Source organism: Citroniella saccharovorans, assembly GCF_035481615.1.
Taxonomy (GTDB): Bacteria; Bacillota; Clostridia; order Tissierellales; family Peptoniphilaceae; genus Citroniella; species Citroniella saccharovorans.
This window is the reverse complement of the sequence record NZ_JAYKOT010000001.1, coordinates 115,344-173,014: the sequence shown is the minus strand read 5'-3', so window position 1 is coordinate 173,014 and position 57,671 is coordinate 115,344. Positions and strand designations below refer to the sequence as shown.

Below are 57,671 nucleotides of genomic sequence, written 5' to 3'. Positions count from 1 at the left end.
GAGATCAACCAAAGAGACTTTGAATTTCTTTATGAACAAATAGGAAAAAGTCAGATAGAACTTAATCAAACTATAGAAGGAAATAAGATAGATGAAAAAATAATTTCAATAAATCAAATTGAAGATAGAATTTTTGATGTATTAGTTAAGGATAAAGTTTTAGAAAATGAAATTATAAAGGCAAGAGAAAACTTAGGAAATAATACCTTAGCAAGTTTTAACTCTGTATTCCAAAGAGAATATGTAAAAATCATGAGAGAAGTTGCCGATAAACAGGGAAATCTTCCGGATGATATGAAGGCAATAGATAAGGTTAAAGAATTAGCTATTAGAATAGAAAATAGATATAGAGAATATTTAAATAATTCACATGAAAACAATATAGAAGATGATAAGGAGATACTCTCTATAAAAGTGGGAGATATAGTTAGAACAGAGGATAATAAATATTTAAAAATAAAAGATATTTCCAGTGGATATGATAATAACCATAATCAAATAATATATTATTCATATGATGCCTATTTTGATAAGGACTTAAAACTATTCTCACATTCCTTTAAAGAAAGCGATTTAAAAGCTTTAGAAGTATTAAGAAATGAAGTAGAAGAAAAATTAACAAAAGAGATTGTAGAAGATAAAATAGCAGTAAAAGTAGGATTTTATTATGCTTTAGTAGATAAATATAAAACAAAGGATATAGAATTAGAAGAAACAGGAATTAGAGTTTATCCAAGAAAGGAAAACTCACAAGGAAAGATCTATACTTTATATAAAGGGAAATCTTTTGAAGATAGCAAAAAAATAGACAGTTTGTTTGATGAAATTACTGCCAAAATGAAAGAAGCAAATCTTACAAATTTAAATGATGTATTAGAATTGGAAAGGGAAGGTTTATTTGAAATTACTGATGATAAAGTTACAAAATTTGAGGAAGGCTATGATATAGATGTTCAAAGCTTTAATCAGCAATTTCCAGATTATTATAATGATATATATGTTTTTAATAAAAATCTTGAAATCAATGGAGCATATCAAAATTTAGCACATATAAATGAAGAAAATAAAATCACTTTTAATATAAATTTATCGCAAGAAGAAAAATCCAAAATTGAAGAAATAAGAGATAAGAAACAAGTTCTTTCCATGTTAATAGATAAGGATATCAAAGAAAAAAGAGAATACTATTTTGATCCTCAAGATGAAGAATACTTACTACTGTCAAAGAAAATAGAAGATGGATTATTAAAAAAACCAGAAAATATTATAGATGGAAAAGAAGGGTATAAGGTAGAGCTAATCTTAGATGTTAAGGGAAAATCTCTTAAACAAAATTTACGATACAATGGGTATATTTTAAATTCTAATCAAGCTATAAAATATAAAAGTTATAAGGACATATTAAGTAACTTACCTTATTTACTTGATGATAAACATAGAGAAGTGCTTTTAAATGGATATTTAAATCAGCAAATTGAAAATGATAGAACAAGGCAAGAAGAAAATCCATTTAAAGAAGGTATGAATGTTAGATACAAAGGAAAAGAATACACTATAACTGCCATTAACGATACTACAAGTCCTAAAACTATAGAACTAGAAGATAGCACAGGACTAATGAATGGTTTTATTACCGGAAGTGAAATAATTCTTTTTAATGATTACAAAAATCTTGATTTAGAAGTATATAAATCTAGTGAAAAAGAAAAACAATCTATTGATAAAGGGGAACTAGTAGAACAAATCAGCTTTGAAGATATTGACAATAATAACGAAGAAGAAGTTAAAAAAGACAAAAAAGACTGATAGAGAAAATATAGAAGGGGTTTATGAAGTTTCTTTAGAAAACTATAAAATTATTAATGAAGAAGAAAACCTACCACCTTCACAGAGATTAAAAAACAACATTGAAGCTATAAATGTCTTAAAGGCTTTAGAAAAAGAAAATAGAAGTGCAAGAAAAGATGAACAGGAAATTTTGGCAAAATATATTGGCTGGGGAGGACTTTCCGATGTATTTGATGAAGAAAAGGAAGGTCAATGGCTTGATGCAAGAAATTTTTTAAAAGAAAATCTAACTGGGGAAGAATATAATAGGGCAAGAGGATCAACCCTAACAGCTTTTTATACGCCGAAAGTAGTTATAGACGCTATCTATGAAAGTCTTTCTAATCTTGGCTTTGAAAAAGGAAATATATTAGAACCAAGTGCTGGGACAGGGAGATTTATAGGAAATCTACCTGAAGAAATGAAAGAGTCAAACTTTTATGGAGTTGAATTAGATAGCATTAGTGGACAAATTGCCAAAGAACTTTACCCTAATTCCAATATACAAATAAAAGGATTTGAAGAAACCAATATTTCTAATAACCTATTTGATGTAGCCATAGGAAATATTCCTTTTGGAGAATTTAAAGTAGCAGATCGTGAGTATGAAAGAAATAACTTTCTAATTCACGATTATTTTTTTGCTAAAACTTTAGATAAGGTTAGGGATGGAGGCATAATTGCTTTTATAACATCTTCAGGAACAATGGATAAAAAAAGTGAAGATGTTAGAAGATATATATCGGAAAGAGCAGAGTTCTTAGGAGCAATAAGACTACCAAATACTACATTTAAAGGGGTAGCTGGAACAGAAGTAACTTCAGATATAATCTTTTTAAAAAAGAGAGATAGGCTATTAAAGATAGATGAAGACTGGATAAAGCTAGACAAAGATGCAAAAGGACTAATATATAATAAATACTTTGTAGATAATCCTCAGATGGTAATAGGGACTATGGAAGAAATACCGTCAAGATTTGGGACAAGCCTTGTATGTATTGAAAATAAAGATATTTCTTTAGAAGAAGGACTAAAAAAAGCCATTAAAAATATTAAAGGTAGGTATGAAGAAGCTCAAATAAATGATGATTTAGGAGAAGAAACAATACCAGCTGATGATAGTGTTAAAAACTATTCTTTTGCTTTAGTGGATGATGAAATATATTTTAGAGAAAATTCAATTATGCAAAAAATATCCTTAAACGAAAAAGGATAAAGATAAGGTAAAAGAATATTTAAGATTAAATGAAAGTCTAAGGAAAGTTATAACCTATCAAAAAGAAGACTATTCAGATGAAGAGATAAAAAAAGAACAAGAAAATCTAAATAAATTCTACGATGATTTCAATAGCAAACATGGAAGACTAAATTCAAAAACCAATAAAAAGTTATTTAGAGAAGATGCCAATTTTTCTTTAATTTCAACTTTGGAGAAATTAGATAAAGAAGGCAACTTTATAGGAAAATCTGATATCTTTAACAAGAGAACTATAAAAAAAGCTGTAATAATAGATCATACAGATAGGGCAATAGATGCTCTGGTACTCTCTATTAGTCAAAAAGGTAAAATAAATTTTGATTATATGGAAGAATTGACAGGAAAAACAAGAGATAAATTAATAGAAGAATTAAAGGGAGAAATATTTTTAAATTTAGATTCCTTTGAACCTAATGATATAAATCCATTTAAGTCTGCTAAGGTTCTAGGAGATTTTTCAAGACCTTACGTAAGTGCTGATGAATACTTGTCAGGAAATATAAGAGATAAAATTGAAGTTGTAGACTCTTATATTAAAAACATCGAAAAAGAGTTAGGAAAGGAAGAAAATCTAGAGGATAGTAAACTATTAAAAATAGAATTAGAAGAGTTACATTTTCAAAAAGCAAAGCTAGTGGAAGTAATGCCTAAAGCACTAGATGCAAGTGAGATTACAGTTAGAATGGGTGCAACATGGATACCGGAACAAGATTACAAAAAATTTATGTTTGATTTGTTGAAAACACCAGTTTCATCAAGGTGGAATATAGATATTAAGTATTCTGACTTTACAGGAGAATATAGAGTTGAAGGAAAAAGCTCTGATAGGGACAATGACCTTGCTTCTTTTACCTATGGTACAAATAGGGTAAATGCCTACAAATTGATAGAAGATACTTTAAATTTAAGAGATACTAAGGTATTTGACCAAGTAGAAGACAGTGATGGGAAGAAAAAAATCTGTGCTTAATCAAAAAGAAACAATGCTTGCAAGAAGTAAGCAAGAGATGATAAAAGAAGAATTTAAAAGCTGGATATTTGATGATGTGGAAAGAAGAAATAGATTAGTAGAAGATTATAACGAAAGATTCAATTCCATAAGACAAAGGGAATATGATGGATCTAATCTTACTTTTGAAGGAATGAATCCTGAAATAGAATTAAGAGCACATCAAAAAGATGCCATAGCAAGAGGTTTGTTTGGTGGAAATACTTTACTTGCCCATGAAGTAGGAGCAGGAAAAACCTTTGAAATGATAGGTATAGCCATGGAGTCAAAAAGACTTGGAATGAGTAATAAGTCAATGTTTGTTGTTCCTAACCACATCGTAGAGCAATTTGGAAGAGAATTTAATGAACTCTATCCAGGAGCTAATGTATTATGTGCCACAGAAAAAGACTTCACACCAGATAGACGAAAAAGATTTTGTAGTCGTATTGCTACAGGAAGTTTTGATGCTGTTATTATAGGGCACAGTCAATTTGAAAAAATTCCTATATCAAAAGAAAGACAAGAATATGAATTGCAAGGTCAAATTGATGAAATAATTGACTATATAGATGAATATAAAAGAGAAAGGGATCAAAGATTTACTGTAAAGCAATTAGAAAAAACAAAGAAAAAATTAGAGACAAAGTTAGAAAAACTAAATGCTGATTATAAGAAAGATGACGTTGTAACCTTTGAGGAACTGGGAGTAGATAAGTTATTTATAGATGAAGCCCATGCCTACAAAAACCTCTATCTATTTTCTAAAATGAGGAATGTAGCAGGAATTACTTCTACAGATTCACAAAAATCATCAGATATGCTTATGAAATGTCGCTATATGGATGAAATAACTAATAATAAAGGATTAGTATTTGCCACAGGTACACCAGTAAGCAACAGTATGGCTGAACTTTATACCATGCAGAGATATTTACAGTATGATGAATTAAAAAAGATGAAATTGCAACATTTCGATTCTTGGGCGTCTACTTTTGGAGAAACAATAACGGCAATAGAATTAAATCCTGAGGGTAATGGTTATAGGAGTAAAACCAGATTTGCAAAATTTTATAATCTTCCTGAACTTATGAATACTGTAAAAGGATTTATGGATATTAAAACAGCTGATGTTTTAAATCTTCCTACACCAATTGCCCATTATGAAACTATAAAAACAAAGCCTACCGAAGAACAAAAAGAAATTCTTGAAACTTTTTCCGAGAGAGCAGATAAGGTTCGTGATAAGCAGGTAGATTCAAGTGTTGATAATATGCTATTAATAACAAATGATGGGAAGAAGATGGCGTTAGAACAAAGATTAATCAATCCTTTACTTCCTGATGATCCTAATAGTAAGGTAAATACCTGTATAAAAAATGTATTTAGCATTTGGGATAAATATAAAGATAAAAAATCTGCTCAATTAATATTTTGTGATATGTCTACACCAAGTAGTGATTTTAATATCTATGATGATATTAAAACAAAACTTATAGAAATGGGAGTACCTGAAAATGAAATAGAATTTATTCATAAGGCAAAAAACAATATGGAAAAAGACGCTATCTTTGATAAGGTAAGAAAGGGAGAAATAAGAGTCTTACTTGGTTCAACACAGAAAATGGGAGCAGGTACTAATGCCCAAGACAAACTAATTGCAATTCACGATCTTGATATACCATGGAGACCTGCTGATCTTTCTCAAAGAGCAGGCAGGATTGTGAGGCAGGGAAATGAGAATAAGGAAGTCCATATATTTAGATATGTAACAGAAAATACTTTTGATGCCTACCTATTCCAAACCTTAGAGAATAAACAAAAATATATTTCCCAAATTATGACTTCAAAGACTCCTGTAAGAGTTGCAGAAGATGTAGACGAAGCCACATTAAACTATGCCGAAATCAAAGCTCTTGCAACAGGAAATCCATTAATAAAGGAGAAGATGGACCTTGATGTTGAAGTTTCTAAACTTAAAATGCTAGAGTCCAATTTTAAATCAAATCTTTACAAGCTGGAAGATAAAGTAGTTAAATTTTATCCAAAGGAAATAGAAAGATTAAAAGAAAGGATAGAGAACTTAAAGGAAGATATTAAAAATGTTGAGCCTTATAGAGAAGTAGATAAAAATTTAAAAGAAGATAATAAATTTACCTCTCTAATTATTGACGGAAAGAAGTATATAGATAAGAAAATAGCTGGAGAGTTTTTGTTGAACAAAATTAAGGGAGTTAAAATATATAGGGAAATGGATAAAGATGGAGAAAAAATAGGTGAATATAGAAATTTTGATTTATCCATAAAATATGATTCTTTTTTCAATAAATATAACTTTATATTAAAAGGTAAGGGAGAATATAGAGGAGAGTTTGGAACAGATGAAATAGGTAATATAACAAGAATGGATAATGTATTAGATAAATTACCAGAAAGATTAGAAAATACAATTTCAAAACTAAAAGATACAGAAGAGCAATTTCAAACAGCCAAAATTGAAATACAAAAGACATTTCCACAAGCTGAACTTTTAAAGGATAAGACACTAAGACTTGCAGAAGTAAATAATTTACTAGATATGGGAAAAAGTGAAGATATAAGCCAAGATAATCCATTACTAGAAGAAGTAAAGGAAGAATTGATAGACTTCCTTAACAGAGAATATGATGAAGAAAACAGGTTAGAGGACTTTGATACTATATTTCCTGACTTAACAGATATAGGAATAGCTTATACAACTACACCAGATGAAAAACATGAAATACAAGTAAGTTTAGATTTAATAAATTACAAGATGAACACTTATGTAGATAAGAACCTAATTGACAGCTTTCAATACACCTATGATCCCTTAGATGCAAGTGATTTAAAAGAGCTAGTACAGATAAAGACATCTATTGGCTTTTGGAATTTTAGTGAGCTTGTATCAGTAAATGAAGAAAAACTGAGAGAAGTAATGGGACTTGAAATAGATGATGATGGCAACTTCTATGATCCATTATCTAAAGATATGGATTTAGATGGAATAATAGATAGAAATGATGCTGACTTTAGAGATAGTAAAGTGCAGGAAATAGGAGATTTTGAAAGGAAAGAAAAAACATCTATTATGGATAAATTAAAGGAATATAAGGGAAATTTAGTAGTAAATAATAATATAAAAGAAATAAATAATAGTGAACCATGTGGCAGATAAAGCTTTAAATGAGATTATTAGAGGAAAAAGAATATGGAATTTGATAGATATAGCTTTAATGAATTTATTCGAGAAAATTTTTCTTTTGATGGTAATACTCAGAGAATAATCAACAATATAGTTGAATATGGAATTAAAAATTTTGCCGATTCAGAAGATAAATTAGTTGAATTTATTCAGACTACAATTGATGATCCAACAGTTGAAGAAATAAAACAATTTATTATTAGTGATGGAAAGGAAGAAGAAATAAAAGATTTAACAGATAAGAAAGATAAAAATAGAAATGGAGGAATAAAAATGAATATAAAAAAGGGAAATGTAATTGAAACTGAATTTGGAGACACTATGGTATTGGATGTGAAAGATAATCAAGCTACCTTATTTGACGGGAAGCAATTTATTTTAGCCACAGGAGTAGAGTTTAACAAAGAAAGTGGAAAGTATGAATGGGATTCTGTTAGATACGCAAGTGATATAAAAACAATAGCAAATATGGAAAATACAAATTTTGAAAGCATGAAAAATACAATAGATTTTTTAGCAGAATATAATCATAAAGAATTTGTAAAAGGTATTATATCTCTTGAAACAGGAGTAGAAAATGAAAATGTTCTTAATAATGCCTATGATAATTATATGAACGATTCAGTTATGGGGCTTATTGATGAAAAGTTTATTGAATATATAGACGAAGAAGAGTTAAAAGAAAATTTAGAAGTTAATCAAGAACAAGGAGATAAAGAAATGAAAGATATAGATAATAAAGAAAAGGATACATTAAATATAGATGGAAATATAGCAACTGATATAGAAATTAAAGATTTAAAATCAAAAGATGGGAGGGACTTTAAAGTAGCCTCCTTTTCTATTGCTGAAAATGACAAGGAAGGAAATGCAAAATTCATCAGCTGCTACGCCTATAATGACAAAATCAATCAAGTAAAAAATTTGAAAAAAGGAGATTTTGTACACCTATTTGGAAAAGAAAAGAAAAGTATGGGAAAGGATAATAAGGAATACACAAGTCTAAAAGTATACTCTGCAAAGTTATTAAAAGCTAAAGAGCATACTAAAGCAAAAGCATCAACAATAGGGAAATTAAAGGAATTTAAGACTAAAGGGAATATGAAAGTGGATGAAAAGAAGAAAAAGGATAATAGCATAGAAAGGTAAAAGATTATAGGGGGCAGGTTTTAGTCTGCCTCCTGTATTTTTTTATTGGTTGTCTTTAAGGGAAAATGATTGGTCATATTGAAAAATATCATCCACATCCTATCAGGAGGGCTGATACACAAAACTTTTCACACTACCGGAGAACTGATACACCAGATCCTTACTTATATAATTCATTATAAATATACTTATCAGTATTCTTTCTTAATTGAGTCAATTCATTTATCAATATATTCTTATTGGAGTAGTCATCCATAAGAATATCTTTTTTATTTTTGTATTCATCATATAATTTTGACAACTCTTTTATACTTAGATTTTTATATTGACACTTTTCTAAAGCATTTATTGCTTTTTCATATGCGATAATTTGAGGCTTATATTCACTATAAAAATCTTTATCATTTGGATTTTCTTTATAGGTTTTATAGATAACCTTATTTATTTTTATAGTGTTAATGTCTTCAATAGCTGCGTAAATTTCGCTCATAACTTTTTCAACATCTTTAATCTTATTTAGGATTTCTTGCCTATTAACAGCCTCTTCTTGGAGTTTAGTTTCCAAATCCATACTAGATGATAGACCGTATTTTCTAAGCTGATTTAAGGTATTCGCCATAGTATTCATATTATGTTTTCTTGCCCATATTTCATAACCTTTAGAAGATTTAACCTTTTCATTGCTTTCTATGTCTATTATATTATCAAATTTCTTATAAGATTTCTTAGCATAATATACTTCACTATTTTTGTAATTTTCATTTACCTTATTTTCAATTCTTTCTTTTATTTTCTCTTTTGTATAATCTTTTCCAAGAGTAGTTTCCCTCGCACGAATGAATCGCCCTTTTTCTCCTTGTTTTTTATGTCTGAAAGAAAGATATTTTCCAAGTTTAATTTCATAGCCATATTCTTCCATAAGCTTTAAGAAATTCTCATAGCTATTTGCTTTATTAATAGTATGATCAATAGCGATTTGAAGTTTATGTTTCCAGGATTTTCCTTTCTTAAATTCAATATATTCTTTGTAGGATTTACCATTGGTTTTATACTTTTCCTTAAATTTTACATAATCTTCATCTATAACTGATAGCTTATACTTTCTACATAAATTATCACTATAATTTCTAATTTGGTGATAAGTTTTTTTGTTACTTTGATATGCTTTACCAGTCTCAAAAGAAACATTATTAAATAGTATATGGTTGTGAATATGTCCCTTATCTATATGGGTAGTAAGAACATATTCATACTTTCCTTTTAAGATTTTTTTCGCATAGTTCTATTCCTATTTGATGAGCCTCTTCAGCAGTAGTTTCTCCGGGGAAAAAAGATTGAATTAAATGTCTTGCCAAAACTTTTGCTTTAGAATTACATTCTATTTTTGTTTGTTCAAATTCTAAATGAGCAGTTATAGGGTTACAGTTTAGGGAGGAAATTAGAATTTTTCCATCTGTTTTATCACTATTCATAATATAATCAAGTGCTATTTTTAAAGTGGATTTTATAGGATGAATTTTAGTAATTGCCATTATTTTTTCTCAGTATTTATGCTATTAGAATTAGTAAGAGAGTATATTTTTTTACGCATAGAGAAAATATCTTTCGCTTGATTTTCTAATAAGCTTTTTAAATCTTCTACATCATCTTTATATATAATTGATGTAGTATTTATCCTTTTAGCAATTTGATTTATATTATTTGAAGTACGACTTATATTTGTTGACATTTCACGAAAGACATCCATATCTAGTACATAAATATCTTTTTCTAAAATACATTTCATAATAAATTGCCTAAGAGTTTTACACTTAGATGCTTTATATTTTTCATTTAGCAATTCTAACTCCTCGTCAGATAACATTAAATAGATTCCGTTATTTCTAAATCTACTTGTCATAATTTAACCTCCTCGTATATTATAGTTGTAGTAATAAAATACTACATTTTGTTCTCAATCCCTCTTTCTTATGGGATAATAATTGTATATATAGAGCTCGTAGTAAACCTAATTGAAGTTCGTCTACCTAATAAATTTATTAATCGAAATAAAAAAGAAAAACCTGTAAATTCAAGTAGGATAACTTGACTTACAGGTTTAATTTATTCTATATATTTCGTCTGGAAATCTCCTGATTTAATTTTTTATTGCTTATATTTTATCACTTTTTGAGATAATATTCAAGTTTACGTTGGGGCTATTATAAGCGTTTGTTGCTGAATTTAATTATTATAAAATTAGGGGGTTGGGGATATTCCCCAACAAGTAAAATGGAAAAAATAAGCTATATAATCGTAGTATTCTTATTCCATTTTTAGTAAGTGCATATGCACTTACTGTGCTTGCTCATATACTAATAGTATAAGAACAGCTTTAAGCATAGTTCTTAAAAATGAACCTAATCATCTATGATAAAATTATAGATATTAGGGATGAAATGGGATTGTTTTATGTGCTTGGTCTATTAAAATATAAGCGTTAAGCGTTTATTCAGTTTTATTAAATATACCGCATTTATTGGGGTTAATAAACGATATATGGCAAACTTAGGTGAATATTGTAAAATTTACTTTTAAATAGGGATTTTTATCAGTATAATGAGATAGTATAAAGATTGAGGAAGTTATTATTTAAGTTCTTTAATTTCGTATTTACTAAATTTGATTGTAATTATTTTTATTTTGAGGGAGGGGTAATCTATTCTACACAGGGAATTTGCAGAGGAAAATTATTTAGAAGCTATATATATTTTATCTTTGGAAAAAGAGGAAGTAAGAAATATGGATCTTGCTAATTACTTAGAATATAAAAGACCTACTGTTACAAGAATGCTAAAAAAACTTGAAAATAAAGGGCTGATTATTTATGGTGAAGATAAAATAATTCGTTTAACAGAGGAGTCAAAAATATTTTGCGAAAAAATGTATACAAGGCATAAATATTTGATGGATGTATTTATAAGACTTGGAATAGATGCAAAAAATGCTGAAGACGAAGCTTGTCTTATAGAGCATGTTATTTCTGATGAAACTTTTGAAAAATTAAAAAAACATTTCGATTATAATTTATAGTAAATAGCATAGATGACTCGCATAATGAGATGTCTATGCTATTTTTATTTTTAAAATTATATTTTTAAAAACATCTCAAAGCTATTGATAAAAGCTATCAAATGGTATATAATAATTTTGAGTTAGCCAATACTAACAGAAAATAAATAAAAAGGTGAATTTATGTCAAAAAACTTTGAAATACTAAATAAAGGAATTAATGAAAATAATATAATAGCAAATCTTTTTATATTCCCGTTTGCAGGTGGTGGAGTGTCTGCCTTTAGAAAATGGAAAGATGAGTTTGAAGATATAAAATTACTTGTTGCCCAGTATCCAGGAAGAGAATACAGGTTTTCTGAAAAGGCTATAAGTGACATTAACATCTTAGTGGATAATTTATTTGAAGATATGAAAGAAAATTTTGATTTTAGAAAACCTTATTATTTATTTGGACACAGTATGGGAACAAAAATAGTCTATGAACTTGCATTAAGAATTAAAAATTCGGATTACATAAATCCAAGAGGAATAATAATATCAGGAGGACGAGCACCATTATATAAAGAACCTCTTCCAATTTATCATCTTGATGATGACGGATTTATAGAAGGCTTGAGAAGATATGAAGGAACACCAAAAGAAATTTTAGATAATAATGATTTAATTTCTATTTTCTTGCCAACGCTTAGGGCAGATTTTGTAATAGATGAAGACTATCAAGACACAAAATTTGAGAAATTAGAATCACCTTTACTAGGTCTTATGGGAGATAAAGATCAAGAAATGACCCTAGATGAACTTACAAAATGGCAAGATTATACAACAAAAGAATTTACTTATAGATATATAGATGGCAAGCATATGTTTGTCAACACATCTCCTGATAGTGTCATTAAAGAGATAAAAGAGTTTATAAAAGTAAATGAAAACTGAAGAATATGAGATAAGAAAAATTAAAGATTTTCTTACTTTAGAAGATTTAAAAGATAAATTAGCTAGTAATAATTTAATACTAATTAAGGCTTATACAGATAAATTATTAGAAGAAAAATTACTTCCTTACTTAACTAAAGAGGAGATAATAAAATCAAAGGATTATAAATCAGAAATAGCAAAAATTAATTATCTAGTATCAAGGGCAATACTTAATTTAGCCCTAAAAGGTTTACTAGAAAAAGAAATTGATGATTTAACAGTCAAAAGAGATAAAAATAATAAACCCTACGTAGAAAGCACTCTAGGATTAAAGTTTAACATCTCACATACTGAAGGCTTAGTTTTGTTAGCTTTTTTTAAAAGAGAAGTAGGGGTAGATATTGAAAAAATAAATTATAAATTTGAGTTTAAGGATATATTAGAAAACTGTTTTACTAAAGATGAAATCACAAATATAGATAACAATATAATAAGTTTCTATAGATATTGGACTGCAAAAGAAGCCTATCTTAAATGTGATGGGATTGGTCTTATAAGAAATTTGAAAGAAATTGAAATAATTTCTTATGGAAATAAAGTTATAGAAATTAGCGATAATAAAAACAATATAATAAGTAGATTACAGCCATTAAATTATGATGGCAAATATGTCGGAGCAATATGCTTGGAGGAAAAATAATGAACATTGAATTAAAAGAAAAATTAGAAAAAATTTATGATGAACAAGTGTGGCCGCATATAACCTTAGGAGAATTTATTGAAGATTGTGCTAAAAAATATGGGGATAAAATTGCCTTAGTAGATGGAGATGTTGAACTTTCATATCAAGAATTAAATAGAAAAGCTTGCCATTATGCCAACGGTTTATTGAAATCTGGATTTACAAAGGGAGATAAAATTGTTCTTCAACTTCCTAATTGTCATGAATTTGTTATTATCCTTTTTTGCCATGTGTAAGATTGGTGTGATTCCAGTATTATCACTTCCAGCTCATAGAAAAAATGAAATAAAGGGAATATTAGAAAAATCAGGGGCGAAAGCATATATAGCTAAGGATAAATATCTTGGCTTTTCATATGTTGATATGATAAGAGAAGTAAGAGAAGAATTAAATATAGATTTTGAAGTTTATATTCTTGGAGATAATCAAGGATATAAAAATTTTTACGATCTTAACGATAAAGATTATTTATATCAACATATGGATGTTGACTATAAAGAAATAGGATTATTACTTTTATCGGGTGGTACAACTGGGATACCAAAATTGATACCAAGGAGACACTGCGATTATATCTATGTAGCAAAAGAAACGGCAAAGAGATGTAAAATGGATCAAGACAGTATCTATCTAGCTTCTCTTCCTATTGCTCACAACTTTCCTTTATGTTGCCCAGGGATATTAGGGACATTTTTTATAGGAGGCAAAGTTGTTTTATGCCCAGTAACAAGTCCAGATGAAATCTTGCCTTTAATTGAAGAAGAAAAGGTTACTATAACGGGCTTAGTTCCTGCTATGGCAAATATATGTATAGATTTTATAAAGGTAGATGATTATGACATATCATCATTAAAGGTTCTTCAAGTTGGAGGTTCGGTTTTAGAAGAAAAGCTTGCAGAAAAAATAGAAAGAGAATTTGGGTGCAAATTACAACAAATTTTCGGAATAGCTGAAGGTCTGATTATGACAACTTCTTTAGATGATGATAGTAAAACTATATTTACAACTCAAGGTAAACCTATAAGTGAGTTTGATGAATTGTTAATAGTTGATGAAGATGGAGAAGAAGTCAAAGATGAAGATTACGGAGAACTTATAGTTAGAGGCTCTTACACAATTTATGGCTATTATAAGCTCCCAGAAGTAAATAAAAGATGTATAGACAAAGATTTATATTTCAAAACTGGAGATAAGGCAAGGAAACTAAAAGATGGGAATTATCAGGTAGTTGGAAGAATTTCAGAAACAATAAATAGGGCTGGAGAAAAAATTACACCTTCTGAAATTGAAGATATTTTACTATCTAATGAAAATATAGGAGATGTTCAAGTTGTAGGAGTGCCTGATGAACTTTTGGGAGAGAAAATAGGAGTATTCATATTAAAAGATGAGAAGGACGAACTCTCATTAGAAGATATCAGGACATTTCTAGCAAATAAGAATGTAGCGGAATTTAAATTGCCAGATTCTATAAAATATATAGATTCATGGCCGCTAACTGCTTTGGGAAAAATTGATAGAAATAAATTAAAAAGAATAGAGTGAAAGGAGTAGAACATGGAATTTGATGCGAGAAAAGAAATTAAACTAATAATTGAAAAATGGTTAAAAGATACCTTGAAGAAATCAGACATAAAAGAAAATGACAATTTAATAGAAAAAGGCTTAAGTTCCATGCAAGTAATGCAACTTTCAGGAATTCTTAAAAAAGAAGGACTTAGAATATCCTTCGCAAAGCTCATTGAGAAGCCTACACTTAATTCATGGTTTGACCTAGTAGCTAATTCAAAAATTATTAAGAAACATTCAAAAGATAATAAGAAATCAAATGATAGCAAAGATTCATTTGTTCTTACAGATGTTCAATATTCTTATTTTATAGGCAGAAGTGATGATCAGACTCTAGGTGGAGTGGGTTGTCATGCATATATTGAAATAGACGGAGAAGAAATAGATTGTAAAAGATTGAATGATGCATGGAATAAACTTCAATATAGACATCCAATGCTCAGAGCAAGATTCACAGAAGATGGAAAGCAAGAAATCTTGGATAAACCTTTTAGCGAAGAAATTGAAGTTTTTGACTTGTCTAACTTAGATAAAGAAGAAACCAAAATTAGACTAGATGAAATACGAGAAAATTTATCACATAGAAAACTTAGAGTGGAAATGGGAGAAGTCGCAGGATTAAAACTTGCAAACTTGTCACATAATAGAAATAAAATTTTCTTTGATTTAGATTTACTTGTTGCCGATGTCATGAGTATGAGTATTCTTTTAAAAGAATTAGGGGAAATTTATTTAGGAAAAGAATTAGATAATCTGATTAATTATACATTTAAAGACTATATAAACAATCTTGAAGTAGACTCTGAAACTTATAAAAAAGACCAAGAGTTTTGGAAAGAAAAAATAGACTCATTTGAGATAGAAAGACCTAATGTACCATTAAGAAAAGATCCTGAACAAATCAAAGAAACAAGATTTACTAGAAGAAAACGAGTTATTGAAAAAGATAAGTGGAGCAAAATAAAAGAGCTTGCAGCAAGCTATAAATCTACACCATCAATGGTTTTATTAACTGCATATGCTTTAATTCTAGAAAGATGGACTAACCAAGATAAGTTTTTTATAAACTTACCATTATTTAATAGAGATCTTTCAAACGAAAACATGAAAGATATGGTGGCAGACTTTACAAATATCTTATTAGTAGAGCATGAAAGAAAAAATGATACTTCTTTCCTAGAAACTTTGAATAGAATAAGCAAAACATTTATAGACAATGCTAGTCATTCATCTTATAGTGGAGTTCAAGTTCAAAGGGATATATCAAAGTCGCAGGGTTCAAGCCTTAATGTAGCACCTGTAGTTTTTGCGTGCAACATAGACTATCCACTAGAAACTGAAACTTCAAGTAAAGCTTTGGGCAAAATTACATATATGGTATCACAAACTCCAGGAGTATGGTTAGATTTCCAATCTTATATAAAAGATGGAGATTTAGTATTATGCTGGGACAGTGTAGATGAACTTTTCCCTGAAAAAATGTTAGAGGACATGTTAAATTCTTTAGAAAAACAACTTTTAAGACTAACAGAAAAAGAAAATTGGGAAAGCAAATTTGATGTGCTATCAGAAAATCAAAAACTAGCAAGAGAAAAAGAACTTCAATCCATTCTTCCATTAAACTTTCCTGATGAAAGATTATATGATGGATTTATAAAAAATGTAAAAGAAAATCCAGAAAAGATTGCAATTATAGATTCAGAAACTAAAGAAGAAATATCCTATATGGACTTATATGAAAAATCCTTAAATGTAGCAGGATATTTAAAGGAAAATGGAATAAAAAAGGGAGACTATGTAGGCATTACTCTCCCAAGATCAAGCAAGCAAATTTACGCTATATTTGGAATACTTTTTTCTGGAGCGGCATATGTTGCTGTTGGAATAAATCAACCTAGCGAAAGACGAACTAAAATATACGAACAAATTGGTATAAAGTTTGTCATCAGTGAAAATAAAACAATAGAAAATTGCAAACTAGATACGGGAGAAGTTTCTTTAATTGACTTAGACAAAGCTATAGACAATTCCTTAGGTCTTGATAAGCCTATAGAAGTAAGCCCTTTTGACTCAGCCTATATAATAATGACATCAGGTACCACAGGAGTGCCAAAGGGTGTTGAAATCATGCATACAAGTGCCATTAATACTATTAATGATTTAAATGAAAAATATTCTATTAATTCAAATGATACGTTACTTATGGTGTCAGCAATAGACTTTGACTTATCTGTATATGATATTTTTGGAATGCTTGGTGTAGGTGGAACTCTAATAACAACTAATGAAGATAACTATCGTAATCCCGATGAATGGATTAGAATTATTGAAAAATATAAGGTAAGTGTATGGGACTCTGTACCTATACTTTTTGACATGCTTGTAACTATGGCAGAGGGCGAAAAAGAAAAACCTGCCACTTAGAATTGTTATGTTATCGGGAGATTGGATAGCAAAAGACTTACCAGGAAGATTTTATAAGATAAGCGAAAAAGAAAATTCTATAGTTGTTGCTATGGGTGGAGCAACAGAAGCATCTATATGGTCAAATTATTTAAATGTACCAAGGGAAATACCAAAAGACTGGATATCAATTCCATATGGAAGACCACTTAAAAACCAAGTCTATAGAGTATTAGATGAATTAGGTAGAATATGCCCTAATTATGTTAAGGGAGAACTTCTAATTGGTGGAGTTGGCGTTGCTAAATGCTACCATGGAGATGAAGACCTAACTAATAAAAAGTATTTTGAAGAAGATGGGATTAGGTGGTACAGAACTGGAGATAATGGAAGGTTTTGGAATGATGGTACTATTGAATTTCTTGGAAGAAAAGACACTCAAGTAAAAATTAAAGGTCATAGAATTGAACTTGGGGAAATAGAAGATGCTATAAGTAAATTTGATGGTGTTAAAAAAGTAGTAGTTGATTTTATAGAAAAAGCAAATAGCAAAAATCTAGTAGCCTTTGTAAAAATTGACAAGGATTCTGATAACTTTAGTACAAATAGATATTTAGAAAAAATAGACGCTTCTTTTATTGAGGAAGTAGATGAAATCCCTTATGAGGATATAAGGGCACAAAATGAAAAAATAAATAGCTTGGTCGCCAAAACTATTATAAATGTCTTTAAAAGCTTTGAACTTGATTTAGCAAATAATAGCTACTCAATTGTTGATATTTATAATAAAATTAAGGATTCAAAAAGGAATAGATTTATAATTGAAAATTGGATAAATAAACTTTTATCTTTAAAATATTTAGAATTTAAGAATGAAAAATATTCATTTAGAGAAGATGAGATTTTCATAAATGAAGATAGTTGCAATAATGAAATAGGCAATTATTTAAAGAATTTAGAATTGGAGCTTATAAAGATTTTGTCGGGAGAAAAAGATCCTATAGAAGCCTTTTATTCAGATTCAAATAAATCCTATATGTCAAAATTTACAGAAGAACTTTTAGGCTATGAAGAATCAATTAATAGCATTATAAATTCAATAAAGGCTTATGCAAGATTAAATAACAAAAAAAATATAAAAATCTTAGAATATGGAACTAGAAATAGTGAACTTACTACTACTATTTTTAAAGAGCTTAAAGAGTTTATTAGTGAGTATATTTATGCTGATAGTTCTATCTACTTTAGAAATAATCTATCTGATTTGGAGAATGATAGTAAATTTAAATATGTTTGTATAAATGATAACTTAGAAACTTCATTAGATGAAGATAATTTTGATATTGCTATAGCTTTAAACTCGATTCACAGAAGTAATGCCAAAAAGACTCTTATAGAAGGAGTACTAAAAGTGTTGAAAGTTAATGGACTTATTATTGGTAATGAATTAAAAAATAATAACCTACTTCCTATTATTACAGCAGATATAATAAATGAGCAGCCATTTAACGAAGTAAGACCAGATGATTTTGACAATAATGATTGTGAAATCCTCTATATAAATTGTGATAAAAGGACAGAATATTCTAATTTTATAACTTTCATAATAGCTAATTTAAAAGAAAACAAGCCTACCTTTGAAAAATTAAGAAGTTATTTGTCACATGAAATACCAAGCTATATGATTCCTGCTAATTTCTATAAAGTAGATAACATTCCATTAAATAAAAATGGAAAAGTTGATAGGAAGAAATTGAAAAATAAGTTAAAGAATAAGAATAATTATATATTCGAAAATGAAATAGAACATAGATTATCGAATGGTTTGCCTAAGTATATTATTTCAAATAATCCTATTGAGGTTGACTATTTTCCTGTTAATACTGATGGGAAAATAGATCAAAACAAAGGTCCAACCTATACAAATGATAAATTTAATTGCAACGGGAAAGGTGTAACAGCGTCTAGTCTGAGTGAATTAATGCTGGTGGGAATATTGAAAGATATTCTAAATATTGAAGAGGTGTATTTAAATGACAACTTTTTTGAATTAGGAGGAGATTCGCTAATAGCATTGAAACTGAAAAAGAAAATTAAGAAAATATTTTTTGTTGATATTTCTGTATCCAGCATATTTAATTCCAATAATATAGAGGAACTTTTAAATGCTATAGAGTCTAATAAATGTAAAAATTTTACAATAGGAGAGATATAGTGAAAAAAAAGAGAATAATATCATGCGGGACTAGATTTGGAAAAATGTATATTGAGGCTATACTGGATTTAAAAACTGATTTAGAACTAGTAGGAATAGTATCTAAGAATAAAAGTTTATATACAGAAAGTTATGCGAAAAAGAGAAGAATACCATTGTTTTTCAATGATAATGAGGTTCCAGATGCAGATATTGCGTGTGTGGTATTGAAATTTGTAAGCTCTGGAGGTGATGGAAATAATATAGTTTATAAATTCATTGAAAAAGGAATGCATGTTATAATAGAACAACCCGTTCACTATAAAGAATATTTAGAAATGGTTAGACTAGCGATAAAAAATAAAACATTCATCTCTGTAAGTAATTTTTATAAATATATTGACTCAACTAAGGAATATATTGATTTCATAAAAGACTTTTCTAAAATTGAAGATATTAGATATATAAACATAGAATGTAGTTATCAATTGCTACACCCTACAGTTGCCATTTTATGTGATTTGTTAGGTGGTAGAAACTATGAACTAGATTCTAATGTTCTTAGATCAGGTGGTTTTGATACTATTTGCGTAAATATGTGTGGAGTATATTGTAATATTCGTATTCATAACGAATTTAATTACAAAGATACTGATAATAATTTTTATCTGTTTTATAATTTTAAGGTAGGATTTGCAAGTGGAGATATTGTTTTGACTGATCCAAGCGGACCTATATATTGGTACTCTAGATTTCATATGGATAAAAATTTTGAATATGGAGATAGTAGTAGTAAAAATCTTATAAAGAAAAATAATATTATTTTTGGAAAGGGTAATGATTATTCCAGTATAATTTGGAGAGATTGGAAAAATGCAATATCAGAACAATTAAAATCATTTAGAGATATAGTATTAAAGGGTGAAAATTTTGAAGGGTATATGCAAAAAGAATTAGAACAACTAATTATGGTAAGTGAAATAACTAAACTGATAGGTTATCCTAAGGAAAATTCATTTAGCGTTGTTAATAGAGAAAGGGAAGTGAAAGATATTGTTTTTAATAATAGATTAAATGGAAATGATTTTAATCTAATGATAAAAACATTGACAAATGAACACATTGATAAAATGATTGAGAATATGGATATAGCATGTGCATTGTCCGTATTAGTATTATTTAAAAAGATTGGAATAATAAATCACGAAAGATGCATTAATATTCGAAATTTAGATGTTCAATATTACAAATATAGATATATTATCAACAGATGGGTTTATATTTTCGAGAGAAAAAAATATATAAAACCATATAAAAATATGTATTATATTAATGAGTGCTTGAATGAACTTGATTTTGAAAAACAATGGGATATCGTTAGAGATCAATGGTGTGGTGTTTTAATAGATAATAGTATGCTGGAATACTATTATTCGCATGCTGTAAATCTAGATAAAATATTAAACGAAGAGATAAACCCTACGTATTTACTATTTCCAGAAGGGAACATTGAGCTAGCTGAAAACTTCTATAATAATTCACTAATTGGTAAATATCTAAACAACAAGATTAGCCAATATATAACTGGAATTACTGATTATAAGACAAACATATTAGAAATAGGTGCTGGGACGGGGGCCACATCTTATAACGTTTTATCGAACATAAGAACAAAATATTCTGAGTATGTATTCACGGATGTATCTGATTATTTTTTAGATGCAGCTAAAGAAAAGCTAAATGAATTTGATAATGTAAGATATGAAATACTTGATATGAATTATGACTTAATAGAACAAGGAATAGCTAAAGAAAGCATAGATATAGTAATTGTAGCTGGTGCTATAAATAATGCAATAAATACTAAGAAAACTCTGAGTTATATTAATAAAGTAATAAAGAGAGGAGGAGTATTGCTTATAGCTGAACCAGTGGATGACTTACTAGAGTTGCAAATATCTCAACTTTTTATAATGAATATTCCTAATGATGATAGACACAAGAAAAACATTACTTTTTTTAGAGAAATTGATTGGTTGAATTTATTGAATGACGATGGATATAAAGTTATAGATACTTTCCCAAAAGCAAATGACGTGATGAATAAATTGAAACAAAAATTATTTATATCAAGAAAGGAGTAAACATGTTAGAGATTAGCCACATTTCTTTTAGTGTAAGTAATTTGCATAGCGCTGCTAAGGAAATAGAAAATATGGGATTTAAAATAGAGTGGGGCGGTCCGAAAGGAAAAGAAAATAATTTTTTTATATGGTTTGGTGAGAATGCTTTTTTAGAAGTGTTTTCTATAAAAAGAAGATATATGCCATTGTTTTTTATAATCCATATAATTTATGGAAAAGTTGTGGCTAAGCGTTGGTGGAAATGGTTTTCGACAAAAAATAAATTTGTCGACTTCGCACTAGAAGATTCTGATGATACCAAAACCATTATAAGAAATTATAAAAACAAGATTATAGTGGATATTGAGCTTATTAAGGAAAATTTAAAAGAAAGTAAGATAGATTTTTCTAAAACTATGCACTGGAAAAGAACAAATAAAGAAGGGATTAAAGCTAACTATAGTTATTTTGTTCCTTATAATGAAAACTTGCCGTTTATTGTTTCAAAATATGAACCTTTACAAAAACCAAAAAAAAACGTACACCCAAATGGTGCAAAACTTATAAAAAACATAAGACTTTTTGTAAAAAAAAGTGAGTATAGAGACATGAATATTTTAACGAAAGATGCAAATAATGTGATTATAGAAGAGGGAAATTCTACAACAATGAAAGAAATAGAAATTTATGGACTAGAAAAAGAATGTTATTTCTGTGATGTGAAATTCGTTCCTGCGTAGGTGATTCAATATGAAAAATAACAAATTGGAACAAATGTATGAGAAAATAAAAGAGCTAAAGGAATCTGATATAGAATTATTTGTTCGTGGAGGCAAATTAAATTATAAAACTAGTTCCGATGCTTTAAATGATAATGATATGATTTTTTTAAAAAATAACAAAGATGATATCATAGATTTTTTGTCATGCTCAGATTACAATTTTAATTTAAAGAAAGTGATTTTAAAAAGAGACGATGACAATGACTGTTTTGATTTGACGGATGTACAGCAGGCATATATGTTAGGTAGAGAAGAAGTTTTTCAATATGGTGGAGTAAGTTGTCATTTATATATGGAGATAGAGTATGATTCCGTATTAGATTTAGATAAAACTAGAAAAACTTGGGATACACTATTTAAAAGACACGAAATGCTTAGAATGTATATAGGAAAAAACAACAAACAAACCATCGCAAAATATATACCGTACGATTTTATTGTTCAAGAGTATGAAGTTGATGAAAATAATGTTGACAATATAAGGGAACAATATTATCAAAAAAAGTATGATTTAAAAAGTGCCCCATTGTTTGATATTGGTGTTATTAACATGAAGTGCAAGAGCATTTTATTCTTGTCATTTGATTTAATGATTGCTGATTGGAGAAGCATTTGGAGATTAATCTTTGAATTTGAACAAATATATTTTCACAATAACACACTAAAAGAAATAAACATGAAATTTAAAGATCATGTACGCAGTTGTCATATGATGAAAAAAAGTTTTAAATATTTTAGTGACAAAGAATATTGGATTAATAAAATTCCAAATCTTCAAGATGCGCCACAATTACCAGTTAAGTTAAACAACAACACAGAAAAGTCAGGTTTTACTCACTACTCATTTTCATTGGATAATAAGGTATGGCATAAAATTGTAGCTATAGCTAAATCAAGAGGGGTAACTAGCACTACAGTTCTCTTAGCTGTATACTCATTAATCCTCAGAAAATGGAGCAACAACAAAGATTTTACGCTTAATTTAACTATGTTGAATAGAGAGTATAGCGAATACGATATTGATAAAGTAGTAGGAGATTTTACCGGGATTACTTTACTGGACTGCAAGGACGACTATGGACTGACTTTCTTTAATTATGCAAAAGAATTACAAGAAACATTGATAGAAAATTTAGAACACAGTGCATTTTCTGGAATAGAAGTAATTAGAGCGATATCGAGTGGAACAAATACAAATAATATAATTATGCCATATGTTTTTACCAGTGGAATAGGATTTTCCAAAGATTTAAATTACAACTATGTTGGTAAAATGAATGATAAGATTAGAAGTCAAACTCCACAGGTATTTATTGATTGTCAGTGTATGGATGATAAAGATTGTTTGAGAGTATTCTTTGACGTAAGGAATGGTATTTTTGATAATAGGATTGTTGATGATATTAAAGATTCCTTTTTAAGATATTTACATTTGTTATCAGAAGATGAGACATGGGATAGAGGTGCGTTCGTCAGTTTGCCTGAGTGGCATATAAATATAATTAATTCTATAAATGAGGTTAATGAAAAATTAGAATTAAAAAGAATAGATAGAGCTATTTATGATAGTTGTTTACAAAATACGGATAAAATAGCATTGGTAGATGATAACAATACTTTAACATATAGTGAGTTGTTATCTTATGCGAATAAAATAAAAAAGTTTGTTTGGAATAACAAGACAAAAATGAAAGTCCAATATTGGAATATGCATGGAAAAGTCTGTTTTTCAAATTGCAGCAGTTGTTGGAGTGTTAATGAGTGGTTCGTCATATGTTCCAATTGAAATAGACTTGCCGGATAAAAGAAAAGAAGAGGTGGCAAGGCAGGCTGATATTGACTTTATTCTTAACATGAATATCAGTGATAATGTTACTAATGTGAAGAACTATAACCTTGCTTGTATTTTTGAAGATTCTGATTTTAATCACGATGAAGAACAGAACATGATAGAGGGAGATAATTTAGACGATACCGCTTATGTAATTTTTACTTCTGGATCAACAGGGTTACCTAAAGGAGTAGAAGTCAGCCATAGGGCTGTAATGAATACTATTATGGATATTAATAGTAAATTCAGTATATCAAAAAATGATGTTTTTATAGGTATTTCAAAGCTAAGTTTTGATTTATCTGTATATGATATTTTTTCTAGTTTAAGTTTAGGTGCAACTTTAATTATTCCTAATAGCAATTCAATAGATCCAGAATATTGGTATGATTTGATAAAGAAAAACAAAGTTTCTGTTTGGAACACAGTGCCAGCAATAATGCAACTATTTTTAAATTATATGTTCGAAAATAAAAAAAAGGTGAATCTGAGAAAGATACTTCTTTCGGGAGATTGGATACCGACAGATTTGCCAGATAAAATAAGAAAAATTTCAAATGAAAGCATGATAGTTGCTATGGGTGGAGCTACAGAAGCCTCGATATGGTCAAATTATCATATATGTAAAAAAAGTGATATATATGAGAGAAGTATTCCATATGGGGTCACACTATCTAATCAAAGTATGTATGTATTAGATTATAGAGGCGAGCATTGTCCGGTTAATGTAGAGGGAGATTTATATATAGGAGGAGATGGTTTAGCTAAAGGATATATAAACAATGAAGAACTAACTTCTGCATCTTTTATTTATGTTAATGGGATGAGATTATATAAAACTGGAGACATTGCTAAAGTTTTAGCCTCAGGGGAAATTGAATTTTTAGGCAGAAAAGATAGGCAGGTAAAAATAAATGGATTTCGTGTTGAGCTTGGGGAAATAGAGGTTGTATTAAATAAACTTGATTTAGTGAAATCTTCAGTAGCACTATTGAATGATAATGGGGTTTTATCTTGTCTAATCATTAGTGATAAATTTGAAGAAATTTGTGAATTTGAAATAAAAGAATATTTAGGACAATATTTACCAGAATATATGATTCCTAAAATTATAATTATAAAAGCAAAAATGCCCCTGACAACTAATGGAAAAGTAGATTATAAATCTCTAAAAAAAGATTTATCTATATCGGAAAAAGAAATAAAAGGAAAAGATAAAAGTTTTATTGATGATAATATAACAAATGCTTTAGTTAAAATTTGCGAATCAAATCTAAAAACTGAACATATAACTGTAAGTGATAATTTGTATAATTTAGGCGCGGATTCTTTAATAATAGCACAAATTGCCGGTAATATAAGAGACTATGTTAATGACTTAGGGCTATATGAATATATTGAATTTGATAAGTTATTGAGAGAATTGATAAATAAGCCAGAAATATATAATCTTAGGTCATTTATTGAAAAATATAAAATTTTTAACACAAAAGATAATATTCATAACTTTGAAGAAGATGACTCCATTGGGCAGATGAACTATATTTTAGATAAAGATAATGAATATTTGCAAGTATTTTTGCATGCCGATTTTGGAACATTAAACTGTTATAGATATGTTTTAGAGAATATGAAGAAGGAGAATATGTCAAGTATAGTTGGATTTACTATAAAAAATAGTGAAAAATATTGTTTAATAGACAGCGAAAAAGTTAATTTCATGTTTAGCTGAAGAATATTCCAAAAAAATAGAAAAACTTGGCAAAAAAAAGATTCAAATTGTTGGTTATTGTATAAGTGGTTTAATTGCAGTAGAAATAGCAAAAAAATTGAAGCAACATGAGGATATAGTTTGTTCAATTGTATTAATAGATAGTCATCCCATGAAATATAAGTTGGAAGATGATATATTGACAGAAATGCTATTTTTACCAAGTTTGGGAATAAATTTTGATAACCTTGGATTTGAAGGAATATCAGGGAAAGAATTATTTGAAGCTATATATGACTTATATAATAAATTTAATAAGAATATACCTAAAATGTCTTATAAATATTTAGAAAAAAAGTATTCGAAGTTATCAGAAACTTTATCTAAATTAGAAGATTTAGGTACAATGAAGAGATTTGAATTCTATTCTGAAAAGGCAAAAGAGGTTATTGGAAACGCACAACCTATAGAAATGCAGTTAGAATTATACAGATCATTTAAACATAGCTTAAAAGCGGCAACATACGTGCCGAATTACTATGTGGGAGATATTAATTTCTTGCTAGCTGATATAAGTAGTAGTTTTATACCTGACGAGGATTTGCTTACAATAAATTTTTGGGAAAAATTATGTTTGGGAGAGGTTAATGTCTCTAAAATACCTGGAGATCATGTTACATGTACTGAAAATATTGAGAATGCTGCAGTTTTATCGAAAAAAATTATCGATTTATTAAAGGAAATGTAAACTTAAATGTTGAGAGGTGAATACGATGAAAATTGAAAACATTATTGCAGAATTAAAAAAGAATGAATGGATTGATTTAACTCACTCATTTGGTGAGTTAACACCAAGGTGGCCTGGATTTAACAAGTTATCAAAAAAAATAATTTTGGATTTTGATAAATATCCAGTTAGGACACATTTATACACTTTTCCAGGACAGTATGGAACACATATTGATGCTCCTGCTCATGCAAGTAAAAGTGGGAGGACATTAGAAAAAATAGATTTAAAGGAGTGTGTTTTATCACTTTGTGTGATAGATTGTTCTCAAAAAGTACTTGAAAATCCCGATTACGCCTTAAAAGTAGAAGATATTGATAATTATGAGAATAATTATGGCAAGATTCCAGAAGGTTCATTCGTGGCGATGAGGAGCGACTGGTATAAAAACTGGCCTGATCAAGAAAAGTTTCTTAATGTTGATATAAATGGTGAACCTCATTATCCTGGTTGGGATATAAAAGCGGTAGAGTTTTTGATTAAAGAACGCAAAATATTAGGCATTGGGCATGAAACGTTTGATACGGATCCGCCACAAAAGAAAGAACAATATCCATTTAAAGCGGAAGTTTGTATTTTGAAAAATGATATATATCAAATTGAACTGATGGCCAACTTGGATAAGATTCCCGCTAGAGGAAGTGTAATTTTTTGTATTTTTCCGAAACAAGAAGGTGGAACTGGATTTCCTGTAAGATGTTTTGCCATATGTCCAAAATAAATAGAAAGAAGTGATAGGTATGAAGAAAATCGGTTTAATAGGGGGCTTAAGTTGGGAAAGCACATTACCATATTATAAAATAATAAATGAAACTATTGCTGAAAAAAAAGGGGGGTATTATTCTGCAGACTGCATATTGCACAGTATTAATTTTCATGAAATTGAATCTACTATTTTGAAAGGTAATTGGGACACTTCCAATCGTTTATTATCCAATGCGGCAAAACAATTAGAAGTTGCTGGAGTTGATATGATAGCTATTTGTTCCAATACAATGCATAAGTGTATTCCCGAAATTAAAAAATGTATTGATGTTCCAATTTTTCATATCGTAGATGCAACATCAAAGAGAATGCATTCTAAAGGCATTGCTAAAGCATTACTATTAGGAACAAGATTTACAATGGAAGAAAGTTTCAATGTTGATAAGTATCTGGAAAATAATATAGAAATAGTAATTCCTGAGATTGAAGACAGACAAATTGTGCACGATATAATTTTTAAAGAACTTTGTATGGGTATAATTAAAGAATCATCTAGAAATATTTATCTAAAAATAATAAATAAGTATTGTAATGATGATATGGGGGTTATTTTGGGGTGTACAGAAATAGGCTTATTAGTAAAACAAAAGGATATTAATATACCCGTTTTTGATACTACAGAGATTCATGCTGAAGAAATTGCTAAAAAAAGTATTGAAGAATAAATGTAAAAGGAGAAAAGATATGAATATGAAAAATGATAAATTAAAAATGAAAGATGTTATTACGTTATCTATATTTAACATAGCGATGATTGTAATAATGCTTGCTACTAAAATGTGTACTATGATGTTAACAACACCTGCATTTGACTATCTATTTTATGTAGGTATTATGGGATTACTTTGTGGACCTATTTTTGTAGCAATGTCAAATAAAGTTGCTAAAAGAGGAACATATTTAATTACAGGAATATTCGGAGGATTATTTATAACAGTTATGGGATCTCCATGGTTTTTGCCTGTAATGATTGTGGTAGGAATTATATGCGAAATAATTATGATAGGGGAGAATACGTATAGAAATCCTAAAAGGAATGGTATCACATATTCAATATACTGGGCGTTATATGCCCTTGGCAGTGCGATACCTATGTTTTTCTTTAAAGAACAGTATTTAAATAGTTTAAAAGCGAGTTACTCAGATGAAGGTATTAAAACTCTGGTTAGATTTTATGGTTCGTGGGATATGCTTTTATTGATCACTGTAATAACAATTACATTATCTATTATTGGATTTATAGTGGGACAAAAACTTTTGAAAAAACATATAAAAAAGGCAAAGCTAATATAAATGAAAAAATTAGATAATAGAACATATATTATCTTATTAGCAGTATCATCAATATTCTGGTTCTTGTTTAACAAAAACATTCAAATACATTTAAGTGTTGCACTAAATGCATTACTTTTAGTGTATATAAAAGAATATAATAAGGCTATTAAATTCGTTATAACTTACCTTACTATGGTTATATTGGCTGGTTTGTTTGCGAACAAGATAGCCTTAATGTACATTATTCTGAATATGTTAGCTCGTTCAATTCCTTTAGTAATGGTAGTTACATGTATTGTTGTGGGAAACTCAAGTGAACTTATGTTAAGTTTACAGAAAACAAAGGTTCCTAAGCCCATAATAGTAATGATTTGCATCCTTATACGATTTTTCCCAGTATTAAGTAAAGAAAACATAGCAATTAGAAATGGAATGAAAGCTAGGGGGTTATTTAGTAATTGGAAAGATTTTATGAGAAATCCTTTTTTGGTATATGAGTGTTTTATGGTACCACTAATCATAAGATGCATAAAATTATCAGATGAGTTGGGAGCTACGGCAGAGTTAAGGGGATTAAACGCAGATATTAGTAGGTCATGCATATATGAGGCGGATTTTGGCCTAAATGATTTATTTGTACTTGTTTTGTATGGAGCTGCGATGGGATTAATATATTTTAGATTGCAGGTGTAATTATGATTGAATTTCAAAATTTGTATTTTTCCTATAAAGATGGTGATGAATCTATTAAAGATATTAGTTTTTTTGTAAAACGAGGAGAATGCATCATTCTTTGTGGAAAATCAGGTTCAGGAAAGAGTACGATTTTACGCACGATAAGTGGTTTAGCTCCTGTTTTTTACGAGGGATCTCTGCAAGGGAGAATTGAAGTGGATAAGCGAATCCTGGCTGAATTGAAATCAGAAGAACGTGCTAAATTGTTTGGCGTTGTTTTTCAAGATCCAAGAAGTCAATTTTTCATGAATACAGTCCAAGACGAAATTTGTTTTGCAGCAGAAAATATTGGAGTTCCCTCGAAAAAAATAAAAGAATTACTTTATGAGGTTTCGGAATTTATTGGAATTGAAGATTTGCTTTTGAGAAATATTGATGAATTATCTAGCGGTCAAAAGCAAAAAGTTGCAATTGCATCTTCTTTGATATTGCAACCAAAAGTTTTGATATTGGATGAGCCAACATCTAATTTAGACATTCAAGGATCTAAGATATTGATAGAAATAATAAAAAAAATTAAAGACAAAGGAATATCAATTGTTATAAGTGAACACAGAATTGACTCATTCAAAGAAGTGGCGGATAGGTTTTTATATATAAACGAAGGTAAGCTGGATGAAATTTGGACAAGTAAACAATTCGAAAATCTTAGTGATGAAAAATTATTAAGTCTTGGACTAAGACCCAAAACAGTTGAAAAAAGTGCAAATAATGAAATTAAAAACGATAATGTACCACTATTGGATATTCAATCTCTGTCGTTTCATTATAAAAAAACAAATTCAGGTATTGATAATATAAATTTGAGATTATATAAAGGTGAAGTTGTTTCACTGTTAGGAAACAATGGAGCAGGAAAAACTACTTTGTGTAAAGTTATATGTGGCCTACTAAAAGAAAATACAGGATTAATCAAATATAGAGGAAAAGTAGCAAACAGAAATTTAAGAAATAAATTTTGCTATTTTGTTATGCAAGATGCAGACTATCAACTGTATTCAGATTCAGTTGTAAGTGAAATTTCTATTGGTAAAAAAATAACTGAAAAATTAAAAAAAGATATGGAGGATAGTTTGGATGCTTTTAGTTTGATCAAACTAAAAGATAGACACCCAGCATCATTGTCAGGAGGTGAAAAGCAAAGAGTAATATTAGCTGCTGCATATTGTTCAGAGGCTGATATTTATATATTAGATGAACCGACAAGTGGGATGGATGGAAATGGACTATGTGCAATTATAAGGTGGGTAAAACTCCTTGCTGAAAAAGGGAAAATAGTCATCATTATTACACATGATTTGCTTTTAGCTGAAGCAACTAGCAATAAATTTATCTACTTAGAAGAAGGAAAGCAATTAAAAGAAGGAAGGAATATAATATGAACTTAATTAAAAAATATGTAAGAATAAACTTATTCCAATTCTCTTTTTCAATACTATTTGCAATTTTAGGTGTATTAGCCAGCTTAATATCTTATATATTTCTTGCAAGAATTATTACTGAGTTAATTAGCAATAATTCAGATTGGGACTTCTATTTGAAGCAATTATTGATAATAGTTGGGTTGTTTTTAATAAAAGAAATCTCAGCGGGTGTATCAACAACTATTTCTCATACTGCAACGTTTCAATCATTGAGAGATATAAGAAAAGAAATTTCAGAGAAATTATTTGAAATGCCTTTGGGAGATATAACGAGTGTTAGCTCTGGTACCTTTAAAGATATTATTGTAGATAAAGTTGATAGTATGGAAACCACATTATCTCACATATTACCTGAAATGACAGCAAATATAATCGGACCAATATTGCTTATTGTATATATGCTTATATTGGATTGGCGTTTAAGTATAATATCGCTGCTACCATTTATTATTGGAATGGGCGTAATGAAGTCAGTAATGAATAAAGAGTACACAAAAAGCTATAAAGAATCTGTATTGTTAGGACAAAAAATGAACAATGCTTTGGTAGAGTATATCGGAGGAATAGAAGTTATTAAAGCATTTAATCAAGGTACATCTTCCTATAAAAAATATAGTGATGCTGTTAGAGATAATGCACAGTTTTATTATGATTGGATGGGTAGATGTATGAATAGAATTTCTGTTGGCAGACTTCTGTCACCAATGGGAATATTAACTGTCATACCGTTCGGAATGATTTTTTATAAAAATGGAAGCATAAAAATTGATATACTTATAAGTATCGTCGTATTGTCTTTTGCTACAGTTTCTAATTTGCTTAAAGCTCTAAACTATACAGATGATTTAGCTAGAATTAGTACTATATCAGGTGAAGTGGAAAAGGTATTAAATTCAAAACCCTTAAAACAAGGCGTAAGCACTCAAAAAATTCAGCATTATGATATTGAATATAAAGATGTGAACTTTTCATATGACGAAGATAAGAAAATAATCAATCACTTGGATTTAAAATTTGAAGAAGGAACAGTTAATGCTTTGGTGGGAGAATCTGGAAGTGGGAAATCGACCATAGCAAAGCTTTTAGCTGGATTTTGGAATGTTGAAAGTGGTTGTATTAAAATTGGGGATATAAATATAAATACAATCCCATTAAGCCAACTTTCTCAGTTAATATCTTATGTATCACAAGATAATTTTCTTTTTGATATTTCTATCAAGGACAATATTAGGGTTGCAAAACCCGATGCAACAGATAGTGAAGTTGAGCAAATTGCAATCAAGGCGGGATGTGATGAATTTATAAAAGACCTTTCAGATGGATATGATACTGTTGTTGGGGAAGGTGGTGGACATTTATCTGGAGGAGAAAAGCAGAGAATATCTATTGCTAGAGCTATGCTTAAAGATTCGCCTATCATTATTTTAGATGAGGCAACATCATATATAGATCCTGAGAATGAAGTTAGTATTCAGAGAGCAATTTCAAAACTGGCAAAAGGAAAGACATTAATTATCATTGCTCACAGACTCAATACTATTAAGGATGTTGATAAAATATTTATTGTCTATAAAGGAAGAATCCAAGATAGTGGAACTCATGAAGAACTACTTGTGAAATCTGAGATGTATCAATCTATGTGGAAAGCATCGAATAAGGAGGGAAGAGCATGATAAATGTATTTAGAAAAATTTGGCTTTTCTCTGGGAAGGAAAAAGGTAATTTAAAAAAGTCTATATTTGCAGCATTTATTCATGCTGTGTTTAACGCTTTTCAATTTGTGGCAATTTATTATATGTTAGAATGCTTGTTTATTAGCAAGATTTCAACAAAAAATATTATCATAGCATTTGTGATATTAATGATTAGTTTATTGGGGAAAATTGTAACACAAAACATTTCTCAAATGAAACAAACTCATGCAGGCTATTTTATGGCGGCTGATAAAAGAATTGAATTGGGTGAAAAAATAAAAAAAGTTCCAATGGGATTCTTTAATAGTTTTAGTTTAGGTAAACTTACTACTTTAGCAACCACAAACCTCACTCAAATTGAATCTTGGATTCCAGTATTGCTTGTCAATGTTCTAGGAGGTTTTTTAAATACATGTGTGTTTGTTCTAGCTATATTTTTAATTAATATCTACATAGGTCTAACAGCACTAGTAGGTATGACAGTGTTTTTGATGGTTACGTCTCTAATGGAAAAACGTTCAAGAAAAAATGCTACGGACATGGCCAATATTCAAACATGTTTAACTAAGAATGTACTATCTACTCTTCAAGGAATGCAAGTTATAAAGTCATATAACTTAGGAGGAGAAAATAATAAAAATTTAGATGATGCAATAGATAATAGCTATAAGACTACATTAGCACTTGAGAAGATGGTTATTCCTTATACTGTGGTTCAAAGAATTGTAATAGGTTTAACAATAGTTGCAATGCTATTTGTAAGTATTAGATTTAATATTTCTGATAATTTGATAATTACAGATGCAGTGATGATAATGATAGCAAGTTTTACGATATTTGAAGGATTAATTGGAGCAGGGTCTAATATGGCGATTTTGCGAATTGCAGAAAATGCAATTGATTCATATGAATATGTTAATCAAATGCCAATTTTGAAAGAAGGAAGTATTACAGAGCCTATAAAAAATCACAATATAGCCTTTAAAAATGTTTCTTTTTCCTATGATGATAGACCAATTTTAAAAAATGTATCAGCAGAGATAAAAGAAAATACCATGACTGCCATTGTAGGACCATCTGGATCTGGTAAGACAACATTTTGTAGTCTCATAGCGAGATTTTGGGATGTAAATTCTGGCGAGATTTTAATTGGTGGAAAAAATATAAAAGACTATAAGATAGAAAACTTAATGAATTCTATTTCAATGGTCTTTCAGGATGTATACCTATTTGAAGATACAATTGAAAATAATATAAAATTTGGAAAACAAAATGCAAGCCATGAAGAAGTTGTAGAAGCTGCAAAGAAGGCAAGGTGCCATGAATTTATAGAAGCTTTACCAGAAGGATATGACACTATCATTGGGGAAGGTGGAGCAAGCCTATCTGGTGGAGAAAAACAAAGAATCTCCATAGCCAGAGCCATGCTAAAAGACGCGGACATCATAATCTTTGATGAAGCCACAGCAAATATAGACCCAGAAAATGAAGATAAGCTTAAAGAAGCGATAGAATCATTAACAAAAAACAAAACAGTAATTATGATTGCCCACAGACTAAAAACCATTAGAAATGCTGACCAGATTTTAGTCTTAAAAGATGGAGAAATAGTAGAACGTGGAGGTCATGAAGAACTGATTAAGAATAATGGACTTTATTCTGATCTTATCAATGCAAAAGCTAAGGCGGAATCATGGAAACTAAGCAATAAATATAGAATAGAACTATAAACAATACTAAATTTTAAGATATAACGACTTAATGAACGGAGGCTAATATGAACATAATTAAAACAAAAAATATTACACCTTTTTTCTTTAAGTTATTCTGTATACAGTATAAATAATTCAATTGTAAAATTAAATGTAGTTAATACCAGAAAGGGTTTCTTTCATTCTAGAGGACTAACCATGCCAATGAGCAGGAGTCCTCCTTTTTTGTCTAAAAACAAGAAGACAAAAAAAGAATGGAGGAACCATAAATGACAAAAGAATATTACCTTTATGTCGGTGGGCAAAAAATCAAAGTAAGCGAGCAGATATACAAAGTCTACTGGCAAGAAAGAGAACATGAAAAATATTTAGAGCAGGTGGACAAGAAAAACCACTTGCTCTTTTTTTCGTTCCTAAATCATGATGGGAATTTCGAAGATAATTTAGAGGATAAAAACGTTGATGTAGAAAAAGTTGTAGCTACACAAATGATGATTGAAGCACTAAAAAGTGCTTTGTCAAAGTTAAATAGGGATGAGCGGGAAATCATAGAAAGATTATATTTCAATGATGAAACACTTCGTGCAGTAGCAAAGACTAAAAATATCTCGCATCCAACTTTAATTAAGAGACGAGATAAAATTTTAGAAAAACTAAAGAAATTTATAGAAGAACTATAAATTATGGTTACCAAAGAGGGCAAATTTTCCTTTATAAAGTGAAGGGGAATTTTGTCCTCTTTTATATAAAAAAAGAAATTAATAGAAATTTGAACCTTGACAACTGAATAGACCAAGACAGGACATTAACCATTTGTGGAGCTTTATAATTTCTTCGCCATGACTTTTCTGCTGATAAGGATTTCGGTTTAAATAAATACTCTAGTTCAAAGAAGGATAAAAGAAAACGAGCGACAAAAAGAAATTATATATTCAGCCTAGGAAACTGATGCATTGAAGCAAATGGGGATAATGATACTTCTACAGTTGTTGCCGGCTCATCTTGAAAAGGGGCGGTGGTGAAATTCCAATGTCGTGACCTACACGCCTGTTAATGTCAAAAAACTTAAAGATATTGAAGATAAGGAGAAGATATTATGTGTGATGAACATAATATAAATACAGAAATGAAAACAGATAAAAAAGATAAACAGATGATAAATCAAATTGATGGTTGGAATATAGAAGTTAAATTTAATGAAAATGGATTTAGTTTAGAAAATTTAGTAGAGGAATACATCAAAGAAAAATTTTCTGTCTATTAGGGGCTGACAAAAAATATAAGGAGCGTTATAATATTTTTGTGGAAGCCTAACCTTGCTTCGATTTATTGTATGTAAATTGAATTAAAGGAGGCTTTTTTATGTTTAAAAACAATTTAGCAAAAGAAAATTTGGCAGTTATATATTTAAGATTATCAAAAGAAGATGGTGAAAAAACAGAAAGTAACTCTATATCCAATCAAAGAGAAATTATAAACTCTTATGCAAGAAAAAAGCAAATTACAATTGTCAAAGAGTATGTGGATGATGGATATTCAGGTGCAAATTTTGATCGTCCCAATTTTAAAGAAATGATAAAGGCTGCCTATGATAGAAAGTTTAATACAATTATTGTAAAGGACTTATCAAGATTCGGAAGAGATTATATAGAAGCTGGAAAATATATTCAAAGAATATTTCCGGAAAACGGGATAAGATTTATATCAGTAAATGACAATTACGATAGTAAAAGTGCAGATATAAACGATACACACCTTATACTTCCTATAAAAAACTTCATCAATGATAGTTATTGCCGAGATATTTCCAATAAGGTAAAAAGCTCTCAAAAGATAAAAAGAGAAAAAGGAGACTTTATCAGTGCTTTTGCACCTTATGGATATAAAAAGTCTGAGGAGAATAAGAACAAGTTAGTGATTGATAAAGAGATATCGGATATTGTCAAAAATATATTTGATATGAAACTCTTGGGATATTCCTCAAAGGCAATTGCAGATGAACTAAATCATTTAGGAGTTTTAACTCCAAGAAAATATAAAGAAAGTCAAGGATTTAAGTGTAATGGATTTCAAAATACAAAAGGTGGAAATTGGTCAGCAAAGACAGTAAATAGAATTATAGAAAATGAAGTATATATTGGAAATACCTTACAAGGAAAGAGTGTTACTTTAAGTTACAAAAATAAAAAGCAGATAGAAAAAGAGAAAGAAGAATGGATAAGAGTAGAAAATACCCATGAAGCAATTATAAGTAAAGAAGTTTTTACTATTGCAAATACTATGTTAAAAAGAGATTTGAATAACTCTCGTGGAAAGGACAAAATTGATATTTTTACAGGAATGCTTTTTTGTAAAGAATGTGGAAGTTCTTTGATTAGAAGGACTGTAAAGTATAAAAAAAGAGAAGAGATATTCTATATCTGTTCAAAGTACAACAAGGGAAAATCTTGCACAAGACACAGCATAAAAGAAGAAACTTTGATAAAAGCAGTATCTAAAATAATGAAGTCCTACATTGAATTTAATGAAAATCTATATTCTAAAGTTCAGCGTATAGATATAAATAAAAATTTGAAAGACAATCAAATTCCTATACTAAAACGAGAAAAAGCAATGACAGAAGAACTCTTATCTTCCCTTTACCTTGACCTAAAAGAAGATGTTATTAGTAAAGAAGAATATCAACTTTTTAGAAAAAACTATACAGAGAAATTGACTAAATTAGATGAAAGTATCGAGTATAGATTGAAAAAACAGGAATATACAAAGGAGAAGATTGACAAAAATAAGAGTTGGATCATCGACATTAACAAGTATAAAAATTTATCTGAAATAGATAGATTGTCTGTTGTGATGCTTATTGATAAAATTTTTATTTCTGAAGATAAGACGATAGATGTTAGGTTTAATCATACCGAAGAATTGTCTTTACTTGAAGAAATGACAAAAACGGATAAGCCTGATATTAAATCTAACACCATAAAAAAGAAAAGTGTCTATATAAGTAGGAAGTCAAAAACTATTCCCACTGTTATGAATAAAAGTCTTGTAAGTGCTGAAAGTGAGGTATGCTGTGGCTAGAACAAAAAACAGGCATATATCACAATCAGAAACAGAAGTTGGAAAAGTGATTGAAAAAATATACATTGCCGGTATTTATGCTAGATTATCACAGGAAAGAAAGGAAGCTTACAGGGATAAAAGTAATTCACTTGAAATGCAGGAAGAACTTTGTATAAATGCTGCAAAAGAAAAAGATATAAAGATTTTAAGAGTATACAAGGACTATGAGTATTCTGGAACAAATTTTAAAAGACCTGCATTTATTGAAATGATGGAAGATATCCGAACAGGTAGGATAAATTGTATCATAGTAAAAGATATGTCAAGGTTTGGTAGAGAGTATTTAGAAATCGCAAACTATATCGAAAAAGTATTTCCATTTTTGGGAGTTCGATTTATTTCCGTAAATGATAATTTGGATACTAAAGACGGTATAAAATCAGAACAGAGTTATGAAATAGCAATAAAAAATATCTTCAATGATTTATACGCAAAAGATATTTCAAAGAAAATAAAAGCCTCTAAAGAAATAAAAATGAAACAAGGGTCTTTTATAGGAGCGATGGCTCCGTATGGCTATAAGGTTGATAAAATTGATGGAAAAAGAGTTCTGGTGATGGACGAAAAAGGCATCAGATGTAGTAAGACTTATCTTTTATATGGCAGGTCAAGGTAAATCCAATATGCAAATAGCAAGAGAATTGACTAAAACATATACGACACCTGATGAATATAAAAGAACAGGTAAAATTTTTAAGGATAAAGAAGATACAAAACAATGGGATATTTCTTATATATCAAAAATGCTTTCTGATGAAGTATATATTGGGAATTTGATTCAAAGAGTATACTCAAATAGACATGATCCAAGTAGGAAAAGTAAGTTTCGTGATAAAGAAGAGTGGATTATAACAGAGAACACCCATGAAGGTTTGATAGACAAAACTACATTTGAAAATATCAGAGAGATAAAGGAGAAAAAACAAAACTATCTACCCTACCATTCATTGAAAAACATAATAAAAGACGGAAAAGAAAATGTTGGAGTAAAAATTCAAAGAGACCATAAAAAAGAAGGAAAGTATGACGAACTCATACAGTGCAGTGTTTGTGGTAGAAATTTGAAAAAACAATATGGACCAAGAGGACTGAAATATCATGATGAGATTTGCTATTGTTATTATTGTAAAGGTGGAGACAGATTAAAATTAGAAAAATCTCATGTCAGAATATATGAAACAGACCTCGACAAAATTTTAGTAGATACCTTAAAAAGACTGTTTTCATGCTTTTATAAAAAGGATAAAAGATTACAACTAAAAATATATTTAGAAAATATAAGTGCTGAAAAGATAAATCAAGTTTCTATAAAAATAGATGAAAATAATAAAAAGATTGCTTCTCTTAGGATTAATTTACAAGAACAATATGAAAACTATGTTAAAGGAGAGGTTCTTTTAAGTGATTTTAAAATAGAAAGTAAAAAAATAAATAATCAAATAAAAACCTTAAAAAATGAATTAAAAGTTTTTGATGAAAGAATAAGAAATATAAAAAAGAAAAAAAGAGAGAAATTATAGAATTTATAGATGTACTATTTTGCTGCTTAGATGCTAAAAGCATAGAAGTTGATAAAGAATTGGTCGATACATTAATTAGCCATATAGAAATATCAGAGTATAAGCAGGTTACCATATATTTTAAGTTTAAACTTGATAAAGATATGGGAAAGCAGTTGGAGGTAGAGCATGAATAAGATAGCTATATATTTAAGACTTTCTGAAGAAGATTATCACAAAGTAGATGAAAGTGTAAGTATAGTAAATCAAAGAGATTATATAAAAAGCTACGTTGAAAATGAAGCCTCTTTAAAAAGTTGTGAAATAGAAGAATATATAGATGATGGATATTCTGCTACTAATACAAATAGACCTTCATTTTTAAGGCTTATTGAGGATATAAAGAGTGGTAAAGTAGGAACTATAATTGTAAAAGATATGTCTAGGTTTTCAAGAGATTATATCTTACTTGGGGATTACTTAAGCAATATATTTCCATTTTTAAAAATACGATTTATAGCTATCAATGATTGTTATGATTCCATAAACGAAAATGGAAATGGATTAGATATGGATACACAGTTTAAGACATTGTATTATGATTTATTCAGTAAGGAATTATCTGAAAAGGTAAGAAGTTCTATTAGGCAAATTAAATCGCAGGGGAAAAATATAAATTGGGCAGCACCTTTTGGATATATTAAAGATCCTAAAGATAAACATAGTATCATCATTGATGAAAAAACAGCTTTTATAGTTAAAGAAGCTTTTGATTTATTGCTAAAAGGATATTCGTGTATTCAAGTGGCTAATATATTTAATGAAAAAGGTTATATTACACGCTCTGAACGAAAAAGAAGAACTGAAACTTTCTGATTATACTGGAAATTTAATTACTGGAAGTGAAGTAAAGAAAAGAGTTTGGACAAACGCAGCTATCTCACAGATTACAAGGAACGAACTATATACAGGGGATTATGTATATAATAAATTCAAAGAAACAAAAATAGGTGGAAGAAAAAGAATTTTACTTCCTGAAGAGGAGTGGAAAATACTTCCAAATACCCATGAAGCGATTATTTCAAGAGAAGTATTTGATGAGGTAAAGAAAATAAAAGAAAAACGAAGTTTTGGGGGATATACAGGAAATAAAAATCGTTCTATTTTTTCTGATAAGATTTTTTGTAAAGAATGTGGTAGACATATGAGTTTTCGCAGTGATATTAGACAAAAGAAAAATTCAGATAAAATATACAAGTATAAAAGTTATTATTGTAATTTATGTAAAGCTGAGAAAACACCAAACAATATCAAAGAGAAAGATATTATTGAACTTATAAAACCCAAATTAAATGATTTTAAGATACAAAACACATTAAATGAAGAGAAAGTCATAGAACACAAGAATGTGAAAGACAAGATTCTAAAGGAAATATCCATATTAAACAGTAATTTACAAATCATCTATGAAAACTATAAAAAGAAAAATATTTCAAAAGATGACTATTTAAAGGAAAAAACTTTTATCCATGATAAAAAGGTATTACTGGAGAGTAGGTTGAAAGAATTAAAATCAGAGAAGATTGATTTGAAGAAAGAATTTGATGGTAATTCCTTAGATAAGAATAATTTATTGAAAGCCTATGTAGATAGTTCTATTGATAAAATATTTGTATCAAGAAGTGGAGAAATAGAAATTGTAGAAAAATAGATGAATAGCATTAAAAGTAACTCATAATCTCGCCAACTTTAATTTTAATACGCCAAAATGAAAATAATGACGAGAAAATAAATAGTACTGTTTATTATGAGACGATAGGGTAAATATTTAGGAACAAACAAAAAAATGATATAATTATAGTTAAAATGAGATATTGTGAGGTGATTTTTGTGTCTAAAATAAATGTGGAAGGATCAGAAATTAGCATTATTGCCATAGATAATAGAGATTATATTTCTTTAACCGACATGGTTAGAAATGTTGAAAATGGTGTGGCACTAATAGAAAAATGGCTAAGGAATAAAAATACAATTGAATTTTTAGGAATATGGGAAGAAATGTATAATGCGAATTTTAATTCCACCGAATTCGAGGGAATTAAAAATGAAGCAGGTTTTAATCGTTTTATTTTATCGGTTAAACAATGGGTCAATAAGACGAATTCTATCGGAATTATTGCCAAAGCAGGAAGATATGGTGGAACATATGCACATAAAGACATAGCTTTTGAATTTGCGTCGTGGGTATCACCTTATTTTAAGCTCTATCTTATTAAAGAGTTTGAGCGCTTAAAAGAAGAAGAACAAAAACAATTAGGTTGGGATATCAAGAGGAATTTAGCTAAGATAAATTACAAAATTCATACAGATGCAATTAAGAATAAACTTGTCCCTGAAAAATTATCAAAGGAAAGAATAAACTATATCTATGCAAGTGAAGCAGATATATTAAATGTAGCTTTGTTTGGAATGACAGCAAAAGAATGGCGTGAAAATAATCCGGAGTTAAAAGGAAATATGAGAGACTATGCTGATATATCACAATTAGTGTGTTTATCAAATCTTGAGAACTTAAATGCTGTTTTTATAAATGAGGGAATGGATGCAACTGAAAGGATAGAAAAATTAAATGCAATTGCTATTGAACAAATGAGGATTCTAACAGAAAGTGAACGTATAAAAAAGTTAAAATAAAAGTTTTGTATATAAATTAGGCGATAGAAATATCGTCTAATTTTATGTAACAATTGCTTGACATTGTAGGGTAAAACAACATTTACAAAGGCTTTGACGGGCGTTTACAATGCGAGTGGAGAAATATCTTTTGGCGGAGTAAATATTAATGGAAGAGGACTTAACTTTGATGACTACACAATAGTTCCTCAAGAAAGGACAGAGACTAATCTTGGCATAGCTGAGCATATTGCATCGCAAGAGACTTATGATGAGGCAAAAGTGAAGTCACTGCTTGATTATGTGGGACTAGACAAATTTTATAAGGAGCATTCACTTGATACAAGACTTGGCAAGGATTTTGATGGAGTAGAGCTATCGGGCGGCGAAAGGCAAAGGCTTGATATAGCAAGGTCCTTGTATAAGGAGTCAAAGCTTATTATACTTGACGAAGCAACATCGGCTCTTGACCCAATGCAAGAGAGCGAGATCTTAAAGAAGTTCCTTGATATATCAAAGGGAAGGACATCCATCATCGTTACGCATAGACTTGGTATATGCAAGAGCGTTGACAAGATAATAGTCTTTAAAGATGGTAGAGTGAGTGATATAGGCACGCACTATGAGCTAATAGCAAATTCATCAAACTATAGAGAAATGTATGAAGCACAAGCAAAATTTTATAAGCAATAAATTAATCAAAAACTATAACTAAGATAAAAAATAGTATTAAGATCAATAATAGGAGTATGATATGAAGGAAAAGCATATAAATAATGATAGATTTATAATGGAGGATTTCGTATATGAGTAAAATAGACGATTTCTTTCTAGGATATTTAATTAAGTCCGTTAGTAAAGAAAATATTTTAAGTTGCGTTTCAACATTTAAAGAGAACAAAAAGATTTCTATAATGATTTGTTTTTTCAATTAACAGATATTGCTAATGAATTTTACGAAGAAGAAACTGGAGAAAAAGGGTTCGCACTGACATTACTCCAACTAATTGTTTTGTAATTAATTTACTAGGTGAAGACATCTATATTTTGGGGAAAATTGGTCCAGGAACAAATGAGCATGTAGATAGTTCAAATGAGGAAATTTGGATTTTTAGGAATTTTAAAAAAATTAACTATCTTTTGATTTGAACTTTTATTCTAAATACAATTTATATGAGAATGAGAATGAGAATGCTAAAAGATTAATTGATAAAATAAAGCTAATTAATAAATAAATACTAAATTGATGTCCAAGAGCACTTATAATAATAGGTGCTTTTCTTATACCTAAATTTAGTAAGTGGTAATATAAACATTTTAAACTTAATATTCACCCATAGGGGCACAGGTAAGTCAAGAGACAAACCTAAAGACGGGGAGAGGATAACTTCATCGTCTTTTTTATTTGGGAGAACAACAGCAGGTAGGAATGTAGGAAAAAGCATATAGATTCTTTAAAAAATCTATGACGTCAAGAAAAAATACTAAAAATATTTTATAAGCAAAAAAATCTTTAATTCACCTTAACAATTCTACTATTTTTACAACCTATATATGAGGGTTGAAAAAAGGCCTTTCCTCAAAAATAAAATCTTGGAGGTAAAAAATGGGAGAAAAATTGAGACTAAAAATTCAGTACAAGTATTCTGATTCTGAAGGTAAGGAAAAAAAGGCAAGTAAAACTTACTCAAATATCAAATCAGATGCAAGCGATGAAAACTTACTAAAAGCTGGAAAAGAATTAGAAAAGCTTTCTAGTAAAGCAGTAGAAGGAATAATAAAGTTATCTGAAAAGAAACTTAACTAAAAAAAGGAGGATAAAAAATGGATAAGACAGTATTAGAAATGGATTTTGCCAATAGCTTAGACAAGGTATTTACACTTAGGGTCGATGATCCAAAGGATTTAAGTGACGGGGATATAAAATCAGCAATGAATGAAATATTAAACACTAAAGTATTTCACAAAAACGACCTAGACCTAACATCTATTAAGGGAGCTAGAAAAGTTGTAACAACTACAAAAGATATAGTAGTATTATAAAAGACAAAAGGGTTAGGAAGTGCCTAACCCTTTTTTAAAAAGGAGAGATAAAATGGAAGAAGTTTTCGGATACATCAGTAATCTTGGTTTTCCAATAGCTCTTTCAATCTACTTACTTGTTAGACTTGAGAGCAAGATGGATAGACTTGCTGATTCTATAGAAAATTTATCAAAAGCACTTTTAAAGGAGTAGGCTATGGAAAAGGGAGTCGATTTATCAAAATGGAACGGAATAGTAGATTTTAATTTGCTAAAAGAAGAAGTAGAATTTGTAATATTAAGAGCCTCTTACGGATATGACTCTAGCGAATTTATAAATAGGGGAGTAGATGAATTTTTTGAAGAAAACTATAGAAAGGCAAAAGAAGCCAAGTTAAAAGTTGGAGCATATCACTACTCTTACGCTAGAAATGAAGAAGAAGCAAGGCTTGAATTAAAACACTTTTTAAATAAAATTAAGGGAAAAACTTTTGAATATCCACTTATATATGACCTAGAAGATGAAAAAGTCCAGGGCCATTTAGCCAGGGAAAAACTTACAGATATTGCAAACGAATTTTTGACTGGCCTAGAGAAAAGTGGATACTATTCTATGATTTACTCATCGAAATACTGGCTTGAAAATAAGCTAGACATGAATAGGTTAAGTAGGTTTGATACCTGGCTTGCCGAGTGGAGAGAAGAAGTAAGCTACAAAAACCCCTTTGGTATTTGGCAGTATTCATCAACATCCAAAGTAGGGGAGAGTAGAAGGATTAGTAGACTCAAACTACTCCTACAAAGACTACGAGAAAATAATTAAAGAAGCAGGACTAAATGGATTTACGAAAATAGCTAAAAAAGATGATCCAAAAAAAATAGAAGTAATCTATTCCAATGAGCTAGACCTATTTGCAGCAAGCATATATGCAAGATTTAATAATCTTAGCCTAAAATATATGGAAAGTGAGCCAAAGCATCCATATATCCACATTGGATATAGCGATAAATTTAAAAATAAAATATATGGAGAAACAAGACTTGATACACTCAAAGCCGTATTAAAAGAAATCAAAAAATAAAATCCTTGGAAAAATTCCAAGGATCAGAGTGCAGACAAAATCCAAAAACGCTTTTCCGACTGCAGAAACCCAAAATTCTAAATCTCATAATCCTGTAAATCGCAAACTCGCTAACGCTCAAACAGTTTGGTTTACGGGCGGATTATTTCAATTTAAATTTCTTACAATTTCTTTCGTATGCAGCGTACCTTTTGGATTTTGCTACTTTGTCAATAATTTGAATCCTTGGGAAAATTCCAAGGATTTTTTTAATTATCGTAGGACAAAATATAATAAAAGTCCCTAGCTTCAATATAATTTTTCTTTATAGTTTCAGATTTAGATATACATTCTAAAACTCCATACCTTCCAAGATAAACCTCCTTATCCTTTATCTTTTCAATATACTTAAAATTTATAAAAGTTAAAGCACCATCATTTTTACCGATTGGTTTTCTAGTTTTGATCCCAATAAAAATATCTTCCCTTCCAAGATAAAGAGGAAGATTTTTAGACTTTAGAATCTTAGTTTTCATATACCTTCTAACAGCAGTTTGGTTTATAAAAAGAATTTCCGACAAATACCTAATACAAAGTCCAATAGGCATAGGGCAAGTAACTTTTTCACCAGTCTTTAACAAAATCTCTGTGCAGTTACCTACAAGTCTTACATATATAGGCTTCAAATAAATTATTTTCTTTTTTAAACATAGTTCAAAATCTTCTATATATTTATCTTGCATAGCTTCCTCCATAACTTATACCTATATTATACAGAACATTTGTTCTGGAGTCAATAAAAAATCCTTAGATTAGAAAAAACAAATCTAGGGAATTACTCTATTCTTTAAAAAAATATCCATATAAAATTTTAAAAAGCTCAACATATAGACATCCTTAAAAAATTTATTTAAAAAGCAGGTAAAAAAAATTAGTGAATAGAGCTTCTTCAGACTTTTAAAAAAAACCTAATTACCCATACAATAAAATTATCCTAGGAAATAAAAAAGCATGCTAGAAAGAGAAAAAATTGCTTAAAGAAAGAAATAAAGGAAAATTAGAAAATATAGAAGAAATAAAAAAAGATAGGGAAAATTGGGAGATAGCACTAAAATACAAACCACTCATTATAAAATCAATCAAAACATACTACAACAAAACAAATCAATACGACGACTTGATCCAGGAGGGTTACCTAAAAATATATGAACTTTGTAAAAATTACAAAAAAGAAAGGGGGAGCATGGGAGCCTATCTAAAAACAAACTTAAAATACTATTATCTTGAAAAAAATAGGAAAATAGAAGCCATAAGTCTAGAAAGAGAAGATGGGCCAATACTTGAAACCCTAAAGTCAGATGAAAATATAGAAGAAGACTATCTTTTAGAAGAAAGTATCAGGAGATTAAAAAAAGCCCTTAGAGGCCTTACAGATATAGAAAGAGAAGTACTAGTTGGAATATATTTTGAAGGGAAAAAGGCAAGTGAAATAGCTAAAGAGCAAAAAAGATCAAAAGCAGCAGTCTCACAAGCCAAAAAAAGAGGCCTAGAAAAACTAAAAAAAAAGCTTAGAAAAATAAACTTATCAGTCCATCAAAAGATGGGCTGATTTTTTTTGTGCGCTTTAGCATGAATAAACCACCAGCTATGCTGGTGGTAGAAAAATAAGCTTTAGCTTCAAGCAAAAAACCTCCCATGATAAACTATTTATGTTACTGGCAGTAGCATAGACAGAAAAGGGAGGTATCCTAAATGGATAATAATAGTTTATCACATACATCATGGAATTGTAAGTATCATATAGTATTTGCTCCAAAATATAGAAGACAAGTAATATATGGAAGGTTAAAACAAGATATAGGAAAAATATTAAGGGACTTATGTGATAGAAAAGGAATAAGCATAATAGAAGCAGAATGTTGTCCAGACCATATTCATATGTTGTTAGAAATTCCACCGAAATACAGCATATCTCAAACAATGGGCTATTTAAAAGGAAAAAGTAGTTTGATAATATTTGACAGACATGCAAACTTAAAATACAAATACGGAAATAGACATTTTTGGTGCAGAGGATATTATGTAGATACAGCAGGAAAAAATGCGAAAAAAATACAAGAATATATAAAAAATCAATTAAAAGAAGATTACATGGCAGACCAAATAAGCATTAAAGAATTTGTAGACCCGTTTACGGGAGAGCAAGTAAACAAAAGCAAAAAGTAAGGTGCTTTAGCACCAGCTGTGAAAATTGGTGCACGAGAAAGAAAGTTCGAAGCATGAAATGCTGCCGGTAACAGCCCCTTATAGGGGCAAAACAAACCACCGGCTTAGCCGGTGGTTATGATTGTAATTTTGCAAATACTTGTAGGATGGGAAAGTTGGCTCTGTATAAAAAGCTAATACAATGTTATAATTACATATATAATCTATGAAAAAATTATAAAAGAAAAAAATAAAAACATATAAAAAATTTGTATTTTTTTAAATGTTATATATAAGATATATTTGAATGTAAAAGATTAGATAATTTAAAGGAGAATAGAGATGGCAAAAAATAAAGATAAAACAGACGAATTATCCTTAGAGTCAGTCTTATGTAGTTGTACACGCTTGATTAAAAATGTAGGTGTTTGGGATTGGCAGAAACTGAGTTCAAAGTGTTTGCTCAAAAATTAGCAACATATTTTCAAGGAGACTTGTCTCTGGAAGAGTTTACGAGAACGCTTTTTGTAAAAATCTATCTCAATCCCAACGGTGATTCTTTGCTATATGACATGGAAGCGAGAACCTTGCGTGGCTATTTTTATGGCGAACACGACATCACCACTTTTGCGACAGAATAGATTATTTTTGCAGAAGTACAAAAATACCTTCCGAAGTGGGAATCTGCGACTCGGACTATAAAATACAGAGAACACAGACTCTGAATGAATTCAAAGATTACCTGCTGAAGGCATACGGCATAACAACACCTTCCGTTTCGTTCAGAGAGATGGTAGGACGCTTCCTTCGTATCTATAGTAGGGAAAATTATGCGGAAAGATACCCTTTGAAATAAGGCGATGTTAAGCCTGAAGTATCGATAGAAACCTTGGAGAAAATGTTTAAGGTTTTTGCTTTTATTGAAGAATATAAGAGCGTCTATGATGATAAGAGCAAGTGCACCAAGTTGCGAGATGATGCCACAAAACTTGGTGAGATGACAAATGTCGCAAGGACCAAGAAAGAATATGCACGGCATTGGATTGTCAAATTAGTGATATCTTAGAGACTTTGCCGGATGACGAAGCTAAGAATAACGAAGAATAAAATTCGTTAGGAGGATTTGAATGGAGCAAAATAACAAAGCAGCTCTACGGGCAGCAAGCCCATATAATGCTGTCATAACAAGAGAACAATTTTTATTTTATGAGGTGCGTACTACTGCCAAGTTGCTAAATGAAGGGTACAACTCGGAAGAGGTGATAAATCTTATCATTTCGGATAATTTATTTCAGTATCCAACAGAAAAGTCGGTACGCAACATGGCTCTTACCTGTCTGAGAAGATTAGAGGCACTTGACGATAATTCTTTGGTAGGGGCAATTGCGACTCAGCCATCCATTGTGGCAAAGCAAATATGTCTGTATGCCATGATGAAACAATACCGCTTGATTTGGGATTTTATGATTACAGTCATCGGTGAGAAATACAGATTATCTGACACCACTTTTGGTAAGATAGACTTGAATAGCTATTTTCTGCGTTTGCAGGAGCAAGATGATTGGGTAGCAACTTGGAAGGATTCTACCGTTAACAAGTTGAAACAGGTAATTACAAAGATGCTGGTGGAGAATGAGTATATCGATAGCATTAGAGCGACAAAGCTCAATCCGGTATGGCTCCAGCCTATACTTGAGAATGCAATCCGTGAAAATGGCGATGAGATAGCTCTTCCTGCATTCAATTGCTTTTCGTAAGGAGGTAGGCCCAAGTGAGTGAATTGAAAGAAAGACTAGATAGCCTCAGAATCTTAATGCAGGAGCCGGAGTTTCTTGAAGGCAAAGGATTGAGTAACGAGGTAAATATACGAATCTTCTGTTATGACCCATCGGAAGAAATGATGGTCAGACAATTTATCGAGAAGATTATGGCAGATGAGTCAATGGATTGCCATCTTATAGAATACAACTTATATGAAGTGTTCCTTTCCATCTGTGAAGATAAGCGTATCGCTAAAACAATACCGTTGATGGAAGAGAAAAAAGGTATGGAATTTATTCGAGATCAAATGAGCCGTATGGCGAACAATATGGCTTTTGTTAATAAAATGAAATATGAACCACATGAAGCTGGTGATGTAATTGTCATCACGGGAGTGGGAGATGTGTTTCCATTTATCAGAGTCCATGACCTGTTAAATGCAATGCAGCCAGAATTTCCAGATCTTCCAATTCTGGTGTTCTATCCAGGTAGTTATGATGGGCGTGATGTGCAGCTCTTCAACCGCCTGAAGAAAAATTCTTATTACAGAGCTTTTAATGTGATTTAAGGAGGAGTAGCAATGGTTATTGAACAATTATTCCAAGAGGATATTAATCGTAAAATCAACGGTGTCGTTAAAGTAGACCAGGATGCAACCGATGTTCTCGTTCAGGAATTGGATGAGTATGTTATAACAAGAGATTTGAAGAAGCACTTTATAACCTTCTTTAATAATTATGGTGAGTCCTTCCATGAAGAAACTGCTGATATTGGTGTTTGGATTTCCGGCTTCTTTGGAAGTGGTAAATCTCACTTTCTTAAGATGCTCTCATATCTACTTGACAATCAGAAAGTGCAGGGAATTTCTACAGTAGAAAGATTTCGTAAAAAGTTTTCAGATGACCCGGCAACATTTATGCTGATTGATTCCGTTACCAAAGGACAAACGGATACCATCCTTTTCAATATCGATATCGAGGGATCTATAAACAAAGATAAAACGGCTGTTCTTCGTGTTTTTGCAAAGATGTTCTATAACTATCTTGGGTTTTATGGAGAGAATCTTAAGGTGGCTAAGCTAGAGCAATTTATCGAAAAACTTGAAAAGACGACGGAGTTCCGCCGCGTATTTGAAGAGAAGAATGGTGGACCTTGGCTTGAATCCAGAGATGCCTTTGCATTTTTCGAAGATGATGTTGTTGATACTTTGAAAGAAGTTCTTGGAATGAGTGATAAAGCGGCAAGAAACTGGTTCAATGGAACAGAAACTGTGGAAACCAGCATTTCACAGCTCGTTTCTGAGATGAAAGAATATGTGGATAATAAGCCGGATGACTTCCGTCTGATATTTATGGTAGACGAGGTTGGCCAGTATGTAGGTGGAGATACAGACCTTCTTATCAATCTGCAATCTTTGCTTGAGAAAATCGGAAGTGAGTGCGGTGGTAAGGTTTGGGTCGTTTGTACTGGTCAGGAAGCTATCGATGAGATTATTAAGGCTCGTGAAAATGAGTTCTCTCGTATTCAGGCTCGTTTCAAGACCAGACTTTCTCTGACTTCTTCTTCCGTAGACGAAGTTATTCAGAAACGTATTTTAAAGAAGAAAGCTGAAGTGGAACCGGCACTCATTGAGGTATATAACCAGAACGATTCCGTTCTCCGTAATCTATTCAGCTTCACCGATGCTATGCTGGATATTAAGGGATATACCGGTCCGCAGGATTTTACAAGAAACTTCCCGTTCGTACCTTACCAGTTCATAATCATGCAGAAGGTATTTGCTGAAATTCGTAAACATGGTAACTCTGGTAAGCACCTTTCTGGTGGTGAACGTTCTATGCTTTCCGGATTCCAAGAGGCTGCACAGAAGATTAAAGACAAGGACGAGTATGCACTTGCACCCTTCTACCTCTTCTACGATACCGTACATACATTCCTTGACAGCTCTATTCGCCGTGTTATTGAGCGTTGCCAGAAGGCAGCAGATAATGGTGATGGTATTGATAAGCAGGATGTGGAGGTATTAAAACTCCTGTATCTTATCCGTTATGTGGAAGATATTCCGGCTAACCTCGATAACATTGTAATCCTTATGGCAGATGATATTCGTTTGGATAAGATTACAATGCGTGAAAAGGTATGTGATAGTCTGGACCGTCTTCTTAGCCAGAACTACATCGGAAGATCAGGTGACACTTATAATTTCCTGACAGATGAGGAGCAGGATATTCAAAGAGATATTTACAAAAACACCCAGGTTGATACCTCTGCAATCGTGGAGCGTATAGGACAGATGATTTTCGCTGATATTTATACAACAAAGAAATACCGCCATGGAAAGTACGACTTCCCATTTGACCAGATGGTAGACAACACAAATATTGGTGCCGTAACTGGTAGTATGAGACTTCGAATCATGACGGTAGCAACGGATACTGTTGAGAAGAGCGAACTTCGCCTTATGACAGAGTCTAAGAATCAGGCAATCGTTGTGCTTTCTGAAACTCCTTACTATGAGTCTTTGGAAAAAGCAATGAAGGTACGTAAGTATGTAAAGCAGCGTAACGTAGCGCAGCTTCCGAAGTCTGTGCAGGACATCATCCGCAATCATCAGAATGAGGCTGCGAAGTACGAGTCTTCTGCAGAGGAAGATTTGAAGAAGGCAATCATCGGTGCTGAGTTCTATGTGGATGGAGAGCATATAGAAATTAAGGGCGGCGATGCCAAGAGCAAGCTGGACCAAGCGCTAGAATATTTGGTAACGCATGTTTATAGCGAACTCGGCCTTATAACCAAGAACGCTGACACGGATGCAGATGTACTTTCTATTCTGCAGGGTGAACATCTGAACGGTGTCATGGCAGGCATGGAAGAAAACCATGATGCTGCTGTGAAGATGGAAGAGTATCTTGAGATGCAGTATGCAAAGAAACTTCCTACTTCGATGGCAGATGTGCAGAGCCGTTTTCAGTCAATTCCTTATGGCTGGAAAGAAATCGATATTGCAGTCGTCGCTGCGATGCTGATTTATGACCAGAAGGTGACGGTCAAATACGGTGGAGAAACCATCCAGCCAAGTAATCCGAAACTTCCAGATATGCTTCGTAAAAAAAGCGAGATTGGCAAAACCAGTATCTCCAAGCGTCAGGTCATTACTGCGACGAAGATGCGTGCCGTCAAAGAATTGCTGCGTGAATACTTCGATGTCATGGATGTTCCGGACGATGAAGACGGACTTGTAAAATACATTGTAGAAAAATTTGAAGAACAAAAGATACATTATGAAGAACTGAACAAGCGTTACGAGGGTCATAAATATCCGGACCATTCGCTTGTGATAAATGCGCTCAATCTAATGGATAACATTCTTTCTCAGCGCAAGGACAACATGGCACTAATTGACCGACTTCTGAAAGAAGAAGACAACCTTCTCGATAATAAGGACGACATGCAGAGAGTAGAAGGATTCTTTAAGAATCAGGTACAGGTATTCGATGCAGCTGTTCGAATGGAAGCGGAACTTAAAAACGACCTCTCTTATCTTCAAAAGAAAGAAGAGGAAGCAAATCAGGCTCTGAATGAGATTCGTAAGATTACCCTAGTGGAAGCTGGACAGACCAGCGTTTATAAGAGAATCCCTGAACTGAACGGATTGATGGATACAGTTCGTGAGGGTCATGGAAGACTTCTCCAAGCAAAGCGTGCTGAGATTCTTGAAATCATTCGCCAGTGTTTAGCTGAGATTCATACTCTTGCCGGTGATGTCTATGAAGCTAGAACAATTTCTGGGCTTGCCGACAAATTCTTTGACCAGAAGAAAAAAAGAGTAGCAGAGCTCGAAAGCCTGCAGCTCCTCGATGGTCTGGTACCACAGATGTGGGAATACAAAGATGAAACAGTCAATATAATCGATAGCATCCGTCATCCGAAGATTCCCGTTGCACCGACCATCAAACCGAAAGAAGATGGAAATGTAACTCCTCCAGCACCGAAGAAGTTTATCAAGAATGTGTACCGTCAGACAGTATTCCCATCAAAGACATTGGAAACTCAAGAAGATATAGATAAATACGTGGAACAAGTCAGGACATATCTTACTGCAATGATGAAGGATTGCGACGGAATCAAATTATGCTAAGGAGCTGCTAATATGCTATTTGTTGGAATGTTAGTATTTCAACTATCAGGAGCATTGATACTACTTTTGAATAGTGTTAAGTGTAGAAAAGAAATGATAATTAAAAACTGTTTCCCTGGTAGCAATATCGCTCAACGAGATGAAAATGATAATTGTAAAATTGAGAAAGAAAAGCTACAAAAAAGTGCACATAATACTTATCTGAATATGATAGCTTTTGTAGATTTGGTTGCTGGGTATATACTTGCAGTTTTTAGTCCAACATCAACGACTGAAATATGCTTGCTTTTGCTAGCGGTTATTGTACTAACTTGTATTTTGCTTTTTGCTGAATACAAACTTACTCTCTTTTGCGCAAAAATTATATTCGCAAAGGATATGGTAATTCCATTTAAAAATCTGGATGGAGTTGACACTGTTCCTACAAAAAAGGAAATTGGAGATTTATTTAATAACCTGTTTAAGGAATGATAAAAAATATGAACAAAAATGCGATAAAAAAATTCGCTACAGAAGCTCGCCGGAGTTAATCTCCCGTGTGAGCCAGATGGCGCTTAAATATGGGGTTTCCGATAAAGAGATCGGAAATCCGAATGACGATAGCGTAGGTGGTCATCTGCTTTCTTCTACTGAGAAGAAACAGAGAGCTGCCTTGATCGAGAGAATCAAAGAAAAAGGATACGAGCATGTCATGGAAGAGGTTGCCTACACATGGTTTAACCGCTTCTCTGCACTGCGTTTTATGGAGGTAAATGGTTATCTCCCTACGAGAGTGCGTGTTTTTACAGATGAGAATAACGCATTCAAGCCTCAGATACTGACAGAGGCAATCTATCTGGAGCTGGATGGGCTTGACATGGAGAAAGTCTATGCTTACAAGGAAGCCAACGATGATGACAAGCTATATAAGTATCTTTTGATTACCCAATGCAATGCGCTGAATAGCGTGCTTCCGGGCATGTTCCAGAAACTCTCTGACTACACGGAGCTTCTATTCCCAGACAACCTTCTTCGTGAGGGCAGCACCTTGCATCAGATGATTGAGCTGATAGATGAGGAAGATTGGAAGGATGCTGTCCAGATTATTGGCTGGCTGTATCAGTATTGTAACAGTGAAAAGAAGGACGACGTATTTGCCGCCCTTAAGAAGAATGTGAAAATCACAAAGGAAAATATTCCGGCAGCAACTCAGCTTTTCACACCGGACTGGATTGTCCGCTACATGGTTCAAAACTCCCTGGGCCGTTTGTGGGTAGAAGGACATCCGAACGACAAGGTGAAGTTCATCGTAGATGAACGAGAGGGCGGTCTGGGCCGTGGACTGAAATCCAATTGGAAATATTATTTGGAAGAAGCAGAGCAGGAGCCGGAAGTTCAGGCGCAGCTTGCGACTATTCGTGAAGAATATAAAGCATTGAAACCGGAAGATATTCTGTGCATCGACCCTTGCTCAGGAAGTGGCCATATTTTGGCTTATATGTTTGACGTTCTTGTGCAGATTTATGAATCCTATGGCTATACCACTCGTGAAGCGGTTACAAGCATTGTAGAAAACAACATCTATGGTTTAGATATTGATGACCGTGCGGCGCAGCTTAGCTATTTTACTGTTATGATGAAGGCTTGCCAATATGACAAGAGATTCCTTCGCCGCAAAGTGCAGCCCCATGTTTATGCCATTGTGGAAAGCAATCATGTGGACCAACATGCAGTAGACTATTTCTGCAATGGCGATGCCAAGCTGAAAGAGGCCATGGATACCATTACCAGCGAACTACATGACGCAAAGGAATATGGGTCTATCATCACAGTTAGCAATCTGGATTGGGATGCATTGTACGTTCGTTTTGATGAAATACAGAGTGAGAGAGTGATGTCCATTTACACGGATGAAGCTCTTGGTTTAAAAACTTTGGTGCAGGTAGCAGAAGCACTGGCACAGAAATATGATGTGGTTGTGACAAATCCGCCGTATATGGGTGCATCGGGTATGAGTGCAAAGCTGTCGGATTATGTAAAAAAGAATTATCCTGACAGCAAAAGCGATTTGTTTGCTGTATTTATCGAGGTTTGTGGCAAAATGCTAAAAGCAAATGGCTTACAAGGAATGATAACGCAACATGCGTGGATGTTCCTGTCCAGCTTTGAGAAACTTCGCAAAAAAATTCTCGACAAAGATATTATTAACATGGTGCATTTGGGTGCAAGAGCCTTTGAAGAAATAGGTGGAGAGGTAGTGCAGACGACATCTTTTGCTATCCGCAAAAGTTACGTTACAGACTATAATGGGGTGTATTGCCGCCTAATTGAGCCGACCACGCAGCAAGGAAAAGAAGATATGTTCCTTGTAGGTGAGAATCGCTACTCAGTAGATCAGTCCAACTTCTCCAAAATCCCTGGCAGCCCTGTGGCGTATTGGGTGAGTGAGAATTTAATAGAAAACTTTTCCAATGGAATAGATTTAAAAACCAAAGGTGACACAAGGCAAGGAATGGCTACTTCGGATAACAAACGATTTTTAAGATTGTGGTATGAAGTTGCTTATCCAAGAATAGGCTTTAACTATAGTAATGCTAGTGAGGCACAAAAATCTTATAAGAAATGGTTCCCTTATAACAAAGGAGGGCAGTTTAAGAAATGGTATGGAAACATTGACCATCTGGTTAACTATGAGAATGATGGGAAAGAAATAAAAGCTTATGCTGCATCATTATATAAGTCTCCAACTAGGACAATAAAGAGCATAAGTGAGTATTTCAAAGCATGTTTGAGCTGGTCTAAGATATCAAGTGGAGATATAGCATTTAGATATTATCCGCAAGGATTTATATTTGATGTTGCTGGTTGCTGTATTTTTTATAATAATCCTGACGACATGTTTTACGATCTAGGTTTCGTTAACTCAAAGATAGCACTAGACATTCTATCTGCCATATCTCCGACATTGAATTATGAAGTAGGTCATGTTGCGTCGCTGCCAATTATTAGAAAAACTAACATTTATACAAGAGTAGGCAATCTAACCAGAAATAATATAGGTGTAGCAAAACATGATTGGGATTCTTTTGAAACCTCATGGGATTTCAAGTATCATCCACTGCTTCGCAACGTTTCTACCATTGCCGAAGCCTTTGACCAGTGGCAGGCTGAATGTGATGACCGGTTCAATCAGTTAAAAGCTAACGAGGAAGAACTTAACCGCATCTTTATTGACATTTATGGCCTTCAAGATGAGCTCACACCGGAGGTGGCGGACAAGGATATTACGGTGCAGCGGATATTTGACAGCAAGGAGGATGTGCCGGAGAGCATGAAGGGCAGCAGGTATATCCGCACCAAAGAGGACGAGGTCGTCTCCTTTATTTCCTATGCAGTTGGCTGTATGTTCGGCCGTTATTCCCTTGATGTAGATGGTCTTGCCTATGCTGGGGGAGATTGGGATGCTTCCAAGTATCCTAGCTTTGCAGCAGACAAGGATAACATTATTCCTATTTGCGATGATGAGTATTTTGAAGATGATATTGTTGGCCTATTCGTAAAGTTTGTAGAAGTCGTATATGGAAAAGACACACTGGAGGAAAATCTGAGCTTCATTGCTGATGCTCTTGGAGCTAATGGTCAGCCTAAAGATGTTATCAGAAAGTATTTCTTAAACGGCTTCTACAAAGACCATTGCAAGATGTATCAGAAACGTCCGATTTACTGGATGTTTGATTCTGGTAAGAAGAACGGTTTCAAATGTTTGATCTACATGCATCGCTATCAGCTGGATACCCTCGCTCGTATTCGTACGGATTATGTCCATGAGCAGCAGGCTCGCTACCGTACTGCGATTGCAGATTTGGAGAACCGCATGGAAAGTTCATCTACCAGCGAGAGAGTTAGACTGAGTAAGAAGCTTAAAACACTGAGTGATCAAGCGACTGAAATCCATGAATACGAAGAAAAAATACACCACTTGGCGGACCAGATGATTTCCATCGACCTTGATGATGGTGTGAAGAAGAACTATTCGATTTTCCAAGATGTCTTGGCAAAGATTAAGTAAGGAGGTACCGTAATTGATTGAGGTAAATGTTTCTATTAATGCACCTGTCCTATACTGTGATGAGACCATCCTTGGAATAGAAATAGGCAATGGCTACTCTTTTGAAAAAAATTATATCGATAATTTGCCATTTAAGGAGGAAATTACAGATTGTAGAGGGGATCTAACAGTTGACTATTTAGACTCTATTAAATCTGATGAAAATGGAAAGTACCTGATATGCATTAGCAAAAAGGATGTTTATCAGATAGAGAACCAAATTAAAGGACCGGGCGTGTACACCGATAAAGATATGATGTGCGGTAATCAAGTAAAAGCTCACAACAAGTTGGAAACAGATTATTTGTACAAGATGTTTTCGTTGTTGCATCTTTTCAAAGAAGGTAACATCGGTACAAAAGAGATTTTCCTTGACAATGTATTTTCTATTGGATTTATGAAAAATATTTTGCACAACACCAGTATTAATGTAACAAGAAATACTACTGATGATAGGGTGTTTTCTCTGGTGCCGGATGAGGTAATGTCATGTAATCAGTTTTTATCTGATTATCATGGCTCAGAGTATACAATTTTTAAAAACTGTATTGATGAGTTTGTTTGGGGTCTTGAGCAAGTTGACATAGCAACTGGATTTGAACAATTTACTACGGCTCTTGAAATGACACTACTTGATCATCATCAGCGGGGGAAAAAAAGAAGTACTTTCCAAAAGAGTCGCAGTAATGCTAGAGAATACACCGACAGCAATAGGCCAGATGTATGCGAGAATGAAAGTATTTTACCATCTTAGGTCAGAATCTCTACATGAAGGAGATGGGCAGAATATTTCCAAATCTAAATTGTTCGAATTGGAATCAACTGTACGTAGGATTCTTGTTAAATGCCTTGAAAGAATAAAACAAGAGTTGCGAACAAATACTTCTGTTACATGGCTTGAGATAAAGGCTATGATTATTAATGACTTGAAGTCGAAGGTT

General features: G+C 31.2%; 43 protein-coding genes and 6 pseudogenes (1 of these 49 only partly in view). 46 read left to right on the top strand and 3 right to left on the bottom strand.

From position 1 onward, the window contains the following. The 3 genes and pseudogenes from VLK81_RS09820 to VLK81_RS00765 all read left to right on the top strand — a co-directional run. Positions 1–1,806, top strand: partial view of a hypothetical protein gene (locus VLK81_RS09820; RefSeq protein WP_456151805.1) — the 3' portion only. 1,458 nt of this gene lie to the left of the window's left edge; only the last 1,806 of its 3,264 coding nucleotides appear in the window; its start codon lies beyond the left edge, outside the window; its stop codon occupies positions 1,804–1,806. A gap of 40 nt (positions 1,807–1,846) precedes the next feature. Continuing rightward, positions 1,847–7,269: pseudogene (locus tag VLK81_RS09700) on the top strand (helicase-related protein); the annotation flags it as partial. Between the two features lie 33 nt (positions 7,270–7,302). Continuing rightward, the gene (locus tag VLK81_RS00765; RefSeq protein ID WP_324618651.1) at positions 7,303–8,445 is read left to right on the top strand and encodes a single-stranded DNA-binding protein; all 1,143 of its coding nucleotides are present in this window, start codon (positions 7,303–7,305) and stop codon (positions 8,443–8,445) included. 160 nt (positions 8,446–8,605) lie between these two features. On the opposite strand, the pseudogene VLK81_RS00760 reads toward VLK81_RS00765, so the two are convergent. Together VLK81_RS00760 and VLK81_RS00755 are read right to left on the bottom strand one after the other, a co-directional pair. Next, positions 8,606–9,977: pseudogene (locus VLK81_RS00760) on the bottom strand (relaxase/mobilization nuclease domain-containing protein). After that, a complete protein-coding gene (locus VLK81_RS00755) occupies positions 9,977–10,345 on the bottom strand; it encodes a plasmid mobilization protein (RefSeq protein ID WP_002838925.1) in 369 nt (122 codons plus the stop codon). The pseudogene VLK81_RS00760 and the gene VLK81_RS00755 overlap by 1 nt, the downstream one beginning before the upstream one ends. Before the next feature lie 800 nt (positions 10,346–11,145). Between VLK81_RS00755 and VLK81_RS00750 the strand changes: the two genes are divergently transcribed. The 33 genes and pseudogenes from VLK81_RS00750 (at position 11,146) to VLK81_RS00595 (ending at position 44,560) form a co-directional block, all read left to right on the top strand. After that, positions 11,146–11,517: a metal-dependent transcriptional regulator gene (locus VLK81_RS00750; RefSeq protein WP_324618897.1), complete on the top strand. Its 372-nt coding sequence runs from the start codon at positions 11,146–11,148 to the stop codon at positions 11,515–11,517. A gap of 162 nt (positions 11,518–11,679) precedes the next feature. Continuing rightward, positions 11,680–12,432, top strand: coding sequence for a thioesterase II family protein (locus tag VLK81_RS00745; RefSeq protein WP_144398958.1), 753 nt, complete (start codon positions 11,680–11,682; stop codon positions 12,430–12,432). After that, a complete protein-coding gene (locus tag VLK81_RS00740; protein ID WP_324618650.1) occupies positions 12,422–13,114 on the top strand; it encodes a 4'-phosphopantetheinyl transferase family protein in 693 nt (230 codons plus the stop codon). The genes VLK81_RS00745 and VLK81_RS00740 overlap by 11 nt, the downstream gene beginning before the upstream one ends. After that, positions 13,114–14,701 (top strand): annotated as a pseudogene (locus VLK81_RS00735) ((2,3-dihydroxybenzoyl)adenylate synthase). The gene VLK81_RS00740 and the pseudogene VLK81_RS00735 overlap by 1 nt, the downstream one beginning before the upstream one ends. Positions 14,702–14,713: 12 nt before the next feature. Then, positions 14,714–17,613: pseudogene (locus VLK81_RS00730) on the top strand (amino acid adenylation domain-containing protein); the annotation flags it as partial. 551 nt (positions 17,614–18,164) lie between these two features. Next, positions 18,165–19,343: a phosphopantetheine-binding protein gene (locus VLK81_RS09695; RefSeq protein WP_407651950.1), complete on the top strand. Its 1,179-nt coding sequence runs from the start codon at positions 18,165–18,167 to the stop codon at positions 19,341–19,343. After that, a complete protein-coding gene (locus tag VLK81_RS00720; RefSeq protein ID WP_324618647.1) occupies positions 19,343–21,466 on the top strand; it encodes a bifunctional Gfo/Idh/MocA family oxidoreductase/class I SAM-dependent methyltransferase in 2,124 nt (707 codons plus the stop codon). Before VLK81_RS09695 ends, VLK81_RS00720 begins: the two co-directional genes overlap by 1 nt. Before the next feature lie 2 nt (positions 21,467–21,468). After that, a complete protein-coding gene (locus VLK81_RS00715; protein WP_144398872.1) occupies positions 21,469–22,185 on the top strand; it encodes a VOC family protein in 717 nt (238 codons plus the stop codon). Between the two features lie 10 nt (positions 22,186–22,195). Continuing rightward, entirely contained in the window at positions 22,196–24,013 is a 1,818-nt protein-coding gene (locus VLK81_RS00710; RefSeq protein WP_324618646.1) for a condensation domain-containing protein, read from the top strand. Further along, entirely contained in the window at positions 23,940–25,790 is a 1,851-nt protein-coding gene (locus tag VLK81_RS00705; RefSeq protein WP_324618645.1) for an amino acid adenylation domain-containing protein, read from the top strand. The genes VLK81_RS00710 and VLK81_RS00705 overlap by 74 nt, the downstream gene beginning before the upstream one ends. Next, positions 25,774–26,517: a thioesterase domain-containing protein gene (locus VLK81_RS00700; RefSeq protein WP_324618896.1), complete on the top strand. Its 744-nt coding sequence runs from the start codon at positions 25,774–25,776 to the stop codon at positions 26,515–26,517. The genes VLK81_RS00705 and VLK81_RS00700 overlap by 17 nt, the downstream gene beginning before the upstream one ends. A gap of 25 nt (positions 26,518–26,542) precedes the next feature. Next, entirely contained in the window at positions 26,543–27,277 is a 735-nt protein-coding gene (locus VLK81_RS00695; RefSeq protein ID WP_144398870.1) for a cyclase family protein, read from the top strand. A gap of 19 nt (positions 27,278–27,296) precedes the next feature. Continuing rightward, a complete protein-coding gene (locus tag VLK81_RS00690) occupies positions 27,297–27,986 on the top strand; it encodes an aspartate/glutamate racemase family protein (RefSeq protein ID WP_324618644.1) in 690 nt (229 codons plus the stop codon). Positions 27,987–28,011: 25 nt separating this feature from the next. Further along, positions 28,012–28,614, top strand: coding sequence for an MptD family putative ECF transporter S component (locus VLK81_RS00685; protein ID WP_324618643.1), 603 nt, complete (start codon positions 28,012–28,014; stop codon positions 28,612–28,614). Next, positions 28,615–29,289 carry an energy-coupling factor transporter transmembrane component T family protein gene (locus VLK81_RS00680; protein ID WP_144398867.1) on the top strand — a complete coding sequence of 225 codons (675 nt, stop codon included), beginning with the start codon at positions 28,615–28,617 and terminating at the stop codon, positions 29,287–29,289. 2 nt (positions 29,290–29,291) lie between these two features. Further along, entirely contained in the window at positions 29,292–30,713 is a 1,422-nt protein-coding gene (locus tag VLK81_RS00675) for an ABC transporter ATP-binding protein (protein ID WP_324618642.1), read from the top strand. Then, positions 30,710–32,428: an ABC transporter ATP-binding protein gene (locus tag VLK81_RS00670; RefSeq protein WP_144398865.1), complete on the top strand. Its 1,719-nt coding sequence runs from the start codon at positions 30,710–30,712 to the stop codon at positions 32,426–32,428. Before VLK81_RS00675 ends, VLK81_RS00670 begins: the two co-directional genes overlap by 4 nt. Next, complete coding sequence (locus tag VLK81_RS00665; protein WP_324618641.1) at positions 32,425–34,179, top strand: ABC transporter ATP-binding protein; 1,755 nt, start codon at positions 32,425–32,427, stop codon at positions 34,177–34,179. Before VLK81_RS00670 ends, VLK81_RS00665 begins: the two co-directional genes overlap by 4 nt. A 251-nt stretch (positions 34,180–34,430) precedes the next feature. Further along, positions 34,431–34,841: an RNA polymerase sigma factor gene (locus VLK81_RS00660; RefSeq protein ID WP_324618640.1), complete on the top strand. Its 411-nt coding sequence runs from the start codon at positions 34,431–34,433 to the stop codon at positions 34,839–34,841. Between the two features lie 416 nt (positions 34,842–35,257). Next, positions 35,258–35,425, top strand: a complete 168-nt coding sequence (locus VLK81_RS00655) for a hypothetical protein (protein ID WP_000332792.1) — start codon at positions 35,258–35,260, stop codon at positions 35,423–35,425. Positions 35,426–35,523: 98 nt separating this feature from the next. Further along, positions 35,524–37,242, top strand: coding sequence for a recombinase family protein (locus VLK81_RS00650; protein WP_324618639.1), 1,719 nt, complete (start codon positions 35,524–35,526; stop codon positions 37,240–37,242). Then, positions 37,235–37,900, top strand: coding sequence for a recombinase family protein (locus VLK81_RS00645; RefSeq protein ID WP_324618638.1), 666 nt, complete (start codon positions 37,235–37,237; stop codon positions 37,898–37,900). The genes VLK81_RS00650 and VLK81_RS00645 overlap by 8 nt, the downstream gene beginning before the upstream one ends. 7 nt (positions 37,901–37,907) lie before the next feature. Then, positions 37,908–38,804: a recombinase family protein gene (locus tag VLK81_RS00640; RefSeq protein ID WP_324618637.1), complete on the top strand. Its 897-nt coding sequence runs from the start codon at positions 37,908–37,910 to the stop codon at positions 38,802–38,804. A 168-nt stretch (positions 38,805–38,972) separates the two neighbouring features. Beyond that, entirely contained in the window at positions 38,973–39,659 is a 687-nt protein-coding gene (locus VLK81_RS09815) for a recombinase family protein (protein WP_456151800.1), read from the top strand. Next, positions 39,604–40,494, top strand: coding sequence for a recombinase family protein (locus VLK81_RS09810; RefSeq protein ID WP_456151799.1), 891 nt, complete (start codon positions 39,604–39,606; stop codon positions 40,492–40,494). Before VLK81_RS09815 ends, VLK81_RS09810 begins: the two co-directional genes overlap by 56 nt. A gap of 179 nt (positions 40,495–40,673) precedes the next feature. Continuing rightward, on the top strand, positions 40,674–41,477 hold the full coding sequence (locus VLK81_RS00630; RefSeq protein ID WP_039920413.1) for a KilA-N domain-containing protein: 804 nt from the start codon (positions 40,674–40,676) through the stop codon (positions 41,475–41,477). A gap of 81 nt (positions 41,478–41,558) precedes the next feature. Then, positions 41,559–42,149: pseudogene (locus VLK81_RS00625) on the top strand (ATP-binding cassette domain-containing protein); the annotation flags it as partial. Between the two features lie 113 nt (positions 42,150–42,262). Then, positions 42,263–42,391: a hypothetical protein gene (locus VLK81_RS00620; protein WP_324618636.1), complete on the top strand. Its 129-nt coding sequence runs from the start codon at positions 42,263–42,265 to the stop codon at positions 42,389–42,391. A 671-nt stretch (positions 42,392–43,062) separates the two neighbouring features. Next, positions 43,063–43,263 (top strand): DUF1659 domain-containing protein, encoded by a 201-nt coding sequence (locus tag VLK81_RS00615; protein WP_324618635.1) that lies wholly within the window; start codon positions 43,063–43,065, stop codon positions 43,261–43,263. 17 nt (positions 43,264–43,280) lie between these two features. Beyond that, on the top strand, positions 43,281–43,499 hold the full coding sequence (locus VLK81_RS00610; RefSeq protein ID WP_324618634.1) for a DUF2922 domain-containing protein: 219 nt from the start codon (positions 43,281–43,283) through the stop codon (positions 43,497–43,499). A 52-nt stretch (positions 43,500–43,551) separates the two neighbouring features. Beyond that, positions 43,552–43,692, top strand: coding sequence for a YvrJ family protein (locus tag VLK81_RS00605; RefSeq protein WP_324618633.1), 141 nt, complete (start codon positions 43,552–43,554; stop codon positions 43,690–43,692). A gap of 3 nt (positions 43,693–43,695) precedes the next feature. After that, positions 43,696–44,301 (top strand): glycoside hydrolase family 25 protein, encoded by a 606-nt coding sequence (locus VLK81_RS00600; RefSeq protein ID WP_324618632.1) that lies wholly within the window; start codon positions 43,696–43,698, stop codon positions 44,299–44,301. A gap of 136 nt (positions 44,302–44,437) precedes the next feature. Beyond that, positions 44,438–44,560, top strand: a complete 123-nt coding sequence (locus VLK81_RS00595) for a hypothetical protein (RefSeq protein WP_324618631.1) — start codon at positions 44,438–44,440, stop codon at positions 44,558–44,560. Positions 44,561–44,808: 248 nt separating this feature from the next. On the opposite strand, the gene VLK81_RS00590 is transcribed toward VLK81_RS00595, so the two are convergent. After that, a complete protein-coding gene (locus VLK81_RS00590; RefSeq protein ID WP_324618630.1) occupies positions 44,809–45,282 on the bottom strand; it encodes a hypothetical protein in 474 nt (157 codons plus the stop codon). A gap of 287 nt (positions 45,283–45,569) precedes the next feature. Here VLK81_RS00590 and VLK81_RS00585 point away from each other — a divergent pair, with 287 nt between their 5' ends. From VLK81_RS00585 to VLK81_RS00540, 10 genes and pseudogenes are all read left to right on the top strand, one after another. Next, entirely contained in the window at positions 45,570–46,148 is a 579-nt protein-coding gene (locus VLK81_RS00585; protein ID WP_324618629.1) for a sigma-70 family RNA polymerase sigma factor, read from the top strand. A 143-nt stretch (positions 46,149–46,291) separates the two neighbouring features. After that, positions 46,292–46,765 (top strand): IS200/IS605 family transposase, encoded by a 474-nt coding sequence (gene tnpA / locus VLK81_RS00580; RefSeq protein ID WP_324618628.1) that lies wholly within the window; start codon positions 46,292–46,294, stop codon positions 46,763–46,765. Between the two features lie 413 nt (positions 46,766–47,178). Continuing rightward, a complete protein-coding gene (locus VLK81_RS00575) occupies positions 47,179–47,385 on the top strand; it encodes a hypothetical protein (protein WP_324618627.1) in 207 nt (68 codons plus the stop codon). Between the two features lie 382 nt (positions 47,386–47,767). Beyond that, positions 47,768–47,851: pseudogene (locus tag VLK81_RS00570) on the top strand (helix-turn-helix domain-containing protein); the annotation flags it as partial. Between the two features lie 20 nt (positions 47,852–47,871). Then, positions 47,872–48,501: a DUF1819 family protein gene (locus VLK81_RS00565; RefSeq protein WP_324618626.1), complete on the top strand. Its 630-nt coding sequence runs from the start codon at positions 47,872–47,874 to the stop codon at positions 48,499–48,501. Between the two features lie 14 nt (positions 48,502–48,515). Further along, the gene (locus VLK81_RS00560; protein ID WP_324618625.1) at positions 48,516–49,073 is read left to right on the top strand and encodes a DUF1788 domain-containing protein; all 558 of its coding nucleotides are present in this window, start codon (positions 48,516–48,518) and stop codon (positions 49,071–49,073) included. Between the two features lie 12 nt (positions 49,074–49,085). Further along, positions 49,086–52,643, top strand: a complete 3,558-nt coding sequence (gene brxC / locus VLK81_RS00555) for a BREX system P-loop protein BrxC (protein WP_324618624.1) — start codon at positions 49,086–49,088, stop codon at positions 52,641–52,643. A gap of 12 nt (positions 52,644–52,655) precedes the next feature. Further along, on the top strand, positions 52,656–53,114 hold the full coding sequence (locus tag VLK81_RS00550; RefSeq protein WP_324618623.1) for a hypothetical protein: 459 nt from the start codon (positions 52,656–52,658) through the stop codon (positions 53,112–53,114). Further along, on the top strand, positions 53,080–56,691 hold the full coding sequence (gene pglX / locus VLK81_RS00545) for a BREX-1 system adenine-specific DNA-methyltransferase PglX (RefSeq protein WP_324618622.1): 3,612 nt from the start codon (positions 53,080–53,082) through the stop codon (positions 56,689–56,691). The genes VLK81_RS00550 and pglX overlap by 35 nt, the downstream gene beginning before the upstream one ends. A gap of 13 nt (positions 56,692–56,704) precedes the next feature. Continuing rightward, positions 56,705–57,484 (top strand): hypothetical protein, encoded by a 780-nt coding sequence (locus VLK81_RS00540; protein ID WP_324618621.1) that lies wholly within the window; start codon positions 56,705–56,707, stop codon positions 57,482–57,484. Positions 57,485–57,671: the final 187 nt, after the last annotated feature.

What these genes read in the sequence shown, in the direction of transcription:
- VLK81_RS09815 (WP_456151800.1), top strand. Translation starts at nt 38,973, where the DNA reads ATGAATAAGATAGCTATATATTTAAGACTTTCTGAAGAAGATTATCAC.
- VLK81_RS00680 (WP_144398867.1), top strand. Translation starts at nt 28,615, where the DNA reads ATGAAAAAATTAGATAATAGAACATATATTATCTTATTAGCAGTATCA.
- VLK81_RS00745 (WP_144398958.1), top strand. Translation starts at nt 11,680, where the DNA reads ATGTCAAAAAACTTTGAAATACTAAATAAAGGAATTAATGAAAATAAT.
- VLK81_RS00765 (WP_324618651.1), top strand. Translation starts at nt 7,303, where the DNA reads ATGGAATTTGATAGATATAGCTTTAATGAATTTATTCGAGAAAATTTT.
- VLK81_RS00695 (WP_144398870.1), top strand. Translation starts at nt 26,543, where the DNA reads ATGAAAATTGAAAACATTATTGCAGAATTAAAAAAGAATGAATGGATT.
- VLK81_RS00665 (WP_324618641.1), top strand. Translation starts at nt 32,425, where the DNA reads ATGATAAATGTATTTAGAAAAATTTGGCTTTTCTCTGGGAAGGAAAAA.
- VLK81_RS00710 (WP_324618646.1), top strand. Translation starts at nt 22,196, where the DNA reads ATGAAAAATAACAAATTGGAACAAATGTATGAGAAAATAAAAGAGCTA.
- VLK81_RS00705 (WP_324618645.1), top strand. Translation starts at nt 23,940, where the DNA reads ATGGAAAAGTCTGTTTTTCAAATTGCAGCAGTTGTTGGAGTGTTAATG.
- VLK81_RS00605 (WP_324618633.1), top strand. Translation starts at nt 43,552, where the DNA reads ATGGAAGAAGTTTTCGGATACATCAGTAATCTTGGTTTTCCAATAGCT.
- VLK81_RS00565 (WP_324618626.1), top strand. Translation starts at nt 47,872, where the DNA reads ATGGAGCAAAATAACAAAGCAGCTCTACGGGCAGCAAGCCCATATAAT.
- VLK81_RS09695 (WP_407651950.1), top strand. Translation starts at nt 18,165, where the DNA reads ATGTCAAAATTTACAGAAGAACTTTTAGGCTATGAAGAATCAATTAAT.
- VLK81_RS00640 (WP_324618637.1), top strand. Translation starts at nt 37,908, where the DNA reads ATGCAAATAGCAAGAGAATTGACTAAAACATATACGACACCTGATGAA.
- VLK81_RS00675 (WP_324618642.1), top strand. Translation starts at nt 29,292, where the DNA reads ATGATTGAATTTCAAAATTTGTATTTTTCCTATAAAGATGGTGATGAA.
- VLK81_RS00755 (WP_002838925.1), bottom strand. Translation starts at nt 10,345, where the DNA reads ATGACAAGTAGATTTAGAAATAACGGAATCTATTTAATGTTATCTGAC.
- VLK81_RS00600 (WP_324618632.1), top strand. Translation starts at nt 43,696, where the DNA reads ATGGAAAAGGGAGTCGATTTATCAAAATGGAACGGAATAGTAGATTTT.
- VLK81_RS00610 (WP_324618634.1), top strand. Translation starts at nt 43,281, where the DNA reads ATGGATAAGACAGTATTAGAAATGGATTTTGCCAATAGCTTAGACAAG.
- VLK81_RS00690 (WP_324618644.1), top strand. Translation starts at nt 27,297, where the DNA reads ATGAAGAAAATCGGTTTAATAGGGGGCTTAAGTTGGGAAAGCACATTA.
- tnpA (WP_324618628.1), top strand. Translation starts at nt 46,292, where the DNA reads ATGGATAATAATAGTTTATCACATACATCATGGAATTGTAAGTATCAT.
- VLK81_RS00685 (WP_324618643.1), top strand. Translation starts at nt 28,012, where the DNA reads ATGAAAAATGATAAATTAAAAATGAAAGATGTTATTACGTTATCTATA.
- VLK81_RS00670 (WP_144398865.1), top strand. Translation starts at nt 30,710, where the DNA reads ATGAACTTAATTAAAAAATATGTAAGAATAAACTTATTCCAATTCTCT.
- VLK81_RS00595 (WP_324618631.1), top strand. Translation starts at nt 44,438, where the DNA reads ATGGAAAGTGAGCCAAAGCATCCATATATCCACATTGGATATAGCGAT.
- brxC (WP_324618624.1), top strand. Translation starts at nt 49,086, where the DNA reads ATGGTTATTGAACAATTATTCCAAGAGGATATTAATCGTAAAATCAAC.
- VLK81_RS00620 (WP_324618636.1), top strand. Translation starts at nt 42,263, where the DNA reads ATGAGTAAAATAGACGATTTCTTTCTAGGATATTTAATTAAGTCCGTT.
- VLK81_RS00550 (WP_324618623.1), top strand. Translation starts at nt 52,656, where the DNA reads ATGCTATTTGTTGGAATGTTAGTATTTCAACTATCAGGAGCATTGATA.
- VLK81_RS00615 (WP_324618635.1), top strand. Translation starts at nt 43,063, where the DNA reads ATGGGAGAAAAATTGAGACTAAAAATTCAGTACAAGTATTCTGATTCT.
- VLK81_RS00590 (WP_324618630.1), bottom strand. Translation starts at nt 45,282, where the DNA reads ATGCAAGATAAATATATAGAAGATTTTGAACTATGTTTAAAAAAGAAA.
- VLK81_RS09810 (WP_456151799.1), top strand. Translation starts at nt 39,604, where the DNA reads ATGAAAAAGGTTATATTACACGCTCTGAACGAAAAAGAAGAACTGAAA.
- VLK81_RS00655 (WP_000332792.1), top strand. Translation starts at nt 35,258, where the DNA reads ATGTGTGATGAACATAATATAAATACAGAAATGAAAACAGATAAAAAA.
- VLK81_RS00740 (WP_324618650.1), top strand. Translation starts at nt 12,422, where the DNA reads ATGAAAACTGAAGAATATGAGATAAGAAAAATTAAAGATTTTCTTACT.
- VLK81_RS00660 (WP_324618640.1), top strand. Translation starts at nt 34,431, where the DNA reads ATGACAAAAGAATATTACCTTTATGTCGGTGGGCAAAAAATCAAAGTA.
- VLK81_RS00715 (WP_144398872.1), top strand. Translation starts at nt 21,469, where the DNA reads ATGTTAGAGATTAGCCACATTTCTTTTAGTGTAAGTAATTTGCATAGC.
- VLK81_RS00650 (WP_324618639.1), top strand. Translation starts at nt 35,524, where the DNA reads ATGTTTAAAAACAATTTAGCAAAAGAAAATTTGGCAGTTATATATTTA.